The following is a 57,157-nucleotide window of genomic DNA, read 5'->3' on the forward strand; positions in this document are numbered from 1 at the left end:
AGAATCAATAGTAATATACAATGAAATGAGGCCGCATTTGAGTTTAGGCATGGAAACCCCAAACCAAGTGCATAAAAAAGACCAGGAGCAAAAGCTACTGGCCTTCAATTAAAACCGTCAACGTATTTTAGGACGAGACATTTGTTCAGTTTTATTTGAAATACTAATACGTTTGTCTACACTGATTAATGTAAAAAGTTAATTAGTGTAACTTAATGTTTAAAAGTGTAACCAAGGAAGGGCTGCATCTATTTCTTGGCGACGCAGACTCTGTATTTCAAGGAACTGAATAATGAAAGCACTCCTTTTTCTACTCCCATTTAGTAGTTCTGTATTGGCAGTTAACCCCTCTTTTAGTGAAGTTAGAGTAGGTTTCGAAACAATTAGCTACAGCGAAACTTTAAATGATGTTGCAGGCTTTGGGAAACTTAATCAATCTATTGATGTAACAAACCCTGCCGTACGGCAAATTTCATACACAGGTATCGATGATAACTGGGGCTTTTATATTGAAAGTGCTGCAACAATATCCACAGAAATTGAAACTGAGACGTGGTACATGGATGACTTTGGTGCTATTCAAGAAAATGCATTTAAAACGAAAGCGAATGAAATAGGTTTTAAGGGGGCGTATAATTTTTCTCAAACAGTGCAATTTACACTAGGGACAAAGTTTTTTACTTCTAGTTTCACGCGTTCGAATTTTGCATTTGTACAACCCGGTGCAACAGCATTCGACGAAGCATTAATCGCATTATCAGATGACCCAAATAATCCCGCGCGATTTACATTACCCGGTATGAATTCAGGTAATAATACAGGAGAGCAGCAGGATTATGCTTCGCAGTTACGTCCGGTTATTTCGGTTTCTGAAGATCAAATGGGGATCTTGCTGACCATAGGAGCGCGTTACGATAGTCGCTTGCAAAAGAGTTTTAATAAATATAGTTGGTATATTGAAACTGAATTAAGTACACCTATGTATTCTGAGATTCAGAATACGCAATTTGAAACCTCGACACTCACCGATAGCTTTAATGGTTGGGGTGTTATGGGGCGGGTAGGAATGCGATATCAAGTACTGTCTCATATCGCATTGATTGGTGGAATCGATGCTCAGTATAAGTCACGTGATATTGTGACCAAGAATCTAGAAAACGGTCAACGCCTTCGTGTACCTGAAGTTGAATACAGTAATGTATCGTTTGCATTAGGCTTACAATGGAGCTATTAATACTCGGTGATTCACTTTTTTAATGAGACTGTACATTCCGATAAGCAGATTACGCGAGTGAATTTGTAAGCGTCTCAGATACGACGACCATAACTTATTGAGTAAACTAAAAGCCACGGTTCGCTGTGGCTTTTTATCAACTTCACATTGTCTTGTTATTTAGCGGTTTGAAATAGGTACCCTAAGCTTAAACGGTGTATTTCAGCACTTTTTATTTTTTTAGATTAAACTTCTAAAATAAGAATAAAAACGATCTTAAAATTAAACAATAGACCGGTTGTGTTTACATAAAAACGCAAAATTTCCTCATCAATTGCATTAAAATCCTCGTCAATATTCTCAACGTATTAAGGCGAGATCTTTATGACTACATTAAACAACCAGAATCTTTTACAACTTCGTTTTGTAAGCCAATCACATATTGACGCAGTAAAGCCTTCTTTTGCTAATTTACCCGCTAACCCATACGCAGATGGCGCATTTCGTAAACGTCGCTATTCGGTAATTAAAGTGGTTGATGGCGAATTAAAATTACAACCAACAAAAGCATTTGTTCAAGATGATTCAATCAATACGTTTCAAGGTAATGTAGAGCGTACCTATGAGAATCTTGAAGACAGCTTATTAGCCAGTGATGGCATGAAGCAAATTGTTCATCAATTCCGTGAAATGACCGGCATCAGTGCTGACCGTGATATTGAAATTCATCAATTTAGAATGCTTGCGATCGACAGTGACACACCTGCTGCACCTGAAGGGGTTCATCAAGATGGTTTCGACCATGTATGTGTCTGTGGTGTATCACATGAAAATCTCGAAGGCGGTGAGCTACTTGTTTACGAGAATCAACAAGCTGATCCTTGCTTTAAAATGGAAATTAAAGACGGCATGTTCGCACTCATTAATGACCGTGAAGTGTGGCACAACGCAACACCAATGAATAAATTAGATGCAAGCAAAGAGGGTTACCTTGATTGCTTCGTGCTAACTGCGTAAGGAAAATACGATGAACTTAACGCAATTACGTCGTCAATTTCCGGCATTAATGCAAAATGTGGCTGGTACATCGCCAGTTTTCTTAGATGGTCCCGGTGGCTCACAAGTACCGCAGTCTGTTTTAAGTGCCATGAGTGCGTATTTAGGTTATTTCAACTCAAACCTAGGCGGTGCTTTTTTCTCAAGTGATAAAACTGTTGAGCTAATGGCCGATGCTCGCCAAGCAGCGGCAGACTTACTGAATGCGCCTTCTAAAGAGCAAATCGTGTTTGGTGCTAACATGACAAGCCTCACGTTTAGCTTTAGCCGTGCGATTTCTCGAGATTGGACTGCTGATGATGAAATTATTGTCACTAACGCAGATCACTACTCAAATGTATCCTCTTGGCAGCAAGCAGCTGAAGATAAAGGCACATTAGTTAAAACGGCTTTAATTAACGAAGCCGATTGTAGCTTAGATATGGCTCATTTTGAGAGTTTATTATCAAGTAAGACAAAACTCGTTGCCGTGACATATGCATCAAACACCACTGGTTCAATTAACGATATTAAACGAGTTGTCGAGCTTGCCCATACTGTTGGTGCTCTTGTATACGTGGATGCAGTTCACTTTGCACCGCATGAGCTGATTGATGTTCAAGCACTTGATTGTGACTTTTTAGCATGCTCTGCCTATAAGTTTTTTGGTCCTCATTTGGGTCTTGTATACGGTAAGCGTGAGCATTTAGAAGGTTTCACCCCGTATAAAGTAGAACCCGCGAAAGACGTCATCCCAGGCCGTTGGGAGACGGGGACACAAAGCTTTGAAGCTTTAGCTGGCTTAATTGCTGCCGTTGATTACATTGCTGCTATTAGCGAGTTGGATGATAGTCATTCGCGCCGAGAAAAATTAGCGGCTGCTTTTGCTATTACTAAACAACATGAAATGACGCTCAGTAAGCATTTCTTAACTCGCTTAGCCGATTACTCACGTATTAAATTGTTTGGTATTAATGACGTTGCGCGCTTATCAATGCGTACTCCAACCTTTGCATTAATCTTTGAAGGCATTGAACCGCGTGTTGTATCTGAATTTTTAGGTAAACATCACATTTGTGTATGGGATGGCAACTTTTATGCACAAGGTTTATGCAAGCAATTAGGTGTATTAGACACAGGGGGTGTAGTGCGTATTGGTTGTATGCATTACAACACAATTGAAGAGCTTGATCAGGTGTTCGATTTGTTTGATCAGTTATTAAAAATAAATTAATACCTTTAAACATGATGCTACAACGTGGTTGTAGCATCATTTTCTTGTGACTTTATTTTACAGCGCTTTAAAACGAATCGCGACACCACCACTTGTGGCAAGTTTTAAAGTGAGTTTATCGCTTGCAGACACAATGCGTTTCTCTACTTTTAAGTCGTAGGGATTGTTAACCCATTCAGCTTTATCGCCATCACGGTAAATTTGCGCCTCAAAGCGTTTACCTTTCTCTAAAAAGTCGAGTTTAACTTGCAGTGTACGTGCATTTTCATCAGTGACAGCACCTAGGTACCAGTCATTGCCTGAATAGTGATCGCGTTTACGCTCTTTGCGCGCAAAGACAACGTAATCACCTACTTCACCTTGAAGCGCAATACTGTGTTGCCAATCTGTAGGCACATCTTGAATAAATTGGAACGCATCCGGTTTTGCTAAGTAATTGCGTGGTAAGTCAGCAGCCATTTGAATAGGGCTGTACAGTACTACGTATAACGCCAGTTGCTTTGCAAGTGTTGTTTGTGGACGATTACTATCAGCACCCAACCCATTGAACCCCATATCAAAAATACCAGGGGTGAAATCCATTGGTCCCGCTAACATACGTGTGAAGGCAAGCATTGGAATATGCTCCGGTGGATTAGGCGGTGTGCCCCAAGCATTAAACTCTTGGCCTCGCGCGCCTTCACGTGCAATCCAGTTTGGATAAGTGCGGCGTAAGCCAGTATCTTTAATGGGTTCGTGAGTGTTGATGCTGATTTTGTGCTTTGCTGCAAGTTTCACGTTATAAAGGTATTCATTCACCATGAATTGACCATCGTGCCACTCTTTACGCACTATGCCATTTTCATCAACACGTTTAATATTGCCACCGTCTGCAACATAGCCCGTTTTTACTTGGCTTACGTTTGATTTTTCATACAGGGCAAAGGCATCTTCCATTTGGTTACGATAATTAGTGACATTCCCCGAGGTTTCGTGATGACCAATTAGCTGTACACCTTTCTCTTTGGAGTAGCGAGTAAGCTCTGCAATATCAAAGTCGTCATAGGGTTTGGTAAAACTAAATACATCACCGTTATAGAACCAGTCGCCATCCCAACCAATGTTCCATCCCTCGACAAGTACACCATCAAAGCCATATTGTGCGGCAAAGTCCATATAGTATTTGGTGTTTGCGGTCGTTGCGCCGTGAATTTTTCCACTTCCCCACGTATTTTCATTAATATGCATACCCCACCAAATACCCACATATTTACCGGGCTTAACCCAAGATACATCACCGAGTTTATTTGGTTCATTAAGGTTGAGAATGATGTCAGAGTTAATTAAATCAACTGCCTCATCCCCAATTTGAATAGTACGCCACGGCGTGTTGAATGCGCCATGTTTCTTAACGGCAACCCCATCGGACCACGGTGTTAAGTCAGCTTGGAAAGTACCATCACGGCGTTGGTTTAATACCATACCCGCGTAATCGACCAGCGCAGCTTCGTGGATGCTGATATGAACACCTTCTTTGTTTTTAATAGTAAACGGAGTGTGTACTAAAGGAGCTTTGTGAACAGGCGTGGTGTTATAAACATATTCGTATCGATTCCAACCGCGAGCAGGTATCCACCATGCAGTTGCATTGGCTGAATCGGTGATTGCAAATTCAGTGAGCTCTTTGGTGATCTCTACATCTTCAAAACCTGATTGATTCGGTAGTTCGTAGCGAAAACCGACCCCATCATTAAAGGCACGAAAACGCACGGTAAAGGTGCCACCTTGGGGTTGTGGCTTTTTAAAGGTGACAGCAACTTCGTTGTGGTTATCAACTACCGTTTGGCGTTCACCCCAAGGTTGTTCCCAGCTGCTTTTTACAGAATTAGTCGTTTGGCTGCTAATTTTATAGCCTTCACTCATTGCAGGTTGTTGTTTAAAAACAAGTCCTAAAGCAGAGTGTGCAATAACTTGCTTTCCCGCAAAGCTGATTTCATAGCTAGGGGTGTGTTGTTCATCAGAAATCGTGACTTTAATTTGCCCATCAGGCGAACTGACCGTGGTAGTGTGCGCTAAACACGTCCCTGAGAAGGCTGCGAGTAGTAAGGCTGTATATTTCATTATTATTCCTTGGCGATGCAGAATATGGATTGTTGTCGTATATGTTCCTATAAGCTTTAAGCATAAATTGACTTGCCTGCTAATACGAGTGATCTGCATACGTATTCAATTTTCAGGTTGTAATAGCCGCCTTAATTAAATCGCCTCATTTTGTATTTTTAATTTCGCACACTTTTACTATTTTTCTACTAAGATCTTAAGGAATGAGCTGGTTTCGAATTTGAATTAGGAAAACGTATGAAGTTACAGAGTATTCGTGTCAAAAGTTCACTGCCCATTGTGTTGCTTGGGGTCGCTATTATTATATTAATAGCTGGCTACAGTTATTTAATTAACTTACAAAAAGAAGCCATAGATACGCAATCGGAGCGATTTTTAAATGCGGTGTCAGTTATCGTGAATGCAGATCGAGATTTGTATCAAGCGAAAGTGGCAGAGCTGCATTTAGTGACAATGGATAAAGGTGATCAGTCTTTTCTAGCGGAACATCAAGAAAATGCTGACCAAGTGCAAGAGCGCTTTGAACAATATTTATCTTACATGTCACCTTATCCAGAAGTGTTAGCGCAGTTTCGTAATTTTAATAGTGCTTTTGATGCATGGTATTCGGCATCGACAGCCTATATTAATAGCGCAACCAGTGCGTCTCAAAATCAAATGGCAGAACAGTCCTTTTCGGCGCTTCGTGACATTTTAGATAAAGCGGGTGAGGTGGCAGAACAAACCTCGCAGTCCGAAACTGAAAAGCTAATGGATAAAATCACAGGTTTTAAAGCATTACTAATGATAATGATTGCCGTGGTATTAGTGATTGCGGGTTGGTTTAGTTATGTCATTCCACGACAGTTAACGACCCAAATGAATTATGTTACTGAACGAATAAACGAAATTGCGTCTGGTGATGGTGATTTAACTGGGCGTATTAATGTTAAAACCCAAGATGAGTTTGCAGATTTAGCAACCGCGTTTAATCGCTTCTTGGATAATTTACAGCAATTGATAAAAGACATACTCGAACAAGCCAAAGAATTACAAAGTCTCGGGCATGATCTAGATTCGTTTTCAAATCAGAACCATCAGGTTAATCAAAAGCTTAGTCAGGCGTCCGAGTCAATTGTGAGTGCAGTACACGAAATGAGTGTTGCAAGTCGTGAAGTCGCAAATGTGGCGCAACAGTCTTCTCATGAAGCAGATAATTCTCAGCAATTGGCTAAGAAGGGGTTATCAGCGGTTGATAATTCCAGTAAGAAAATCGTTGCTTTGTCTGAGAATATGGATCACGCAACGCAGCGCTCTACCGAGTTACAACAAAGCTCAGATAATATAGCGAAGGTACTGGAAGTGATCCGTGCAATCGCAGAGCAAACTAACTTACTGGCACTGAATGCGGCAATCGAAGCTGCGCGTGCCGGTGAGCAAGGTCGGGGCTTTGCAGTGGTTGCCGATGAAGTAAGAACATTGGCAACGCGTACTCAAGAAAGCACGAACGATATTCAAACCATGGTTGAACAATTTGCTTCAAGCGTTGAGCAATCTTTGCAGGCTATAAACAGTGGTAAGCGTTTTGCCGATGAAGCTGTTGAATCATTCACACAAACGAATGACGTGCTTAATGCGATGCAAGCCTCATCGGTAAAAGTGAATGATATGGCAATGCAAACAGCACAGGCCACTGAAGAGCAAACGGCTGTTGCAGATGAAATTAGCCAGAATTTATCTGATTTAAATGATCAAACCCAACAAGGAGGCGGCTTGGCAAGTTCAACACAAGAAGTGGCAAACCGAATGAATCAGCTCACCAATGAGCTAAATCATTTAGTGAACCGTTTTAAGGTGTAATGCCCCTCTGCGTAAACTATTCTAAAGGAATTAAAAAAGGGCTCAGCGAGCCCTTTTTAATCAATAAACAACCTTACATTACTTTTTCTCAAAAGCGCGCTTCATGTAGTTAGGTGTTGCTAGTGCGCCGTAGTGAATACCAGCGTTGTAGTATTCAGTTCCTTCAGCTAGTGTATTCGCGTCGTCTTCACGAAAGCCATCAAATGCCTGTGATTTACGTGCAAGAGTAACTGACCATAAACCGCTTGGGTAAATTGGTTGTGGAAATGGCAGCGTTTGTAGGTCATTAAAGCCCACGTCTTTCATCGCGTCACGCATCTCAACTAATAAAGGCATGTGCATAAGCGGTGATTCACTTTGTTGAATGAGTATGCCGCCAGGACGAAGTGCTGTTAGACAACTTGTATAAAAAGCATGGTTGAATAACCCTTCACCTGGGCCCACCGGATCGGTGCCATCAACAATAACCACGTCAATTGATTCTGGCGCAGCTTCACGCATGTATTTAATGCCATCATCAAACATCACTGTGGCACGCGGGTCTTGGTTTGACTCACATAATTCAGGGAAGTATTTAAGCGACATTTGCGTTACAACTTCATCAATATCAATTTGCGTGACGCTTTCAACACCAGGGTGCTTTAATACTTCACGCAATGTGCCGCAGTCACCGCCACCGATAATCACTACATTTTTAGGATTAGGGTGCGCAAGAAGAGCAGGATGGCTGATCATTTCGTGATAAAAGAAGTTCTCACGGCTACTTACCATTGTACAACCGTCAATAATCATAAGATTACCGAAGTCAGTTGTTTCATACATCTCTACTTTTTGAAACGGCGATTGCTGTTCATCAAGCTTTTTGTTTATACGCAGTGAAAAGGCGCTACCATCACGGTCACTAATTTCAGTGAACCAGTTGTTTTGATCTAAATTAGCCATCTTGCTTATACACTTTTAGTTAATGGTAAAAAAGGGGGCAATTCTGCCAGTGCTTGGCCAATTGCTCAATCAAATTTTAATCAGTATAGCGAATATTTTTTATCACTTTGGCATATAGGGCAATTTTTGTTAGCGTGGTAGGCGCGAGCGTATTAAAATGCGCGTTTATATTTAACGAATTTACAGAAGACATGGCCATGACTTGGGGTTTAGACAAAGCACGCGAAACGTATAATGTTGCTCATTGGAGTGACGGTTATTTTGATATTAACGCACAAGGTGAGCTGGTCGCTTACCCTGACGGTGATCAAACTAAATCTGCAATTTCTTTATCTGAACTCACCGAGCAATTTAAGAAGCAAGGTCTTACCTTACCTGTTTTAGTTCGCTTTACTGATATCTTGCAAAATCGGGTTGATACGCTGACAAGCGCTTTTACTAAAGCTCGTCAAGCTCGCGACTATCAAGGCACTTATACGTGTGTTTACCCAATTAAAGTGAACCAGCAACGATCGGTCGTAACAAAGCTACTTGCTCACCCAAGTGGTTTAGTGGGTCTTGAAGCGGGTTCTAAACCTGAATTAATGGCAATTTTAGGTGTTGCCAAAGAACCGATTACCATTGTTTGTAATGGCTACAAAGACAGTGAATTTTTACGTTTAGCGTGTATCGGTCAAGGTTTAGGTCACAAAGTGCATATTGTGGTAGAAAAACTGTCAGAACTTAGCACCTTATTAGCTGAAATTGATGACTTGGGCATTGAACCATCGATTGGTATTCGTATTCGTTTAAACTCTGTGGGCAAAGGCAAGTGGCAGAACACGGGGGGTGAAAAAGGTAAGTTTGGTTTAACTGCTGGGCAGGTGCTGTCTGCGGTTGAATTACTTCAGTCGCGAAACAAATTACATTTAATGCAATTGGTGCATTTTCATATCGGTTCTCAAATTGCCAATATTCGTGACATTCATCGCGCACTTCGTGAATGTGCACGTCATTTTGCCGAACTAACCCAGTTAGGTGTACCACTTAATACCGTTGATGTAGGTGGGGGTCTAGGCGTTGACTACGAAGGGTCTGGTTCACGTAGTGCGTGTTCTATGAACTACAGTGTTGATGAGTATGCGCGTAATGTTGTGAATGCATTTGCAGAAGTGTGCCAACAACATGGCTTAAAGCAGCCTGCAATAATCACCGAATCAGGGCGTGCGCTAACGGCGCATCACGCGGTATTGATTACCGATGTGATTGATGTCGAGCGTGCGCCAAATCATGTAAATCCAACTCCGCCAGAGTCAAACAATGTTTTAGTGCTAGATGAAATGTGGCAATGCTTACAGCGCTTAACACCTCGCATGGCGCTGGAGATTTATCATGATGCAATGCATTTATTTAGCGAAGCACATGATCAATATGTCCATGGTCTTCTGACGATGCTGGAATGGGCGAAGCTTGAGCAACTTTATTTTACTATTTTACATCGCGTTCGCGCTTCACTGAGCGACAATGCGCGTGCACACCGTGAAGTGCTCGACGATTTAAATGAGAAGCTTGCCGATAAGTTGTTTGTTAACTTTTCACTGTTTCAGTCGTTGCCAGATGTGTGGGGGATCCAGCAATTATTCCCTGTAATGCCTGTTGAAAATTTACATAAACCACTCACTCAACGCGCTATCATTCAAGATATTACCTGCGATTCAGACGGTCAAATTCGCAATTATGTTGAGGGAACAGGCATTGAAAGCAGCTTACCTATCCCTGAGTATAAATCAGGTCAGCAGTACCACATTGCCATGTTTTTAGTTGGTGCTTATCAAGAAATCTTAGGCGACTTACATAATTTATTTGGTGATACCGATTCAGTGCACGTAGAGCTGACAGAGGCTGGCTACCAATTAACCAATGCGATTAAAGGCGACAGTGTTAAGGACGTATTAAAGTTCGTTGACTATGATAGCGATATTCTGGCTGCCAACTTCGCAAAACGTGTGGATGAGCTGGAAATTGATGCGCAATCTAAGGCACAATATTTGTCTGAATTAAATGCGGGCCTTGCTGGCTATACGTATTTTGAAGATTAAAGGTTAAAGGAATAAGTAGTAATGTCCGTTATTCGTTGTGTATTGAGTATTTTATTTTACACCCTAAATACGCTGTTTTGGTTCGTGCCTATTTTTTTGTGTGGTTTGGTTAAACTCATTCCAATTAAACCATTACAAAAGTTGATGAGTTGGATTGCTAAGCAATGTGCCACAGTGTGGGTTACGTGCAATGGTATAAACCAAAATGTATTTGCTTCTTATCAACTGAATGTAACGGGCCTTGAGCAACTTCGCTCAAAAGACTGGTACTTAGTGATTGCTAATCATCAAAGCTGGGTTGATATTTTAGTCATGCAGCGTATTTTTAATCGCCGTATCCCGTTTTTAAACTTTTTCTTGAAAAAGGAATTGATATACGTTCCTTTTCTAGGGCTTGCATGGTGGGCGTTAGACTTTCCGTTTATGACGCGTACTAGCAAGTCACAGCTTAAGAAAAATCCAAAGTTGCGCGGAAAAGATTTAGAAACAACGCGTAAAGCCTGTGAAAAATTTAAAGAAATGCCAGTAAGCATCGTAAATTTTGTGGAAGGCACGCGCTTCACCGCTGAAAAACATGCGCGTCAAAAGAGCCCTTTTCAGTACTTATTAAAACCGAAAGCGGGTGGTGTGGCGTTTGTTATGCAAGCTATGGGTGAGCAGATCTCAAAAGTTGTTAATGTCACTATTCACTACCCGGGTGGTATTCCAAGTTTTGTGGATTTTGCCAGTGGCCGAGTGAAGCAAATCGATGTTCGCGTTGAAGTGATGGATGTCAGTCCTAATTTAATAGGTGATTACACTGGTGATGCAGACTTTAGAGTGAATTTTCAAGCGGAGTTAAATCGTATTTGGGAAGAGAAAAACCAGCAGCTTGCCCAGTTTGAATCGCAAGCTGAGTAGATGCTGCTGGCACAGCTGAGAGCACACATATGTTAAAGAAATTTTTACCAAATTGGTTAACCGGATTGTTGGTCAGTATTGTGCTGTTTGCCAATGTCATTCTTTGGGGAACCCTTGTGTTGCTGTTTGGTGTGTTGAAACTTATTTTACCATTCAACATCATTAGTCACATTTTGCATGGTGCTTATCGGGGATGGTGCAAAGGGAATCGTTTTGCTCTGTGGCTAGGTTGCCCGAATATTGAAATTAATATTAAAGGCAATGTTAATCGCGATAGCTGGTACTTACTTATTTCTAACCATATGAGTTGGTTAGATATTGTGGTGCTTAGTGCGATTGATGTATTACCGGCGCCAAAGTTTTTTCTAAAAGATGAGCTAAAGTACGTGCCTTTTATTGGCACGGGTGCGTGGGCGATGGGAATGCCTTTTATGAAGCGTGTCAGTAAGTCGCAGCTGGCTAAAAACCCAAAGCTTAAAGGCCTTGATGTTGAACGGACCAAGCGAAGCTGTCGTGATTTTCGTAATCACCCAACCACCATTATTAATTTTGTTGAAGGGACACGTTTTACCCCGCAAAAGCATACAAAGCAGAGCAGTCCATTTGGTTATTTACTCAAGCCCAAAGCGGGAGGGATTGCGTTTGCGCTGGAAGTGCTGGGTGAACAGTTTGATGCGTTACTTAATACTTCTATTATTTACCAAGGTGAGGGCAGTCATATTTGTCGCAACTTAATGCGTGGCCGATTAACGCTCATTAAAGTAGATATACATGTGCAGGCTATCAGTGCTGAGATGATTGGTGATTATCAACATGACCGTGAATTTAGAACCGCTTTTCAGCAACGAATCAATGAAATTTGGCTTCAAAAAGACGCGCAATTATTTAATTATTATCAGGCCAAACAAGGTAGCCTGGTAGCAAATATCAGTAAGGAAGTTGAAGCACCATGAAGCAAACTCACCTGCAACAATTGGTTATGCCTTGGTTTGAAGCAATGCCAGATGCGGAGCTTTTCAGTGCGCTGACAGCCACCGCAATTGGTGTGATTGCTTTATTGCTGGTGTATGTCTTTACTCGGCGCTTAATGCTTCCTGGAATACAAAGTGTTGTAACGCGCCTTTCGCCAGAACGCATTGGTGCATTAGCACCCATGCTAACTAAACTTAATAGACGTTTTGCAGGAACCTTATGTTGCGTGTTGTATTTAGCAACATTCGACAATGTTTACCCTGTCACAGAGGTGGCAGCGTTAGTTTTAAAAACCATTGGTCAAATTGTTCTGATTATTTATGGCGGTTTTATCATCAGCAGCATTGTCAGTATTGCTGGGGGCATTTATAACCAGCTGGAGTTTGCCCGAGAAGTGCCCATACAAGGTTTGATTCAAGTTGTGAAACTGATCACCTTCATGATCTGCGCTATTTTGATCGTCAGTATATTACTTGAAAAGTCGCCCACCTATATTTTATCTGGTTTTGGTGCCATTGCAGCGGTGACCTTGTTAGTGTTTAAGGACACTATTTTGGGGTTTGTTGCCAGTATTCAAATTGCTGCTAATCGCTTAGTTACTTATGGTGATTGGATTCAAGTTGATAGCTATGGCGCTGATGGTGAGGTTATCGACCTTGGTTTGAACACGGTAAAAGTGCGTAACTGGGATAACACGATTACCACCATTCCTACCTACATGTTGGTGGCCGGTTCATTTAAAAATTGGCGGGGTATGCAGGAGTCGGGTGGTCGTCGAATTAAACGCTCTTTAAATATAGATATGAACAGCATTCGTTTAGTTGATGAGGCTTTCCATACGCAAATAAATAGCGCGATACCTCTGCACGACTACATTCGTGTGACAACGTTACCTGATCCTGTTACAAATTTAGGTTTATTTCGTCGTTATGCTGAAGGATACTTGAAACAGCATGAAAGAATTAACCGTGATTTGACCCTCATGGTGCGAGAACTTCAGCCATTTAATCATGGCTTACCAATTGAGTTTTATTGCTTTAGCGAAGACAAACGTTGGATATCGTACGAACATCTACAAGCAGAGATCATGGATCACCTGCTTGCAGTATTGCCTATTTTTGGATTGCGCCCATATCAGAGTGTGACGGGGCAATTTTCGGCTAATGAGCAGCATGTCGTAGATAAACCAAGTATTAAAGTGGTTAACGCGGCGCCTAAAAGTAAAGACTAGAGCGACTGCACTGCCAAAGCGATACCAATAAAGCCAAGTAATAACCACCAAATAGGGGGCTTAGCGACCCTTAACCATGTGAAGGCTGTAACCACTAATACAATCTGCCATATGTTGTTGATTGTGCTGAGCCAAATCGGCGAGTAGAGTGCTGCCGCTAAAAACCCGACTACCGCAGCATTGAGAGCGGCAATACTGCCAGCAAAGCGTGGTTTATCAGCCAATTGTAGCCAGCTTTTTAAAAATGCAAGCATCAATAAAAAGCCCGGTAAAAAAATCAATAGCGTCGCAATAAGTGCTCCCAATAGGGGAGAATGAGGTGTCAGTTCAGCCCCTAAGTAGGTCGCTATTGTAAACATAGGGCCAGGAATTGCTTGTGCACTGGCATAGGCTGACAAAAACTGCTCGGTTTCAAGGCTTGGTATGCTTGCTTGCAAAATAGGTAGCACAACGTGCCCCCCACCAAACACCATCGCTCCTGTTTGATAAAATGGAGCAAATAGTGAGGACCACTCGCCAAAGGGTAAAAAGCTCGCGATAAGCAATACTGCAAAAATGATAAAAGGTAACCACGATACTTTAACGGGTTTACTTACATTCTCATGCTGAGGGAGTTTATGTTGTGGATAAAGCCAGCCAATAATCGCAGCTATAATTAACACAAAAATTTGGCTGGAAAACTGTGAAAAAATAATCAACGATAACGTGCTTAATACCGCGATAAGTTTAAGTAAATGTGTTTTACAAAAGCTCACCGCCATACTGTAAGTTGCATCAGCGACAATAACGATGGCAAATAATTTAAGTCCCGCAATAACAGCAAAATAAATGTTACCAAATTGGTGGGCACTCAGTGCCAAAAAAAACATAATTAAAAAAGACGGTAGAGTAAACCCAATAAAGGCACACAAACCGCCCAATAGACCGCCTTTCTCAACCCCAATCGCAAAGCTTACTTGGCTTGACCCAGGACCCGGTAATGCTTGGCTTAAGCTTATTAGTTGTGCGTAGCGCTCGCTATTTAACCATTTTAAGTTATCGACAAAGTGACGTTTAAAATAGCCTAAGTGCGCTGCGGGGCCACCGAAACTCATGCAGCCTAATAAAAAAAATTGCTTAAATATAACTAGTAACATTGTTTTCGCCATCGAATCTAATCACCTAATTATGACAAATTTCTATGACATTTTTGTGGTTTTTATGACATACACATCGCTAGGATATATAGTAAGGTATGAACGTAGTAACGAGTAACCCTATGAGACTGAGTATCGTAAGCCTATTATTAGTACTTATATCAAGCTCCTTGTATGCAGAACCTGTGCAGAGGGTTATTGTTGCGGTTGATCATTCTCCTCCCTACGGCGTTGTGTCTGAAAAAGGGCATGTGAGTGGCGCGGTGGTCGATATTATGCGTGAGCTGCAACGTACCATACCGATGAAATTAGAATTTGTCGCTTGCCCATTTTCTCGCTGTTTAAAAATGCTCGAACAAAATGAAGTGGATGTGATGGGCGGGTTAATTCGTACCAGCGAGCGTGAGCAAAAAATGCAGTTTATGTCTCCTCCGTACATGATGTTGTCTTCTTCTTTTGGGTTCTATGCAAGAGCAGACCGTGACATCGTTATAAATCGTTACCAAGACTTGCTAGGAAAGCGCATCGCGGTCATGCGAGGAGCCGCTTATTTTTCGCGTTTTGATAATGACAGCTCACTCACTAAAGTGGAGGCTTTGAGTGAAGGTAATGCGTTTGAAATGCTGCTTAAAGATCGCGTCGAACTCGTTATTTCAGTTGAAGATACCGCGGATCATGCCTCGGGTTATTTACAACTCCCTTCACAGCAGATCGTCAAAATGCCTTATCGCTATAAAGACATTATTTACGGCCATATGGCTGTTAGTAAACAGTTTGCCGACACCTCGTTAGCAAAGGAAATTCAATCTCAGTTACACGCTCTTGTACGTAATGGACGTTTAACAGAATTAGTTAAAGCGTATAACCTACCAGCTGTTACACTTATTAAAGAGAACTATTAACCTAATGTTCATGATTTAGTGTTCATAATTGTTAATAGATCAAAATTACTAAATGCCATGGAGAGACACATGAGTCTCAGCAAGTCGATTTTAACAGTGGGTGTTTTAGCCGTTTTATTAACGGGGTGTGAAACAACTAACACAGGTAAAGGTGCTGCAATCGGTGCCGCAACAGGTGCGGTATTAGGTAAAGCAACAGGCGATCATGATGATAAGCGTATCTTTATTGGTGCGGCCATTGGTGCGTTAGCGGGTGCTGCTGTCGGTGACTACATGGATAAGCAAGAAGAAGCATTCCGTGACGAGCTAGCAGGCTCGGGTGTTGAAGTGGTACGTGAAGGCGATAATATTCGCTTAGTTATGCCATCAAACATCACTTTTGCGACAGATCAATCTTATATCTCATCAGGCTTTCACAGCACCCTTGATGCCATTGCACAAGTGATGAACAAATACGAAAAAACCTACTTAAGTGTTGAAGGTCACACTGATAGCACAGGTAAAGACAGCTATAACATGACACTGTCGCAGCAACGTGCGCAAAGTGTTAAAGATTATTTAGTTAATCATCAAATTATGTCGGCACGTATTAGCACACGTGGCTATGGCGAAACACGCCCTGTAGCGAGTAATGATACAGCCAATGGTCGTGCTTTAAACCGCCGTGTAGAGATTCAAATCGTACCAAACACACAAGGTTAGGCTTAATGTAGTCTAGATTTGTGGTCAGGTTTGATATGCCCTTTCAAACCTGACATCCCTCCTTGGATATTAATCCCGATTAAATTGCAATTCGCAAAGCTGCTTATACAGTGGGTTACTAGTCAATAGCTGCTGGTGTGTACCTGTCGCTATAATTTCACCCTTGTCCATTACCACGATGACGTCAGCATGTTTTACGGTGGCTAAGCGGTGGGCAATAATGAGTGTTGTTCTGTCTTTCATTAAGTGCTCGAGTGCCGCTTGCACATGAGACTCGCTTTGTGCATCAAGTGCGCTGGTTGCTTCATCGAGTAATAAAATAGCTGGATCCTTTAAAATAGCGCGAGCAAGCACAATCCGCTGCTTTTGCCCACCAGAAAGACGTACCCCTTGTTCACCTAAAAAGCTGTGATAGCCCTGCGGTAGCTGCGTGATAAATTCATCGGCGTGTGCATATTTGGCTGCCGTGTATACCTGCTCGTCACTCGCATGGGGATTGCCATAGCGAATGTTATGCATTACATCGCAGCTAAACAAAATGGGGTTTTGTGCCACCATGCCCATTTGTTGGCGTAAACAGTGAAGAGATAATTCTTTAATATTAATGCCAGCTAATGAAATACTCCCTGCGCTCGGATCGTAAAATCGTTGCAATAATTCAAATAATGTTGTTTTGCCTGCACCAGAGGGACCAACAATGGCGACTGTTTGACCCTGTTTTACTTCTAAATTAAGTGTACTAAGTGCTGCATTATCGGGTCTAGATGGATAATTAAATGATACATTGTCAAAACGAATAGCAGGGTGGTCAGCTTTATTTAATTCGAGCTGATCATCTTTATTGTGTGCGGGGTTTTGAATCATACTTTCAACAGCGAGCAGCTCTAACAGTCTTGCTGCCGCACCTGCTGCGCGTTGTAACTCACCGTACACTTCGGCAACTGTTGCAACCGACATAGCCACCATAATGGCATAGAATACAAAGGCACCTAGCTCGCCGCCCGTCATGGTACCCGCGAGCACATCACTGCCGCCTACCCAAAGCATCACGCTGATGGCACTAAAGGTTAGAAAGATCACTGCAGCAATTAAAAGTGAGCGTTGTTTAATACGACTTTTTGCGACTAAAAATGCTTTATTCGTTTCTTCAGCAAAAGCCGCTTTTTCGCGCGCTTCATGACTAAAACTTTGTACGACCTTAATATTTTGAATAATTTCGCCTGCATAAGTACTGATATCGGCAATGGCATCTTGGCTCGAACTTGCTAGTTTACGCACTTTACGACCAAAAATTAGCATAGGAACTAACACCATAGGTACACAGGCAACGACCACTAAGGTTAGTTTTAAATTAGTAATTAGCAGCATAGCAAGGCCACCCACTAACATTAAGCTGCTACGAAGCGCCATAGAAAATGATGAGCCAATAATCGATTGCAGCAATGTGGTGTCGGTGGTGAGTCGTGACATCAGCTCGCCGCTACGGTTTTCTTCAAAGTAGCTTGGGTGTAACGTTACAATTCGCTCGAAAATCGCGTTACGAATATCATTACTGACTCGTTCACCTATCCACGACATTAAATAAAAACGACAAAATGTGCCGATTGCTAATAGGCTGATAAGGCCAATAAGAACCATCACTGCTTGTTGAAGTTGTTCTTGAGAGCCTGCAATAAAGCCATGATCAATAACAAACTTCACTCCTTGGCCGAGTGACAAGTTAACGCCTGCGGTGAGTAATAATGCCCCAAGGGCTGCAAATACCACCCATTTGTAGGGCTTAATAAACGCTAAAACGGGTAACAGGCTACTGAACGCGGCCTTTTCTTTGTTAATTGCCATGCTAGATTCTTATTTGTGAATAGGGTATAGATATGGTTATCATCGCTTTAAAAATCAACAGTAAAATAAGGGATTAGTATGGAATCAACAGTGATAAGCGGTCAATTTAACGTGAAATTAAACCCAATTGGGGGGTATGCGACAGGTCAAGATGGCGTGAATCTTGGCCGTATGTCGATAGATAAAACGTTTACAGGCGCTCTGGAAGCAACTAGCCAAGGAGAGATGCTGAGCGCAATGACGGCAACCCAAGGCAGTGCAGGATATGTTGCTATTGAACAAGTGGTTGGTAGTCTGAATGGCAAACAAGGTAGCTTTGTATTACAACATTTTGGCACCATGGATAAAGGCACAGACAGGTTAATTTTAGAAGTCGTGCCAGATTCAGGCGCTGGTGAATTGGTGGGGCTTACGGGTAAAATGGCAATCCGCATTGAGGCGGGAATTCATTACTATGATTTTGAGTATGAGTTAACAAGCTAATATGCAAAAAATTATTGAATTTAAAAAGAAACGTTTTCTGGGTGGACTTGATATCACTGCGTTAAATCAGAAAGTGTACGAGTTAGGCCAATCTGGCTGGCAGGTTAAAACAATCACCACAGCCACCGGTTTTTATGGTCAAATAACGGCCGTTTTATTGTTAGTAGAGAATAATGAATTATGACACTCACAGAGTGGTTGAGTTTAGTGTTAATTTGTATCATGGGTGCTATGTCGCCAGGGCCAAGTTTAGCGGTTGTGTTAAAGCATAGCCTTCACGGTGGTATGAAAAACGGCATGCTGGCGGCCGTGAGTCATGGTGTGGGAGTGGGGTTTTATGCGAGCGCCTCTTTGCTTGGATTAGGCGCACTGATGACCAAGTTACCTACACTTTATAACGTACTCGTGTATGGTGGTGCCGCCTACCTTGCTTATTTAGGTATACGTATATTACTGGCAAAACCCAGTTCGCAAGCCGTGAAAGTTGAACAAGCCATACCTAGTCAACGCGCTGCGTTACAAGATGGTTTTGCTATTGCGTTTTTGAACCCCAAACTTGCGGTGTTCTTTTTAGCGCTCTTCTCACAGTTTATTGACCCAGAAAATCTCACGTTACAGGTTGGCTTGATCATGTGCTTAACCGTATTTGTACTGGATACTGGCTGGTATTTGTTGGTTGCCTTACTCACAGAAATATCAAAAAAGCGCTTTGGTTTTACTAAAGCGAATCCACTTTTTGAAAAACTACTCGGCATGATCTTTATCGCACTTGCAGTGCGTGTCGTAATAACACTTTAAAGCTCTCTATTGCTCCTCTCTCAATAGTAAAACATGAGAGGAGCTCCTGCTTATCCCCAGGAAACGTATAGTGCATACGTATTCATCACACAATATTTACCTTTTGGTTACACTTTGTTGGTTGTTTTTTGACAACAAGAATAAACATAACGCCTCCAATGACAACAGAGTGGGAATCCAATGGGGAAATTTAAGCTAAGTGCATTAATGCTGGCAATGGTTGCAGCAAACAGTGCTATGGCAGCGAACGAAGCAGAACGCACATCTGCAAAGGAACTTGATCCTGAGCTTGAAGTAATCGAAGTGCGCGGCTTTAGTCGCAGCTTAATTCAATCATTAAACCAAAAACGTTTTAGTGACACCGTATCAGAGCAGTTATCTGCTGATGACTTAGGTGCACTTCCCGATGTATCTATGGCAGATGCATTAACACGACTACCGGGTATTTCGGCGGTACGAACAGGTGGCCAAGCTGCCGAAATTAATATTCGAGGTTTATCTGGTGGATTCGTGTTTTCGACTCTCAATGGTCGAGAACAAGTATCGACCAGTGGTAGCCGTAGTATTGAGTTCGATCAGTATCCGTCTGAGTTAATTAGTTCGGCAGCTGTGTATAAGTCACCCAAAGCATCATTAATCGAAGGGGGCGTTGCCGGTACTGTTGAGTTACAAACAGCCAGCCCACTGGATAATGACCAGCAACACAAATTTACCGCTAATGTGCGCGGTATGTATAACGATCGTGCTTCAGAGGTTTTTGATGCCACTGAATATGGCGACCGTATTAGCTTTTCTTATCAGGGTAAGTTCTTTGATGATACCCTCGGTGTAGCGCTAGGTTATGCTCGCTTATTCCAACCTAGTGTTGCCACCCAGTTTATCGGTCTAGCATATAACGGTAATAAAGATGTTGACGGACTTGCAAATGACATCGATGGCCCTGCAGATAACCCCGCTAATGAATATATCAGTGAAGGTTTCGAGCTTCAGCATTTAGGTGGTGAAGAAACGCGTAATGGTTATTTAACATCGATTGAATGGGCACCAACCGATAACTTTAAACTGAAAGGTGATGCGTTTTTATCTCGTTTTGATAGCGAATCATTTGCCCGTGGTTTTCGGGTTAAATTTGGTGGCCCGTCAGCTGTCTATGCGAACCCCTTACTTGACGGCAATGCGGTAATCGGTGGGGCAATCAACCGCACATCAAATAGCTTTACCCGTGTTGAAATAGTCAATGATGATAATCAAGATTTTGATGAAGTTGATAGCTATGGAATTAACGCCGATTGGCAAGTAACCGAGCGCTTGAATGTCAATGCTGATGTGTCGTTATCACGCGCGAAGAGTAATTTCCGCAATGGCTTACTTTGGGCACTGGTAGCGGAAGACGCTACAGTTGATAATCCGGTATTTGATACCAATGTGTCACTAAATTATCAATTAAACGGTCTTGATTTACCTGATATTGGTTTTAATCAAGCTGATGCATTCAGCGATATTGATCGCGTTATGCTTAGTAAATACGGCATTTACCCGTATGAAAATGAAGATGAAGTCAAAGCGTTCCGACTCGATTTTAAATATGAGTTAGAGAATAACTGGTTTAGCTCAATTGAATTTGGTGCGCGTTACTCAGACCGTGAGTACAGCAATAACCGGTCAGTGTTTGAATACGGTAATGACGGCGCATTCTCAGCCACTCAACCTCCACTTCGTTTGACTGATGACATGACCACCGTGGTTGATTGGCAGGGTGAGTTTAGTTATTTCCCATCATACTTAGCGATAGATTTGGATAAAGCACTAAACGCGTGGTTCCCTAATGGCATCCCACAACCTGTTCAAACTTGGGGTAACGCTGAGGGGGTTGTTGATTTAGATGGTGATGGTGAGCCAGATACACAAGGTTATACCACTAACTACTCATGGACCATGCTACAAAGTGGTTCAGTGTATGAAGAAGTGGTATCAGCGTATCTCATGCTCAATATTGATACCGAAATTGGCAAACTGCCTGTCACAGGTAACATTGGTATTCGTCGTGTTGATACGGACCAATCAGCGACGGTGCTTGAAAACGTTGGGAGTGATCCTCAACTCGGTGCGCAATACATTGTCGATGATAACGGCATTGTTAACGACCTTTATGCACCAAACATATTAGGCATTAAATTCACAGACTACCTACCATCATTAAACCTTAACTTTAAAATCAGTGATGCAACGCAAATTCGTTTTGCTGCAGCAAAAGTGATGGCACGTGCTCCGATTAACCGTTTAGCGGGTGACGCCAGTGCATCGGTAAATAATGATGGCGAAATTAATGGTTCAAGTACGAATAACCCATTCTTAAAACCTTTTTATGCGAATCAATACGATATTTCTTATGAGCAATACTTTGAAGATACGGATGGTGCCTTAGTCGTGGCGGCGTTCTATAAGAATATTGATTCATTCATAGATACGATAGCTATTGAAAACTTTGATTTTAAAGGGAATGGCTTCAACGTCCCTGAGTACATTGTCGACCCTGTAAGCGGTGAGCAAATCGAAACGACGAATGGTGTGTACACAACTGCGGTTAACAATGCTAAAGGGGGGTATATTCGCGGGATTGAGCTTGCTTATACGCAAGTTTTCTCTTTCTTGCCATCACCGTTTGAAGGGCTAGGGATTAATGCCAGTTATTCGTATACCGAGAGTGAAGTGCAATCAATCACCGATTTAGGTGGTGATTCTGTTTCGCAAGACTTACCGGGTCTCTCAAACAACGTCTTTAACGGGACACTTTTTTACAGCTACGAAAACTTTGAAACACGCTTAAATGTGCGCTATCGCGATGATTTTGTCTCTGAGCAAGTTGCTGTCAATGAGCAAGTGGTGAACTTTGATGCGGAAACCGTTATCGATTTCCAAACATCGTATCAGTTCACAGATTCATTTGGCATGTTATTACAAGTGAATAACCTGACTGATGAGCCTACACAAAGCTACTTCGGTACAACCAGTAAAACAGGGACCACGCAATTCTTTGGTCGCCAATTTTACTTAGGTTTTACCTATAACCATTGATCAGTAAGCTGGAGATAATAATATGAAAATAATAGCTGATTTTAACCGCTTACTCATTACCTGTAGCATAGCGTTGCTAGCTGCATGTGGTGGTGGAGCTAGTAATGATATTGATTCAGGGCAAGTTTTATTGACCTGCAGCGTACCGCAGATCCCCAATGCAGCGGGTACTGAATGTGTTGATCCACCCCCGATTAATTGTCCGGCCCCAACTGTGCCTGATGAAAATAATGAGAGCTGTGTAGTTGGGGCTGATCCAACACTGCCTGATCCTGTGGTTTTTCCAGCGGATGACGAAGCCATTTTGTTCTATAACCGTACCAGTGATGATGCTTATGAAGGGTATCGTTTGCACACGTGGAATAATGATGTGTGTGATGCATATGCAGCACCGTTTGATGCGACGGATTGGGCAAATGGTCATGAGTACGATGGTATCGATCCGAACTATGGCGCGTACTGGATTGTAAAACTCAAAGACGGCTATAACGAGTGTGCCAACTTCATTGTACATATTGGTACTGAAGGTTCAGGCAAAGCGTTTGGTGATGTCGATTTAAAAATGCCATTGATGCAAGACGATGAAAAGTTCCAACGTATGAACTTTACCATTCATGGTGAACCATCAGTATTTGAATACCCAATTGTTAGCTTAGGTGAGCGTCCGGTGAGTATTTCTGGTGCGTCTGCGCATTGGATTGATCTTTCAACGGTGATTTATAAACCAAGCAATGAGCTTACGAGTATTATTAAATTGCACGCTTCAAGCAGTGCAGATTTAGCTGTCGATGAAGATACTGGTGAGTTAAATGGTCAAGTGGTTGAACTAACATCGACGTCTTTGAACGATGAGCAAGTAGCTAAAGTGCCACACCTTGCTGCATGGAATGCTTACCAAGGTAGCTGGGATGCAGCCGCTGCAAAAGAGCTGATTAAACACCAGTTGGTTGTGGCAGGCTATGATGCTGATGGCAAGCTAATTGAAGCAACTTATGTGCAAACCGCTAAAGCTCTCGATGACTTGTACACCAGCGGTGAAAGTGATGCCAATGAAGCACAACTAGGTATGCATTACGCCAATAATGGCATTGATATCTCGGTATGGGCGCCTACTGCAAGCAATATGAAATTAGCGCTTTACGATGCTAATAAAACTGAGCTTGAACAACTTGCTATGACCTTTGATAGCACAACGGGTATTTGGTCTAGTAATGTCGATATCAGTCACGATCGCCATTACTACCGTTTTATGTTTGATGTTTATCATCCTACTACCAAGCAAATTGAACGTTTATGGAGCACAGATCCTTACTCTTTAAATGTTTCAACTAATGGTTTATACAGCCAACTAATTAATCTTGATGATGACGATACTAAACCGAGTGGCTGGGATGATCGTTTTGTACCAACCATTGATTACCCCGAACAAGCGGTGATTTACGAAGGCCATGTACGTGACTTTAGTGTTCGCGATGAAACGGTAAGTGAAGCAAACCGTGGTAAGTATCTTGCGTTTACTGAGCTTGATAGTGCGCCAATGCGACATCTTAAAAAGCTAGCTGATAATGGCTTAACACATTTCCACTTACTGCCACTGACAGATATTGGCACTATTGACGAAGATGCGAGCCAACGTGTAGATATTACAGCAACGTTAGGTGATTTATGTACACGCATTAACGATGATGCCGATGCATGTAAAACCGAAGATAAGAGCGCATTGATTATTGACCTAATGGCTTCATACCTACCGGGGTCTGATGATGCACAAGCACTTGCCAATGCAATGCGTGGTGTTGATAGTTTTAACTGGGGTTATGATCCGCATCACTTTATTGCCCCAGAAGGCTCTTACGCTTCATCGCCTGAAGGTATAGCACGAGTTAAAGAAACGCGTGCGATGATTCAGTCTTTACAAGAAATTGGTTTACGTGTCGTGCTTGATGTTGTTTATAACCACACCACGTCATCAGGTGTCTGGGATAAATCAGTCTTCGATAAACTGGTACCAGGTTATTACCACAGATATAACGAAATATCCGGTGATATCGAACGCTCAACTTGTTGTGAAAATACAGCAACAGAACATGTCATGATGGATAAGTTTGTTGCTGACTCTATGGTGATTCTAGCTCGTGATTTTGGTTACGATAGCTTCCGCTTTGATGTGATGGGGCATATGCCAAAAGCGTCAATTATGACGGCTCTTAGTGCAGTGCAAGCGGTTGACCCTGATACCTATTTCTACGGTGAAGGTTGGAACTTTGAGGAAGTCGCTGATAATCGATTGTTTGTGCAAGCTAAGCAAATAGATATGGCTGGCACAGAAGTCGGTACCTTTAATGACCGAATTCGTGAAGCAATTCGTGGTGGTGCTTTCTTTAGTAATAGTGCGACAGATGGCAACTTAGCCGAGCAAGATACGCTTCGCTTATCGCTTGCCGGTAACTTACAAAACTACATTCTTAAAGACTTTAAAGGCAATTCAGCAAAAGGCAGTAGCTTTAGTTGGAATACGCAGCCTGCAGCCTATGCACTGGACCCTGCTGATAGTATTAACTATGTCTCTAAGCATGATAACGAAACATTGTGGGATCAGCTGCAATATAAACACGGCAATAACCTTAATATTGAAGAGCGTGTGCGTATTCACAATATGGCTCTAGCGATGCCATTAATGAGCCAAGGTATTCCATTTATGCAAATGGGTGCGGATATGTTGCGTTCTAAATCAATGGATCGTAATAGCTATGATTCTGGCGATTGGTTCAATTTTGTTGATTTCAGTAAAGAAACTAATAACTGGAATGTCGGTTTACCACCGGCACAAGATAACCAAGCTAAATGGGGCGAAATCGCACCAATTTCAGCAAATACCAATGCGCAAGCGATGGCAAGCGACATTGAATATGCAAGTAATGTATTTACTGAGTTCTTATCAATTCGCAGTAGCAGCCCGCTATTTAGCCTAACCACGGAACAAGACATTTTAGACCGCGTAGGTTTCCATAATATTGGAAAACGTCAACAGCAAGGTTTAGTGGTTATGAGCATTGATGATGGCGTTGGTTTGACGGACCTTGATAGCCAGTATGATGCGATTGTAGTGATTATGAATGGAACCGAGCAAAGCTTATCGCATACGGTATCTACTGCCTACGGTTTTGAGTTACATCCTGTTTTAAAAGCGAGTGTTGATTCAAGTATGTCAGCAGCAAGCTTTATGACAGGTGAGGGAGAGGGGACTTTTACAGTTCCTGCTTACACGATTGCTGTGTTTGTGAAACCACAAGGTGTTACGCAAGGTGAAGGTCTAAGTGCTAATGCTACTGCGGGTGCACCAGATATCGTGCCATTCGGTAGTACAACCGTTTATGTTCGTGGCTCATTAAACGATTGGGGTACGGCAAACGGCTTTGACTATGTAGGTAATGGCGAATATAAAATTGCCATCCCACTTACAGCAGGTAGCTATGAGTTTAAAGTGGCATCTGAAGATTGGTCTACGGTTGATTTTGGTGCGCTTTCTGCAGATGTTGCTGAAGTGATTGAAGGTGAAGACGAGCCACTTGCACGCAGTGGGGCCAATATGACCTTTACTGCAGCAATGGACGCTATCTATGTGTTCTCATTTGATGCAACCGACATCGAGAACCCAGTGCTTAAAGTGTATAACGAGGAGCCATTTGTGGGTACTTCAATCTATGTACGTGGTAATTTAAATGATTGGAGTACCAGTGACGAATTGATGTATCAAGGTAAAGGCGTTTACACCTTCACTAAGCAATTAATAGCTGGCAGCTATGAGTTCAAAGTAGCCTCTGGAGATTGGAAAACGGTGGATTATGGTTCAGGTGAAAGCAGTGCGGTTGTTACCGTAGGAACTGAGAAACTGCTTGCAGTGAAAGGTACAAACATGACTATCGACATTGCAAGGGATGGCCAATATCAGTTTGTATTTGATGCTAGCAACCTTGAAGAGCCACTCATAACCGTGTTTAACGCAGAAATGTTTGGTGAAACCCCTGTCTATCTGCGTGGAAGTATGAACAATTGGGATCCAGTTAACCTATTAACCTATGCAGGCGATGCTATATATAGTACGACAATAGCACTCGATGTTGACGATTATGAATTCAAAGTTGCGTCTAGTGACTGGAACACAGTGAATTTAGGTGGTAGTGGTGAATCGCCACTCGCTGTTCTTGGCGAAGCGGCCTCGTTAGAAGCTGTCGGTGCCAATATCTCATTGAGTATTACACAGGCGGGTAACTATCGTTTTACAGTGCAAGGACCTGATCTGAATAAACTAACAGTAATGGTTGAAGCTGTGGAATAGCTTTCCCTGCAGTACCCTTAAGCCGGGCTTTGCTCGGCTTTTTTTATTTTTATTGAAGCAGAGCTGAAGATTGTTTATGGTCATAAATCACCTATAAAGGAGCCTGTGATGTCAGAAACAAGTATATTGAGCGCCCGCTTTAATCCTAAAGTAAAACAGTATTGGTTATTACTGGGTATGTTTACCTGTGTGATTAGTATGATAGGTATTCCTTTTATCCCTATTGTTGCTCTTATTATCTGGCTGGTGGCAGGGCGTATTCTAGCCGCTATGTCGGCACAGCTATTAACGCGAAAACTGGTGGTTAAACGAGGTGTGTTCTTCAAAGAAGAAAAATCAATACCGCTTGAAAAAATCACTGATGTGGCATTAAGCCAAGGGCCTTTAATGCGCCAGTTTGGTTTGTACCGACTCAGCTTCGAAACGGCTGGGCAATCTGGTCAGGGGGCTTTGGTGTCTTTACTCGGCGTGATTGATGCTGCTGAATTTCGTGAAGCCATCCTAAAGCAAAAGGATGAAATAAGCCAAACAAGCGCTAAGGCTGAGCCACAATCTGAGGATAGCCAGTTAGCGCTTTTGCGTTCACTGACCTATAGCGTAAAAAACATTGAGCAAATGTTAGTTACGCTATTAGATGAAAAGCGTTAAACAGATTGCAACGTTGTGCTGCCAGCTTTTAGCGTAAAGGCTTTTTTGCGATCATTGAGCATGGTGTAACTGGCCGTTTTAATACTGCTTACAAATTGCCATTCTGCATGCGCTTGCTGTTCGGTGAAAGTGACTGTTAAATAACCGCGTTCAACTAGGTTATTATAGGCCAAGTCATTAACCAGTAATGCGATCACTTGTTCCATCTGTGCAACTGTTTCGGCTGATTGGCTGTTGAGTGCCAAATAGTTTTCAAGGCCAGGTGATGATACAGAAGACGTTGCAAACTCAACGCCGGCAGTGAGTGACGCTGCAAACGGATTACTCGCATCGGTAACGAGTTGGCCTGCCCATGCATTGTGAGTGTCGCCAGCGAGGACCACGAGGTTCTTCTCTGCAGTGATTGCCGTGCCAAGTATCACTTCTCTCTCGTAAGCATAACCATCCCATGCATCTAGGTTATAAGGTGCTGTTGTTTCTACCCGTGCTCGTTCTTGTGCTGTCACACTTGGATCCCCCGCTAAAATGCGTCCTTTAATTTGCGCAAGTTCGCTGAATAATACATTGGCTTTTGCAAGTAACTCACTGGGATCATTGCCTCCGGCTTGTGCTATTTGAATTGACATTAACAGTTGCAGTATTTCAAAAGGTAAGTGCATTTTAGTCATTAATACTTGCTGACCCAGTACTTGCCATTGTGTTGTTGCCGTACTTAACCCGTCGGTAAGCCAAGTGAGTTGCTCGTTTCCTAATAGGGCTCTCGATGGTGAACTGATTGCAGCGGCAAAATCGCTTTGTCCTTGTGCACTTGTTAAATCAAAGTCGGCATAGTTTAGTTGTTCATCACGGGCTAAAACACGCGTATCGAGCATGTGCAATGACACTAAATTACCAAATTCAAAACGGCGATAAATTCGTTCTTTATCGGCGACATTGCGTATTGGCATCCATTCAAAATAGGCTTGTAAGGCGTGCAGCTTACGTTCGGTAAAATCGCCTTCTCCTTCGTTATGGTTTTCAGCACCATTTTTCCACGTGTCGTTGGTAATTTCGTGGTCGTCCCACACCGTTATAAATGCGCAATTACCGTGTGCGGCTTGTAAGTCTTTATCTGTACGGTAATGGGCATAGCGTTTGCGGTAATCAGTAAGCGAAATAATTTCTTCACTGTTATCATCGGGCAGTAAGCGTCCAAGTAAGGCTGCATCCTCTGTGGCATAGCCGTTATTACCGTATTCGTAAATGTAATCACCCAAATGCAGTACCACATCTAAATCGGTTTGCTTAGCTATTTCACCATACACATGGAAAAAGCCTGCGGGGTAGTTGGCACATGACACAACTGCAAATTTTACTTGCTCAATGGCGCCCGTAGGGAGTGTTTTACCTTTCCCAATAGGTGATGTTTTGCCATTACTTATAAAGCGGAAATAATAGGTGGTGTTTGCAGTTAATCCTTGTAGATCAACTTTTAAGGTGAAATCAGTTGCCGCTGTTACGTCGGTCTCGCCATCGTGGCTAATCGTGTCAAAATTAGCATCGGTAGATGCTTGCCACTTGACTTTAATACTGGAGGTTGCGGTATCAAGAGGCGTAACGCGGGTCCAAATAATAAGGCTATCGGCCAGTGGGTCACCACTTGCAACGCCATGCTCAAAACTGACATGGGTGCTGACATCTTCATCGTCGTCTAAAGTGCAGCCCGTTAAGCCTAAAGATAAAACGGCGACCCCAAATCCGGCCGCCGATGCTTTTAAAAAATGTCTTCGTGTAAATGTCATTGCTCTGTACCTGTTAAAAGAAAAGTAAGAGCTTATCCGACCAGTGTTACTGTTCTGTGAAGCTAAAAAACGTGGCAGATTTGTTCAGCATTACACGTAATTACTGTGACATTCTCGTAACCTACGCGGGTTAGCGCTTCTGCACTAAGTGTGGCACGAGCGCTACTTGCACAGTGCAAGTAGATTGGCCGAGCAGGGTCTTTTTCAATTTCCATTAGTTTCATTTCAAGCACACCGCGCGGGATATTAATCGCACCTGTTGCGGCTTTTGTGGCATGCTCGGCGGGCTCACGTACATCAATCAATAAACCATGATTTTCGCTTAATTCTTGTTTTGCTTGCTCTGCACTAATGCGGCGCTGATTAGGGGCAACAATTTTCATTAGGTCAGGAATTGGGGTTAGCATACTAATCCTCCATGCCAAGTTTGCGTAATAGGGTGATCATAGGACACCACTTAGTGAATGCCGATTGAATTAAGTTTAGAGCAATAAATACCGTAAACCAAATCCACATAGGATTGTGAAACTGTTGGAGCAACAATGAAATACAGATCATTACACCAGCAATAAGGCGGAGCGCGTCATTTAGTTTCATAATTAAACCTCAATAACAAAGGGTGATGTAATTAATATATTAGAAAAATCTACATTAGTAAATTCTAATATTAGACTTTTCTAATATATCTATCTATACTTTACGGGTATTTAAGAATATAGAGTGGTGTGATTATGAACATCGATTTTGCGGCAATGGCCGACAATGTTGAACAAGCAGAGCAAATATTAAAGATCTTAGCGAATAAAAATCGCTTGATGATTCTATGCTCATTGCAAGAGGGAGAACTGAGTGTCAGTGAGCTTAATGAAGCGGTTCCTCTGGCACAGTCTGCTTTGTCTCAGCATTTAGCTGCACTGAGAAAAGCTGAAATTGTGGCGACTCGTCGTGAAAGCCAAACAATTTACTATCGTGTCGTTGATAAAAGTGTGATGGCTATTTTAGAAACACTTCATGGTTTATTTTGTAAAGGTAGTTAAGGGATGAATGCTATCGATAATGCCGTAAAAAATAGCTTAAGTGGGCGAATTCCAGTCATTATTTTTATAATGGCGATACTGCTCGGTCTCATGGCGCTAAAGCAAACACCACGCGAAGAGGAACCACAAATAGTGGTGCCCATGCTCGATATTTATGTTGCTGCCCCGAATGTTGAAGCCCCAGAAGTCGCTCGGTTAGTGACAGAACCATTAGAAAAGCTATTAGCGCAATTAACCGGTGTTGAACACATCTACTCGACGACACACAGTAATAATGCCGTGGTTACATTGCGCTTTGAAGTAGGCCATGATCGCGAAAAAGCGATACTCGATACGTATGCCAAGCTTTACAGTTACCAGCACACTATGGCGTCAGTGATTACATCGTGGCAAATTCGCCCCGTTGAGGTGAATGATGTGCCAATTGTGATGCTTGGGTTGTTCAGCAAAGACTCAAAACTCTATGATGACTACCAGTTAACGCGTTTTGCGAATGAAATTGCCACAAGCTTACAGCGCATTGAAAATACCAGCGAAGTCAAAGTGATAGCAGGTCGAACTCGGCAGCTCACTATCGACCTTGATGCCAGCGCATTAGCGGCACACCAAACCACTTTAAACGACGTATATTATGCCCTCAAGGTGTCTAACCAGCTGGTTAATGTTGGCAGTGTTGTAGATGGTAAACAGCACATTGCTTTGCAAGTGGGGGATGTATTACGTACTCAGTCGGCAATTGAACACCTCGTTGTTAACGTAGTAAATGGTAAAAGTGTTTATTTGAATGATGTGGCGACTGTCGCCGATGGCCCCAGCGAAGCCCAAAGTTATCAATGGCTTGCTCAATCAGATACTGAGCAGCAACTGCCATTAGTGACGATTAGTGTTGCCAAGCAAGCAGGCACAAATGCGGTGGCTGTTGCGAATCAAGTGCATGATGTGATGAACCAGCTATCGGTGACATTATTGCCTGATGAAGTTGGCTACACGGTACTGCGTGACTATGGCCGAACTGCCAATGAAAAAGTGAATAACCTCACTTCTAGTTTGGTGTTTGCAGTATTTACAGTGGTTATTTTTGTTGGCGTGTTTTTAGGCTGGCGACCCGCTATTGTGGTCGGTCTTGCGGTGCCTATTTGCTACGGTATTACTTTAACGCTCGACTTCGCATTTGGGTATACCATTAACCGAGTAACCCTGTTTGCACTGATTTTATCTCTGGGCTTACTTGTTGATGATCCTATTACAGGAATCGACAATATCAGTCGTTTTATAACTAAAAAAGGTGATAAAAAACAAAATATTGTTGATGCCATGAGTGAAATTAGAGTGGCTCTATTTATGTCGACTCTAACCATTATGGTGGCATTCTTTCCGCTTGCGTTTATTACTGGCATGATGGGCCCTTACATGGCACCTATGGCATTCAATGTGCCTGTTAGTGTAATGGTTTCAACTATGGTGGCGTTTTTTGTGACGCCATGGCTGGCCATGAAATTACTCAAAGCCCCCGTTGATGACAACATGCAATTAGAGGCCAACCCTCATAGTTTATATGAGCGTATTTTGTCGCCATTACTTGAATCTAAAGGCCGTGCAAAACTAGTACTATGGACCACCTTAGGGTTGTTTATCGCCAGTGCCATGCTGCCAGTAATGCGCGCTGTCCCATTAAAGTTGCTACCGTTTGATAATAAAAACGAACTCCAAGTCTTAGTCGATATGCCAGAAGGCACTAGCCTTGAGCAAACAGCGGCTTTTACTCGAAAAGTACAATCGGTCACTTGGCAATTAAATGAAGTGAGCGAAGCCGCAGCGTATGTCGGTCAGCCATCAAGTATGGACTTTAATGGTATGGTCCGTGGGTATTACCGAAGAGAAGCCGCAAACCTTGCTGAGCTTAGAGTATTACTAGTTGATAAAACCGAGCGTGACCATCAATCTCATGGTGTGGTTATGCGCTTACGTGCTGCATTAGCCCCTCTGGCAACCGAGGGTATTGTGCTAAAAGTGGTTGAAGTACCGCCAGGGCCTCCTGTCCTAAGCACCTTGGTGGCCGAAGTATACAGTGATCCATTTGTTGATACACACACGCACCATCAGGCTGCAGCTGCTGTTGCAAATAGACTTAAACAAGAACCGCATGTAGTCGAAGTTGATACCAGTATGGCTGCTAATGCGCCATTACAACGCTTCATAACAGATAAAACCAAAGCGTCGTTATCGGCTGTTTCAACCCAAGATATCGCACACGCTTTAGCGATTGCCTCGCACGGTGAAAATGTCGGTGTGCTCTATGTTAGTGGAGAAACTAACCCTGTCGCTATTAAATTGCAGCTACCATATCAAGATCGTAACCAATTTGCTCAGTTACTCGCACTGCAAGTTCGTGGCGACAGAGAGCTTGCAAAAACCAGCGATGAGTTTGGGCTGCAAAGTGCGCCACGTCCGCTGGTGGCATTATCTGAGTTAGGGGCATTTAAATATCACGATGTTGCAAAACCGATTATGCGTAAAGATCAGCGAAATGTGGTTTACGTCATGGCTGAACTCAATGGCCGGACACCCGCTGAGGTAATTGCCGATGTTAATGCAGATTTAGCTGTTAGCAGTAATGCGTTCAAGCAAAGTGATTGGCAAAGCAGGCATTTTTTTAGTAATGGTGGCACCGCGTCATGGCAATTACCTGCGGGGACAGAGGTCACTTTCAGTGGTGAAGGTGAATGGCGCATAACCATTGATGTATTCCGTGACATGGGGATTGCGTTTGCGTTTGCATTAACGGCCATTTTTATCATTCTGCGTATTCAAACACACTCTGCCAGTTTGTCACTGATTATTATGTCGGCTATTCCCTTGACAGTCATTGGTATCATGCCGGGTTTTTGGTTATTGAATCAATTTGGTGAGCGCAGTATTGCTGGCGCCCCTGAGCCTGTGCTGTTCACTGCAACGGCCATGATAGGCATGATTGCGCTTGCGGGGATAGTTGTGCGTAACTCACTTATTTTAGTTGAGTTTATTAATCAAGCGCGCGGGCAAGGTATGGCTATTAAAGAAGCACTTATTGCAGCGGGTACTGTGCGTATGCGACCTGTTTTACTGACCGCAGGCACCACTTTATTAGGTAACTTGGTAATCACTTTAGACCCTGTGTTCAGTGGCCTAGCGATTGCGATTATTTTTGGTATTGTGGCATCAACACTGTTCTCATTGTTTGTTGTGCCATTGGTTTATTATTTAGTGTTTGCAAAGGATGCAGCCAAAGAGGAACACGCTCATGCAGGGTAAATCGAAACTTATTGGTTCAATTATCGCGTTAATGGTCATTATTGTTGCGGTACTTTACATGGCTGGCAGCTTTTCTGATAAACAAGCCCCAGGCATAAAAAATCCCGCGGCGAGTGAGTACACAGGTCAGTTACTTACTGTGACATTGGCTGATATTGCACGTGATGAAATTGTGCCAGGGACCGTTATTGCTAAGCAAAATACCCAAATATCATCGCGCGTTATGGCGCAAGTTGAACGTTTAAATGCGCGTGCTGGTGACACTGTGCGCCAAGGTGATGTATTAATTACCTTGCAACAAGACGATTTTAAAGCACAGCTTGCTCAAAGTGACGCACAAATTAATGCTATTAATGCCTCGCTTACCCAAGCTGAAAAGCAGCTCAAGCGAGTTAATGACCTTTTCAAACAAGGTTTAGTGTCAGTCAGTGATTATGATGATGCGAAAGCAAGGTTTGATAATTTAAGCGCAAATCTAGCCATTGCTAAGCAGCAGCAAACTCAAGCGCAAGTGGCATTGAGTTTTACAAAAATTAAAGCGCCTATTTCAGGCGTGGTCGTAGAGCGATTTGCTGAACCGGGTGATACCGCCACTCCGGGCAAACCGTTACTTGCGCTTTATAACCCACAACAATTGCAATTGGCGTTTAATGTCAGAGAACAGCAAGCTATTAAGTTGGCTGTTGGGCAAACATTAACAGTAACGCTTCCAGCATTATCGACATCTATGAGCGCAACGGTAACCGAAATTGTTCCCGTAGCTGATAGCGCAGCCCGCAGTATGGAAATCCGCTTAGAAACGCAGGCTCAAATAGGGTTAATGCCGGGATTGTATGCGCAATTACGTTTACCATTGGTCACTGCCAAAGGCGTATTGATTGACCCAAGCTGGGTGCATCAATATGGTCAATTAAGTATGGTGTATGTGAAAGAAGGCGGTCATATTGTGCGTCGCTACGTACGCTTAGGCGAAATGGTGGGTAATAAGCAGCACATCGTTGCAGGCTTAACCCCTGGTGATGTGCTGGCTGTCGATTTTGAGCTTAAATAAAGGTTGCTATCTCGTCCAGTGGCTTTTTCACTAAGGCATGCTCAGGCAGGGTTGCATCAGCACTCGGGTAGCCTGCGATAAGGAGCATATAAGGGCGTTCGTTATCTTTATCTCGACCACAAACCTCGGTTAAAAAGCTCATTGGTTTTGGCGTATGCGTTAGTGTGGCAAGTCCTGCTCTGTGCAGGGCTTGAATCAAAAAGCCTGTGGCAAGGCCGACAGATTCATGCACATAATAGTTGGTGTTTTTATCATCGGATGTAATACCGCCTTTCTTTTGACTGAATACAGCAATAAGCCAAGGGGCATGCTCAAGGTAGGGTTTACTGGCATCGGTGCCAAGTGGCTTTAGAGCGTTCAGCCATTCTTCGCCAGCACGGCCTTCGTAAAAGGAGCGTTCCAGTTTTTCTGCCGCATCACGAATTTGTTTTTTAACGTCATGACTGTGTATCGCAACAAAGTGCCAAGGTTGATGGTTTGCGCCACTCGGTGCAGTACCTGCGGCTTTAATACAGGTTGCAATTATTTCTTTTGGGACTGGGCGGTCACTAAAACTGCGAATACTGTGTCGTCGCTGACTCACGGCTAAAAATTCTTCTGCACGCTTGAGCATTTCGTCGTGAGGGTATTCAATAAAATCATTGAGTGGCTTATTTTTGTGTTCTTGCATGGCTTTTCGCTTCTTATCTGTTAATGATGTCATCACATTATAGTTGTGTATGCAGGTTTCGGCGGTAGTCTTCTAACTCATTACTTAACCAGTCTTTTGATGTAAGTAACGTGCCATTGCTAAGTCTGACTTTATAGGGCTTACCGCTCCATGAACTTTTACTGGCGAGATTCTCTATAAACTTTTCGGCGGTTTTAGCGTAACGAGTTGCTTTACTGTATTTCATCGCCAAGTGTTCGGCGGCATCTTTACTTGAATGTTCGGTCCCGTTGCGAATAAAAATAGCATCGCTCTGCGCCACAAAATCTATTAAATGATTAATCTCTTGCTCTGCAGTGTTGGCATAACTTAATTGACTAACAGATAGTAACATCAGGCTCAGTAGCCAATATCCTTTGATCATTACTTTCATTGTGCTTCTTGCTCTATCGTGAGGGTTGCTATAATGGGATTGTGATCTGAACTTTCAAGCTCAGGCACAACCGTTGTTTCTATTTTGACACCACGTACCCACACTTGGTCAAGTGCTAATCCAAATGCTTTGGTGCGTTTATCGTCTAAATAGATGGCTTCATGTAAACCAAGATTATTGAGTGTCTGTGTGACGAGTTGTTGTCTTTCATCACTCCAGGTGTTGAGGTCGCCAGCAAATATAATGGGGCCGGTGTGATGGCGCATAATGTCTGCGGCATCATCGAGTTGTTGTTTTAAGTCGCTAATGCCAAAGGTAAAGTTTATAGCGTGTAGGTTAACACTGAGTAATAACTGTTGATTTGGTAAGGCATATTCAACGATATTGGTCGCTTTTGGGCTGCGCAGCCACGGTTCTACATGCGTTAATGTACAGTGTACGGTAGCTGGCCAGCGGCTTAAGGTCATGACACCAGATTGCACGTTACCACTTTTATAGCCTTTGGCAAAACGCCAATAAGGCTTTAGATTGGTAAGGGTTGAGTCTTTAATGGCTTCTTGTAATAAGACAATATCTGCACTTTCATTGAGTGTGTTTAAGTCGTTGACTAAGCCGTCAATTTGGGCTTTATAAATATTCCAACTGAGCAGTTCAAATTGATATGGCAATATATAGTGTCCCGCATAAGTTTGCAGACGGCTTTGTGCTAATTGTTGCTGGCAGCCAGCTAAATTAGCCGCCGTTTTTGTGATCCCTTGTTGTTCATCAGAAAGTGGCTCACTTGAAAGACTGTGCCAAGATAATAAACTCAAAAACAATAAGTGCAGATACGATGCCATAATGCCCCTAAATTGCTGACCTAACCCTTAGTTGAAGACAACTTAAGTTTAGTTCAAAGTAAGCATGCTAAAAAAGAGATGCTTTTCTGGTACTCAATCACATATTAACACTGCGATGTTTTACTCATAACGCAGCGCATCAATTGGGTTTAAACGCGCAGCCTTAATAGCGGGCGCTAAACCAAACACAATACCAATCAATGAAGTAAAGCCAAACGACAGCATAATCGCCCAACCCGGTATGTAGGCTTCTGGCATGCTCGGCACTAATATTGAAATCAGTGCGGCAGCGCCATAACCAATCGCTAAACCAATTAAGCCGCCAAACAGCGATAGCACGACAGCTTCAACTAGAAATTGCAGCATGATAAAACCAGGTGTTGCCCCTAAGGCTTTTAAGGTGCCGATAACGCGGGTACGTTCCGTTACCGAAACCAGCATGATATTCATCACACCAATTCCACCGACGACTAGGCTTATACCTACAATTCCAGCGGTAATGGCAGTTGCGCTACCTGTAAATTTATCAACATTAGCACGGACTTTTTCCGCGGTCTCAAATTCAAAGTCGTCTTCATCACCGTCTTTTAATTTATGAAGCTGTCTGAGAATTCGACGAATTTTAGCCAACACTTGTGCTTCGTTAGCGTCGTCTTTTAAGCGGAACATCATTTGTACATTCGTATCAACGCTACCCCCTTCGAGGGCACTCATGGTGCTGATCGGAATATTAATATAATCGTCTTGATCAAAGCCAAGTAAGCTCCCTTGCTTTTCAGCAACACCAATAATGCGAAACCACTCACCGCCCAGTTTAATGTACTCGCCAACGGGGTTGTCGGGTAAGTTAAGCTTTTCAATTATCGATGGACCAATAAAAGCAACGCGACGGCGCTTTTCGTCATCTTCTGCGCGAATAAATCGGCCTAATTCAGGGTAGGTACGGTAGGCTCTTTGATAATCTTGTTCGGTGCCCATCACTCGTGACGAGTGGCTTTTGTTGCCATACTCAGCAGCGCCAGAAAATCGCCATGTAAACATTAATGCAGTGAAGGTTTCAGCTTCTTTTATTCGCGCCTTTAAGGTTAAGAAGTCGCTATAAGTTAGCTTGGCTTGCTGTCCCACCATTTCTTTTTCAACACTGGTATAGGGCTTTATATTGGTTACATCTGGAGACATATCAGCGAGTTGGTCATTAATTTGTTTGGTAAAACCCTGCATAACGGCCACCACAGTGACAACCGCAGCGACCCCGATGATGATCCCTAAACAGGTGAGGGCACTGCGCATGGCATTGGCTTTAATTGCCATGAGTGCCGCTTTACTTCCTTCCATTATTGCAATAGCAGATCTAAACATGCAGCCTTGCTCCTTCACCTTTACGAGTGTCGCTCACCACTTTCCCATCGACGAGTCGAATAACGCGTTGACAATGGTCGGCAATATCTTGCTCGTGAGTCACTAAAATAATGGTGTGGCCTTCGTTATGTAATTCATCAAATAGGGCCATGATCTCGGTGGTCGTTTTGCTATCTAAGTTACCGGTTGGCTCATCACCAAGTAGAATGTGTGGCTTGGTTACGAGCGCGCGGGCAATGGCTACACGTTGTCGTTGACCGCCAGATAGCTGGCTAGATAAATGGTTCACTTTATCGCCAAGGCCAACACGCTGTAATGACTCAAGCGCTTTTTTTTTGCGTTCTTTCGCGGAGATAAAACGATAAACGAGCGGCTGCATAACATTTTCCAGTGCGGAAGCGCGGGGTAATAAGTTAAAACTTTGAAATATGAAACCCACGCTTTCATTGCGTTGATGAGCAAGCTCAGTTTCACTCATTTGTTTAACTAACTTATCTTTTAAATAGTAATCACCACTGGTTGGGGTATCTAAACAGCCAAGCAAATTCATTAAGGTTGATTTACCTGAACCCGATGGGCCGATGATGGCAACATACTCATTTTGTGCAATTTCGATATTGATGTCATCCAGGGCTTTGAAAACTTGCTCGCCCATTTTGTACTGTTTATTAATATTAGTCAGTTTGATTACCACAGACATCAGGATGCCCCTTTTACAAGGCTGTCTTTAATTGCCACGGTATCGCCATCTTTTAATGAACTAAGCGGTCTTGCAGGACCAATCACAATGCGCTCACCCACCGTTACACCCTGTGTTATCGCTTGCTCTATATCTGATGAAATTCCCACCTTAACAGGCGATTTAGTGACGGTGTTATCGGCGTTTAGCTTCCATACAAAGTAGGTATCGTCTTCCTTTTGAATTGCTTCAATGGGGAGTTTTAAACCATTTTCGGTAATGCTTGTGGCAATTTCAGCTCGGCAACTCATACCAGCATAAAGTTGACGCTCAGTGGCATCAAGCAGCACTTTGACTTTAAACGATAGCCCTTGCGAACCTGGTTGGTTTTTTGCTGAAGTGCCAATGTTTATGACTTTTCCTGTAAAGGGTTGATTAGGGTAGGCTGCGGCATAAATGTCGGCATGTTGATTTAACTTTATGCCAGCAATATCAGTTTCATCAACCCGTAACTCCGCTAAAATTGCACTGGGGTCGGCGACTAGCATTAGGTCTGAACCAATAATGTTTGTCGTACCGGCTATCACGGTTTCACCTTCTTTAATGTTGACAGAAGCGAGTAGCCCACTCATGGGAGCGCGAAACACACTTTTATTTAAACGGTCTTCGGCAATCAGCAACGACGCTTGTGCTTGATGATAGGCTTCACGTTTCGCTTCAATATCAATTTCGGCTAAATCACGCGCGTTTTGTAGGTTTTCATACACTTCTTGGCCTGCAAGCCCGACTTCATAGAGCTCTTTTTGTCGACTTAATTGTCGCTCAATATTTTTCAGGCGTGTTTCGCTGTGTTTAATATCAATCTCGGTTGCACGCAACACCGCTTTGTTTCGCGCCACCTCAGATTCAAATGCAGTGGTATCAAGGCGCATTAAAATATCGCCTTCGGTGACACTTTCACCTTCTTCAACAAATACCTTCGCAACCCGCCCAGTGACTTCTGAGCGTAACTGTACTTGGGTGTTAAATACCAGATTACCAGAGGCCAAAATTGAATCAGCAATACTACCTTGTTCAACGTTTGCTACATGCATTTCAGGCACTTTTTTGCTGTTTGTTATTTGCTTAGATATGAGTAATGCTGCAAATGCCGTGATAGCAAGGCTAATAATGATGGCTTTTTTCATGTTACTTCCTTGTGGGAGTAAGAGCGGCAATGCCGCTCATTTGATAGCTAGATGATTGCAATAACTGTCCAAATACCGTAGATCGCGATACTGGGTAGGGCAGCAAACAGGAGTGCTTTATTAAAGTTGAAGTTAGTCCAACACTTTAAACCGACTGCCGCTAGTACAATGCCCCAGATAGAGAAAATGTTTAGGCTTTCAAGCATGGTATAAAAAGGATGACCGACCTCAAGGCCGATGAGCAATTGATTGATTGAGGCATAATTAAAGAGGGTGGGTGAAAGCTGGTTGTTGCTGGCAGTTAAAACGAGGATCAATATACCCAAGCTTGAAATAACCATTGGCATCATGGTCCACACGCCAAACCCATACCACGCACCGTAACTATAGTTAGCCTCTGGATCTTGCTTTGATACAAATAGGTAGTAACCCGCCATCAATGCATTAATAACAGCTAAGCCAATAATACCACCAAAGAGCGCAAACCATACCTGCATATCAAGCGTTTGCTCCATGCTTTGACGGATCATTTTTTGCTCAGCAATTGTGGCATCAACACTGGCTGCAGCGACTTGCTGATCGATTAAAAACTGAGGATCTGCTTTGTTATAAAAAGCGAGCATACTTGCCGCGAGCATGCCTGCAAGTAATATGAAAGCAACAAAAGACCAGCCTTTTGCCTCCTTCACTCCATTAAACGCTTTGCTTGGGCTGATAAAAATATCAACTAGTGCTGTCACTGCATTCGACGATTTCATTATTATTCCTTGTTAAGTAACATTTATTTTTAGGTACTAAAATACCCTGATTTATTATTAATTAGAAGTCTGATTTGTAACTATATGTTAACAGTTGTGAATAGGGAAATTGTGTTATTCTTTAAAGAGTAAGATAGGTGGAATAATCAAGATTAAGTAGGTATATATAGTGAATAACAATGTGCGTTGTATTGATGAATTAGTACTGGGATTTTGGCGCTTGCTAGATTGGCAAATATCACCACAGCAATGCTTAAGCTTTTTAGAGCAAGCCATTGAAGTAGGGGTTACACACACTGACCATGCTGATATTTATGGTGAATACGGCTGCGAAGCTGAATTTGGTAAAGCGTTACAATTAAAGCCGAGTATTCGTGATGAAATAAAAATAATCACTAAATGTGGAATTAAACCCGCATTTCCCAGTTTAGGCTTGCAAGGCAAAGCGAATCATTATGACTCGAGTGCAGCACATATCATCGCATCCGCTCAGCAATCGCTTAAACACTTTAATACCGACCGATTAGATGTGTTATTGATCCATCGCCCTGATTATTTAATGAATGCAGATGAAGTAGCTGAAGCATTCAATACTTTAAAAGCAAATGGTGATGTTATTGACTTTGGTGTTTCAAACTTCACGCCGTCACAACTCAGCTTACTGCAGTCCCGTTTAGACTTTGATTTAGTCACGAATCAAATAGAGTTTTCGCCTTATGAGATGAAAGCGCTTGATGATGGGACTTTGGATCAATGCCAATTACTTGATATTAAACCCATGCTTTGGTCACCTTTAGCGGGCGGGCGTTTATTTTCAAATGACGATGAAAAAGCAGTGCGTTTGCGTGCGGTGTTGGAGCAAGTTGGCAACGAAATTGGAGCCAGCTCTATCGATCAAGTTGTGTATACTTGGTTACTCATGCACCCAAGTTTGCCATCGGTAGTATTGGGTACAGGCAACATTGCCCGGGTTAAATCAGCCGTCGCAGCGAAAGAATTCACGATGAATCGTGAGCAATGGTATCGTATTTGGCAAGGCTCTACAGGCCACAGTGTGCCATAATTTTAAAGTGCGCTTTAACGAGAAAAGGGCCTTTCGGCCCTTCGTGTTGCAGCAAGTAACACATTCTTTTTTAAAGCGTAAAGTCAACTGCGTAAGCGACATACACTTTTACATCAGAGCCATCAATGTCTGTGTCAGACACGCCAAATGTAAAGCCGTCTTTTGACACAGAAACACCGTAGTCAATGATATTATCATCACCAATGAAATCGCCTGAGTAATGACCCAGATGAAGAGCCATTTCTGCACCGGTACTGCCAACTGGGAAGCTATAGTCAGCATTTAAGTATAAAGAATCTCCAAAATCTGTACCGTCACCGCTGGCTGCTGATGTAGCAAGGATTGCAGCACCAAAAGTGAAACTACCCATGCTGATGCTACCGTAGATCTCTGAAAAGTCAGCGTCAGTATAAGATGCTGCATCAGGGTAAGCATAATAAATGTAGCCAACATCGTAGCTAAATGTTTCATTGATATCACCGCCAAAACCTGCATAAAGGTCTAGCTCGTAAGTCATGTCGTCAGCCCAGCTGGCATTCGATACCCAAGTACCTGCGTAAAAGCCAGATTCACTTGCGTAATCAATACCGCCCTGAATTGCAGCATCACCCCCAGTTTGCTCTTGACCACGCCATAAATAGTTTGAAGTAGCCGCAGCGTTTGCTGTTACTTCTGCATAACTATATGTTGAGCTCAAAGTTAATAGCGCAATGGCGCTTGCTACGACCGTTTTTTTTAGTTTTAGCATGTTTCTCGTATCCTGTTGTTATGTTGATTTGCCCCATTTCAGATTGCAGTCTGGTTATTATTTGAGGACAGTTTTTATGTGTTGTCTGGATACGATGTAGCACTGGTTGTGCCAAGTTAATTCTGAAAGGGATATTTTATGTTTAACTGCTTTAAAAACAGCCTTTTAAGCGTGTTATTTTTTAAAGTTTAGATTTATTTGAATTGTTCATGCGCACACCTGTGGTGCAAAAAATAACCCGGTTGCACAATCGCGAAGCAACCAGGTTTTTCTTGTTTGATAGAGACTTAGCCAAAAATGGCACGCATTAGGCTGATTGTTTCTTCAACGCTACGGCCTTTTTCAACTTCGCTGATGATAGAGTCTCGTTTTGCTTTTATATGCTCGGGGATATCGTCACTTGCAAGCGCGCGGTCTACTAAAATCTCAGCAGACTCTTTGCCGCGACGCACGGTTTTTTTGCCTGCAGAACTGCCCGTGCTCTTCGGTTTGCTAAGCAGTTTAATGTAGTTAGAGTTATCAGCCGTGGTGTTATCGGCATAATAGAAGAAGCACGGTAGTAACGCTTTTATCTCAATAAGTGATTGTTCATGATCATTTGCTGCAGCAGCCATTTTAAACCAAGGCATGCTATGAATTGCAGTAACCACGTCTTGCCAATAACGTTCAAAATCACGGTTGTTTAATTTAGGAACTCCCAACGAAGCACAAAGCGCATCAAGCTTACTATTTGTAATAGGCGTAAATACATCTGGGCGGCGCATTGCTAATAAGCGTGTTGCAGGCGCAAGCGTTGGTTTCTCTTCGCTGCCTGTAAAGGCCATAAAGTAAGCAACCATAAAATGTTGATAGTGTTCTTGTGTCACATCGCCTTCTAGGGGAATGTGCGCTAGGGCTTCGTCAAAAGCCGCAGGCAGGTCGCTCAACATTTGATGGAACCCTTTGGCGCTTTTGGTTGAAGCAAACCATTCAACATCAAAGTTATAGCTACTTGGGTCAAGAGAAGCCGTGTGTTTGCCTGCAAAAGCCAAGCGGTCTTCTGGAATCATTTCTTTTAAAGTTTGTGATTTAATTGTGCCAATGTAGTTTGCTAAACGTAATTGCTCATCAAGCGCAATGAGCTCTTTATGTTGCTCAATAAAGCCAGTAACAACAGGCCAAGGTGCAACGCGCAGCGTTTTCAATTGCAAGAAGCTAATGGCAGAGATCAGTAAGTCGTGAAGTTTTTTTAATGTCGGTAACTGCTTATCTTCTAATAAATCATAGTTAATACGATCGCGGCTTGCACTGAGTAGCTCATAGCACCAACCTAAGAAGTCTTCTGGGTGGTTGTCTACTTTCACGGCCATTAGGTTGAGGCTAAGCTCTGAAGATTGCTTGAGAATATTTTGATAAATTTGACTTTCTTGCTCGCTAAGCGCCATTTTTGACGGTGAAATAAGCAGTTTCTTCATGCCTTGTAGACTCTCCAGTTTGATATATTTTTTAGTCACTTTATTTTAGCTTAAATAAGCTAACAGCAACAGGGGCGTGCATCATACCGAAGAATACAGGGGATGCAATCTTGATAAGTTAAATCTGCACAAGATTGCATTTAAAGGCGTTAATCTGCTTCGTCTAGTGAAAATAATTGCTCGACAGTTGTATTAAACTGCCGGGCTATCTTTAATGCAATGATCACTGAAGGCGTAAAGCGAGACGTTTCGACCGTACTAATTGTTTTACGTGAAACAGCGATAGCATCGGCTAGCTCTTGTTGCGAAAGCCCTGCGGCTTTGCGATATTTTGCAATATGATTTTGCACTATTGCTCCTAGTCTCTACTTTGCCAAAGAATTGAGATGCCATATATTAAACTCATTTCAGCCAGGTAAAAGGTAGCCATCATGCTATGAGAAACATCTAAAGCTAACTCATCAGACAATAAATACACCGCACCCATACTAAAGAGTAAACCAAGTACAACATGTTTATAGGCAATGGTGTCAATCGTATTTAAAAACTCATCTTTATAAGTAAGGCGATATTTCATTTTCCATGTAAATCCACCTCTTATCACAAACATACAGAATGATCCCAGAAAAGCAGCACTGCCTAAAAACAACAAGGGGGCCGATGTTTGATTAAGCGCAGGGTAAACACTGATAATGAGTAGAGTGATCCCCATAAACATTGAAAACCATGCATTTTGGCTCATAAATTTCTCTTCCGTTTGGATATCTTGCTTTGACATAAATCTTCCTTTTAATTTTAGTTGTAACCTCTAGGTATCAATGTAACCTTTGGGTATCATCTAGTCAACTATTTAATGTAACCTAAAGGTTTCAAAATATTTCAGCGACGATTCATATTTGTCTACCTAAGCTTGCTGAATAGCCTTTTTATTTGTTTAGCAATGATTTTCGGCTTAACACCCGCTATGATATGAACAATGTTTGCCCATTTTTAAGGATGATTATGAAAACCTTACTAAAGATTATTGGTGTCATATTCGTATTACTAATTGCCTTAGTAATCGCCGCACCGTTTCTTATTCCAACTGATGCAATCTTTAACAAAGTCTCGCAGCAAGTTGAACAAACGACGGGTCGAAGCCTCACCATTAACGGTGATAAAAAACTGTCGGTTTTCCCTTCGTTGAAGCTTGAACTGAATGATGTGCATTTTGCTAATATGCAAACGGGTTCACAAAAAGACATGGCAAGCATGCAACAGTTGGCCATTCATATTCCCTGGATGTCGCTTTTCGGTGGTGAGTTTAAACTTGATAAGTTCGTTATCAACGAGCCAACAATTTTGTTAGAAACTGATAAAAATGGCAAAGCTAACTGGCAGCTGTTTGATGGCGTAGCCGAACAACCAGAGACTGAGCAACAAAAGAGCTCAGGAGCTGTAAATTTGCCTGATAACTTTGATATTCAGTTAGGTGAAGTGGCAATTTATGGTGGAACCTTCACGTATCTAGATGGTAAAACAGGCGCAAAACAGCAGATCAGTGACTTAGAGCTAGCTATTTTACTCCCATCACTGCGTAAAACATTAGAGCTCAAAGGCGGGATTACCTATATGGGTGAGCGCTTTGAACTTGATGTAACCCTTGATACACCCGTGAAAGTGATTGAAGGAGCGACTTTTAATGTCAGTACAGAGGTTGATTCACGTTTGGTAGATATGACTTTTAAAGGTGCGATTGCTGAAATGGGTCAAGATGTACAAGGTCAATTGTCTATCAGTGGTGATTCGGTTAAAAATATTGCTAATTGGCAAGGTGTGGACTTAAATGCCAAAGACAATGCTTTTAATGCCTTTAATGTTAAAGGGGCCATGCATCTACAAGGTGACAAATTCAAACTAACAGAGCTTTTGGCAACATTAGATGAATTACAAATCAAAGGTAAAAGCGACATTAACCTTGGTAATCGCTTAGCGGTCAATGCGGATATTGATTTAGGCATGCTCGACTTAAATCCGTACCTTCCAGAAGGCGTTGCAAAAGAGGCACAACCTTTACCTGCAGAAGATGCACCCGCTCAGCCTATCGTATGGGATGATACTAAAATTGATTTAAGTGGTTTAAATGCCTTGGATGCGAGTGTAGTTGTTCGCTCAAGTGGTCTAAAAGCCAAGAAGATCACACTCGGTGAGAACCAATTCACTGTAAACCTTAAAAATGCTGTAGCGAAAGTAAGCCTAGACAAATTTGTTGCTTATGAGGGCAATGGTAAAGGTGTTATTACACTCAATGCAAAGCAAGCTCCTTATGCAATCTCAACTAACTTCGCTTTAGATAAAATCGATGCGCAGCCATTATTAACTGACGCAGCAGGTTTTGATAAGTTAATGGGTAAAGGTTCATTAAACTGGAATTTAACGACAACGGGTCAAAGCCAGAAAAGCTTTATTAATGCGTTGAATGGTAAATTAGCATTTGAATTTGCAGATGGGGCAGTTAAAGGCGCAAACATTGCTGAAATGGTCCGTAAAGCAAAAGAGCTAATCAAAGGTAACTTGGGGGCCGTATCAGAAGGTCTCGATACAGGCTTCGATAACTCTGAGCAAACAGATTTCTCAGCGTTAACAGGCAGCTTTAATTTCACTAATGGGGTGGGTGAAAACCGTGACTTGTCATTATTAAGCCCGCTTATTCGTATTTCGGGGGCTGGTAAGGTGGATTTACCGATGACCAACGTTGATTATCGTCTCGTGACAGGCATCGTTGATTCAATTGAAGGGCAAGGTACCACAGATGACAGCACAGGCTTTAAAATTCCACTGCGTATTAAAGGCCCATTCCATGATGTGGGTTATAGCCTCGATGTGAGTGATGCGGCCAAAGAAGAAGTGAAAGAAAAAGCGAAAGATAAAATAAAAGATAAGCTTAAAGGCTTATTTGGAAATTAATAAAAATTTAATTTAATCCTTAAAGCAGGGCGCATCGGCGCCCTGTTTGTTTTATAATCAATAACAAACCAGTAAACGGTTGTAAGCCCACCTTGATATAGCGACCCTTTATTATAAATTAATTAAAAAATAACCTACCACTTCATTGCTATTGCTGATACAATTGCCCGCCCTTAAGAGACAACTCGTGTGTTTTTTGAGTGGAATTTAACCGAAATGTCTTGATTTTAAACAAAATTAAGACGTGTTGTAATATCTACACCGGAGGTCATTAACATGATCCAAATGCAAACTCAGCTGGACGTTGCTGATAACAGCGGCGCTCGCAAAGTGCAGTGTATTAAAGTCCTTGGCGGTTCGCACCGTCGCTATGCAGCGGTTGGCGATATCATCAAAGTTTCTGTAAAAGAAGCGATTCCTCGCGGTAAAGTGAAGAAAGGTGATGTTAAAAACGCAGTAGTTGTGCGTACTAAAAAAGGCGTTCGTCGTCCGGACGGTTCTTTGATCCGTTTCGATAGCAATGCGGCTGTTATCTTAAATGATAACTTACAGCCAATTGGTACTCGTATCTTCGGCCCTGTGACTCGTGAACTTCGTACTGAAAAGTTCATGAAAATCGTTTCACTAGCACCAGAAGTACTATAAGGAGTCTATCATGGCAGCAAAAATCCGTCGTGATGACGAAGTAATCGTACTAGCCGGTAAAGACAAAGGTAAGCGCGGTAAAGTGCTTTCAGTTGTTACTGAGTCTGGTCGAGTATTTGTCGAAGGCATCAACTTAATCAAGAAGCACCAAAAGCCTGTTCCTCAGTTGAACCAAGCTGGCGGTATTGTTGAGAAAGAAGCGTCTATCGACGTATCAAACGTTGCGATCTACAACTCGGAAACGGGTAAAGCAGATCGTGTAGGTTTCAAGATTGAAGATGGTAAGAAATTACGTATCTTTAAATCTACTGGTAAAACTATCTAATAGTTGGAGTAGAATGATGGCGAAACTGCATGAAGTATATAAAGACAAAGTAGTGGCTGAACTTCAAGAGAAGTTTGGTTTCAGCTCTGTCATGCAAGTCCCTCAGATCGAAAAGATCACATTAAACATGGGTGTGGGCGAAGCTCTAGCTGACAAGAAGATCCTAGATAATGCTGTTGCAGATCTAGAAGCAATCTCTGGTCAGAAACCTCTAATCACTAAAGCACGCAAATCTGTTGCTGGCTTCAAAGTGCGTGAAGGTTACCCAATTGGTTGTAAAGTAACCCTACGTGGCGAGCGTATGTGGGACTTTTTTGAGCGTTTGGTTTCAATCGCTATCCCACGTATCCGTGACTTCCGTGGTGTAAGTGCTAAGTCTTTTGATGGACGTGGTAACTACAGCATGGGCGTACGTGAGCAAATCATCTTCCCAGAAATTGATTATGATAAAGTAGACCGTGTACGCGGTATGGATATCACTATCACTACTTCTGCGAAAACAGATGAGGAAGGCCGTGCGTTGTTAGAAGCGTTTAACTTCCCATTTAAGAAATAAGGGTAGGGTTATGGCAAAGAATTCTATGAAAGCGCGCGAAGCAAAGCGCACTAAATTAGTTGCTCAGTATGCTGAAAAGCGTGCTGCACTAAAAGCTATCATCAGTGATGTGAAAACATCTGACGATGATCGTTGGGACGCGGTATTAAAGCTACAAGCTTTACCACGTGATTCTAGCTCTTCACGTCAACGTAATCGTTGTAACGTTACGGGCCGCCCACATGGTTACCTTCGCAAATTCGGCATGAGCCGTATTAAAGTTCGCGAAGCAGCTATGCGCGGTGAAATTCCTGGCCTTAAAAAGGCTAGCTGGTAATAGTATCACGGGAGTAAGACTATGAGCTTGCAAGATCCTATTGCGGATTTGTTTACACGTATCCGTAACGGTCAGTCAGCGAAGAAAGTATCAGTAACGATGCCAACTTCAAAACTGAAAGTAGCAGTAGCTAAAGTATTAAAAGATGAAGGTTATATCGCAGATTACGCTGTAAGCGGTGAAGCGAAGCCTGAGCTAGCAATCGAATTAAAATATTTCGAAGGCAAAGCTGTTATTGAAAATATCCAGCGTGTTAGCCGCCCTGGTCTACGTATCTATAAGAAACGTGACGAATTACCTAAGGTAATGGGTGGTCTTGGTATCGCTATCGTATCAACTTCTAAAGGCCTAATGACAGACCGCGCAGCACGTAGTGCCGGCGTTGGTGGTGAGATCATTGGCTTTGTAGCTTAATCGGAGGGGAACTATGTCTCGCATAGCAAAGGCACCAATCAATGTTCCTGCCGGTGTAGAAGTTACATTAAAAGGCCAGGACATCACAGTTAAAGGCAAAAACGGTGAATTAACTCGCACTATCAACGATGCTGTTGAAGTACAAGTTAACGACAACGTTATTACAACTTTACCTCGTGAAGGCGTAGTCAATGCATGGGCTCAAGCAGGTACTGCTCGCGCTCTAATCAACAATATGATTGTTGGTACGCATGAAGGTTACGAGAAGAAGCTTCAGTTAGTAGGTGTTGGTTACCGTGCAGCGGCTAAGGGCAAAGTTTTAGACTTAACTCTTGGTTTCTCACACCCAGTGAATTTCGAAGTACCTGAAGGTATTACGATTGAAACACCAAGCCAAACAGAAGTTCTAGTTAAGGGCGTAGACAAGCAGTTAGTTGGTCAAACAGCTGCTAACATCCGTGCATACCGTAAACCTGAGCCTTATAAAGGTAAAGGTGTTCGTTACGCGGACGAGAATGTACGCCGTAAAGAGGCTAAGAAGAAGTAAGGTAAGACGATGGATAAAAAAACAGCTCGTCTACGTCGTGCTAAGCGCACTCGTAGAAATTACATTGAACAAGGCACAACGCGTCTTGTTATCCACCGCACGCCACGTCACATTTACGCTCAAGTAGTTACTGCTGAGGGTACTGTACTGGCTGCTGCTTCTACTGTTGAAAAAGCAATTAGCGAAACAGTTAAAGGCACAGGTAACGTAGCAGCTGCTCAAGCAGTTGGTAAAGCGGTTGCTGAACGTGCAGCTGACAAAGGCATCGAAAAGATTGCTTTTGATCGCAGTGGCTTTAAATATCACGGCCGTGTGAAGGCGCTTGCTGATGCAGCGCGTGAAGCCGGTTTGCAATTCTAGGAGTAGACAATGGCTAACGTAGAAGCAAAGCAACAACAGCCTGATTTGGCTGAAAAGCTAATCGCGGTAAACCGTGTGTCTAAAGTGGTTAAAGGTGGTCGTATCTTTAGCTTCACTGCACTAACTGTAGTTGGTGACGGCGCAGGTAAAGTAGGTTTCGGTTATGGTAAGGCACGTGAAGTTCCAGCTGCTATTCAAAAAGCAATGGAAAAAGCACGTCGTAACATGATCAGTGTAGACCTAAACGGTAACACGCTACAGCACCCAATCAAGGGTCGCCACGCGGGTTCTAAAGTATACATGCAGCCTGCTTCAGAAGGTACAGGTATCATCGCCGGTGGTGCGATGCGTGCAGTACTAGAAGTAACTGGTGTACAGAACGTATTGTCAAAAGCATACGGTTCAACTAACCCGATCAATATCGTTCGTGCAACGATTGCAGCTCTAGAGAACATGAACTCTCCAGAGTCAATCGCTGCTAAACGTGGTCTTAGCGTAGACGAAATCACGGGGTAAACCATGGCTAATAAAACTGTTAAAGTAACACAAGTAAAGAGCTCTATCGGTCGTTTACCGAAGCATAAAGCTACATTACGCGGTCTTGGTTTACGTCGTATCAATCACACTGTTGAGTTAGAAGACACAGCATGTGTGCGTGGTATGATTAACCAAGTTTCTTACATGGTAAAGGTTGAGGGTTAATTCGATGCGTTTGAATACACTTTCACCTGCTGCTGGTGCAAAAACTGAAAAGAAACGTCTAGGTCGTGGTATTGGTTCTGGTCTTGGTAAGACTGGTGGCCGTGGTCATAAAGGCCAAAAATCACGTTCTGGCGGTAAAGTACGCGTTGGTTTCGAAGGCGGTCAAATGCCTATGCAACGTCGTCTACCTAAATTTGGTTTCACTTCACGTAAATCATTAGTATCTACTGAAGTAAACCTTTTTGAAATCGCTAAAGTTGAAGGCGATGTAGTAGACGTAAACGCGTTACAAGCAGCTGGTCTAGTTAAAAAGAACATCCAGTTCGTTAAAGTAGTAAAATCTGGCGAAGTTTCACGCGCAGTTACCGTTAAAGGTCTTAAAGTGACCAAAGGTGCTCGCGAAGCTATCGAAGCTGCCGGAGGCAAGGTAGAAGACTAAGGAAGTACTAATGGCTAAACCAGGTCAAGATATGAAAAGTGCACAAAGTGGGCTTTCGGAATTGAAGCGTCGATTACTATTTGTATTGGGTGCTATCATTATTTACCGTCTAGGTTCATTCGTGCCGATCCCTGGGATTGACGCCGCTGTACTTGCCGATTTCTTCGAGCAACAAAAGGGCACCATTGTTGAAATGTTTAACATGTTCAGCGGTGGTGCGCTTGAGCGCGCTTCAGTGTTGGCACTGGGTATTATGCCGTATATCTCGGCTTCGATTATTACGCAACTATTAACGCATATGTATCCGCCGTTTATAGAGCTTAAGAAAGAAGGCGAGCAAGGGCGTAAGAAAATCAGCCAGTATACACGCTATGGCACGCTTGTGCTTGCTACTATCCAATCAATCGGTATTGCCACAAGCTTACCGGGTATGATGGACGGGTTAGTTGTTAACCCTGGTATTGGTTTCTACTTCACTGCTGTAGTGAGTTTAGTTACCGGTACTATGTTCCTTATGTGGTTGGGCGAGCAAATTACAGAACGCGGTATCGGTAACGGTATTTCAGTTCTGATTTTTGTTGGTATCGTAGCAAACCTGCCGTCTGCTATTGGTTCGACAGCCGAAATGGCGCGCCAAGGTGATCTGAATGTACTTGTACTGTTATTGATTGCTGTAATCGTATTCGCTGTTACTTACCTCGTTGTATTCTTCGAGCGTGGTCAACGTCGTATCGTCGTTAACTATGCTAAGCGTCAACAAGGTCGTCAGGTATTTGCTGCTCAAAGCACGCACTTACCGCTGAAAGTAAACATGGCGGGTGTTATTCCACCAATCTTTGCTAGCAGTATAATTCTGTTCCCTGGTACAATTGCAAGCTGGTTCGGCCAGGGTGAAGGTCCGGTCGCTGATGTGCTACAAGCAATCGCTACAACATTGACTCCAGGTCAACCGTTATATGCGATGGTTTTAGCTGCGGCTATTATCTTCTTCTGCTTTTTCTACACCGCGTTGGTATTTAACCCGCGTGAAACAGCAGATAACCTGAAAAAATCTGGCGCATTTATCCCAGGTATTCGTCCAGGTGAGCAGACATCTAAATACATTGATAAAGTGATGACACGCCTGACATTGGCAGGTGCTTTGTATATAACCTTTATCTGTCTGGTGCCCGAATTCATGACTATGGCATGGCAAACGCCATTCTATTTCGGCGGTACATCAATTTTGATTATCGTTGTTGTAATCATGGACTTTATGGCACAAGTACAGACGCATCTGATGTCACATCAGTATGATTCTGTGCTGAAAAAAGCAAACCTTAAAGGCTACGGCCGATAAGGTCAGTTTACGGAGTTGAGCAATGAAAGTACGTGCTTCCGTTAAGAAAATATGCCGTAACTGTAAAGTTATTAAACGTGCTGGTGTAGTACGCGTAATTTGCAGTGAGCCTAAGCATAAGCAAAGGCAAGGCTAATTAAACAGTCGTGCAGGCTGAGTTATTTACTCGGCCTGTGTTTTTAGTTGTGATTTGGTCTTCGTTTGAGTATCCTTACGGGCTTTTCAAACAGATGATAACCAAATTCAAATATAGGAGATGTGTTAGTGGCCCGTATCGCTGGCATTAACGTCCCTGATCATAAACATGCAGTTATCGGTTTAACTGCTATTTATGGCATAGGTAAGACTCGCTCTAAGGCTATCTTAGCAGCGACTGGTATCGCCGAGACCACAAAAATCGGTGAGCTTTCAGACGAAACACTTGACGTATTGCGTGAAGCAGTTGGCAAGTACACTGTAGAAGGTGACCTTCGTCGTGAAGTTACATTAAATATCAAGCGCCTTATGGACCTTGGTTGTTTCCGTGGCCTACGTCACCGTCGTTCGTTACCACTACGTGGTCAACGTACTAAGACTAACGCGCGTACTCGTAAGGGTCCTCGCAAGCCTATCAAGAAATAAGGTGGGGTAGATTATGGCTAAAGCACCAATTCGTCGTAAGAAGGTTAAAAAGCAAGTTGCTGATGGTATGGCTCATGTTCATGCTTCTTTCAACAACACTATTGTAACAATTACCGACCGTCAAGGTAATGCACTATCATGGGCTACTGCCGGTGGTTCAGGTTTCCGTGGTTCACGTAAATCTACTCCATTTGCTGCTCAGGTTGCTGCAGAGCGTGCAGGTACTGCTGCTCAAGAATACGGTTTAAAAAATCTAGAAGTGTTCATTAAAGGTCCAGGTCCAGGTCGTGAATCTGCTGTACGTGCTTTGAATGCTGCTGGTTACCGTATCACCAACATCACTGACGTGACGCCAATCCCTCATAATGGTTGTCGTCCACCGAAGAAACGTCGCGTTTAACAATAGGTTAGGAGAAATAACATGGCAAGATATTTGGGCCCTAAGCTCAAGCTGAGTCGTCGTGAAGGTACTGACCTGTTCCTTAAGAGCGGCGTAAGAGCTATCGACTCTAAGTGTAAACTTGAGACTGCACCTGGTCAGCACGGCGCTCGTAAAGGTCGCTTATCTGATTACGGTTTACAGTTACGTGAAAAGCAAAAAGTACGTCGTATCTACGGTGTATTAGAAAAGCAATTCCGTAACTACTACAAAGAAGCTGCTCGCCTTAAAGGTAATACAGGTGAAAACTTGTTACAGCTTTTAGAGCAACGTTTAGACAATGTTGTATATCGCATGGGTTTTGCTAGCACACGTGCAGAAGCACGTCAGTTAGTTAGCCACAAAGCGATCTTAGTTAATGGTCGTGTTGTGAATATTCCTTCATACGTAATTACACCAGAAGATACTGTTGTAATTCGTGAGAAGTCTAAAACACAAGCACGTATCATCGCTGCTCTAGAGTTGGCTGAGCAACGTGAAAAGCCGACTTGGGTTGAAGTTGACGGTAAGAAAATGGAAGGTAGCTTCAAGCGCCTACCTGAGCGTTCAGATCTGTCTGCGGACATTAACGAACAACTAATCGTCGAACTTTACTCTAAGTAAAGTTAAGAGTTAAGAGAGGATAAAATGCAGGGTTCTGTTACCGAATTCCTAAAACCAAGGTTAGTCGATATCGACGCTATCAACCCAACGCGTTCTAAAGTAGTTTTAGAACCATTAGAGCGTGGCTTCGGTCATACTCTGGGTAATGCCTTACGCCGTATACTGTTATCATCTATGCCTGGATGTGCAGTAACTGAAGTAGAAATCGACGGTGTATTGCATGAGTACAGCGCGAAAGAGGGCGTACAAGAAGACATCATTGAAATTCTGTTAAACCTTAAAGGTCTAGCAGTAACTTTAGAAGGCAAAGATGAAGTTTTTCTGACCCTGACTAAATCTGGTGTAGGCCCTGTGACTGCGGCTGATATTCAGCACGATGGTGATGTAACTATCGCCAACCCAGATCACGTTATCTGTCACCTAACGACAGATAGCAGCGAGATCAGCATGCGTATTCGTGTTGAGCGCGGTCGCGGTTATGTGCCGGCATCTAGTCGTTTATCCTCTGATGACGATGAGCGTCCAATTGGTCGATTGCTGCTTGATGCATCATTCAGCCCAGTTGAACGTATTGCGTACTCGGTTGAATCAGCCCGTGTTGAGCAACGTACAGACTTAGACAAGTTAATCATTGATATGGAAACGAACGGCACTTTAGATCCTGAAGAAGCGATCCGCCGTGCGTCTACTATCTTAGCTGAGCAATTAGATGCATTCGTAGATTTACGTGATGTAACTGAGCCAGAAGAGAAAGAAGAGAAGCCAGAATTCGATCCTATTCTACTTCGTCCAGTTGATGATCTTGAACTAACAGTACGTTCAGCAAACTGTTTGAAAGCCGAGCAAATTCAATATATCGGTGATTTAGTTCAGCGCACTGAAGTTGAGCTTCTTAAAACGCCTAACTTAGGTAAGAAGTCTCTAACTGAAATTAAAGACGTGCTAGCTTCACGTGGTCTATCTCTAGGTATGCGCCTAGAAAATTGGCCGCCTGCAAGCCTAGCTGAATAATCTAAATCACTATATTAGTTTAGTTAGAAGGATAGGGTCATGCGCCATCGTAAGAGTGGTCGTCAATTAAACCGTAACAGCAGCCATCGCAAAGCGATGTTCAGCAACATGGCTGGTTCTTTGGTGAAACATGAAATCATCAAAACAACTTTGCCTAAAGCGAAAGAGTTGCGCCGTGTAATTGAACCTTTAATCACACTGGCTAAGACTGACAGTGTAGCAAACCGCCGTTTAGCGTTTGCTCGCACGCGTGATAATGAAGTAGTTGGCAAATTGTTCAGCGAAATCGGTCCTCGTAATACAGACCGTCCAGGTGGTTACACTCGTATTCTTAAGTGTGGCTTCCGTGCTGGTGACAATGCACCAATGGCTTATATTGAACTAGTTGGTCGCCCAGCGACAAACGAAGAAGTTCAAGAAGACGCACAGTCTGCAGAGTAAGTCGTAAAGACACCAAAAAGCCGAGCTTATGCTCGGCTTTTTACTTTCTTGGTATGCGATCTATTGCCATCTAATTTCTCAGTAAATTGTGGTCAGGTATCTTATAAACAGCAGCCCCCTCTTTTTTAGGCACGTTTCGTCCACTCTATTCTTTTCACCAGCAGATTCTTTTCACCAGCAGATTCTTTTCGACAGTTAGCTCTTTTAGACATTCGATAACGCTTACCATTTATTATTAATAGCCACATTTCTGCTTGGTACTTATATTAATCCGCAATAATACTTAATCATTTTGAGTTATTAAACCAGTCGCTAGCTGCGTTAAAAATGTCTGATTTACGACTGCATAGATGCAGGAGGTAGAGCAATGCAGGAGCAATTGCCGAGAACACCTCAATAACGACATTTTTGCCTTGTTATTAACGCGGTTTTATTGCTTCAAAATAGACCACTTAATTAAGTACAATGGTATAAAAATGAGATCAAGGCGAGTAATGAATCTTTACCATTAGAACAATCATCGGCTTTAAAGTTTAGTCTGTTTAATGGTCTTATTTATAGAGCGTTGAGCTCGCTAAGTCGTATTACAACGATCAGTAAATAGCAGAAGCTCATGGTAGTGAATAGATTAGTTTTGATGAACTTATCATTGTCGATACTTATAACGATATAGAACATGTAACTAAATCGAACATACGCAAGAATGGCCTATTACCAGAATACTGTATCAGCGAGAGCTGATGATATACATTTTCACGATTTGAATTTTAGTTGAGCCCTTATTACAAACTTAATGATGCAGTTTTATTTGGTTTGGGGGGAAGACATGCAAGTATAGAATGATTTCGCTGAGTAAAAGAGTGTTAAACCAACTAGTGTGTTGGTACGTTCGGTCAAAAAACACATACCCTCAATTAAATAGTGCGAGGAGTTTGCAAGTAGTGTGGTTGAACTAAGGTACCTTTCGCCTGAACATAACATTCCATTAAGCAGAATATAAATCGACACAATATGAAGTGTATAGAGTTGGGAGCAGCTAGCATTCATGAGAACAATAAAACTGATGGAAGCTACTTCGGCACTTTCTATCATGAGCCCTTTTAGTGTCTTTAGCTCGTGAGCGCTACTAATATAAAGTGTTAATGTTCTAAACAGTGTTTAAGCTTGGGTTATTTTGCGTACTTTGTCGGTTATTTAGATCTGCAGCGACAGCTATAAAACCTCAATCTGTGTGTTTATCTTTTATCGGTTTCTACATATCTCTGTTCAAATTACACTTCTTAACGAGGTTTTAGTATTGTTTTTACCCGTTTCGTTCGTATTTTGCACGAACAGTCATTTTTTTCATAAAAACGTAAAAAAACAGTTGATCTGAATTCGGATCTCCCTATAATGCGACCCCACTGAGACGGCAGGCGCGACGCGCAGCGGAGCAACGCTTAGCGAGGCAAGAGCAACTCAGGGTGTTAAGTAAAACTTAGTTTCGAAAAATTAAATTTTCTCAAAATTAAGTATTGACAAAAAAATAGGAAAGCGTAATATACGCAGCCCTAGCGAGTTAAAGTGAAACGCTTTAATCGCAACGTTCTTTAACAATATAAAGCAATCATCTGTGTGGGCACTCGTACAGATTGAGTTCTAACAGTCGAGCTACT

Annotated in this window: 56 protein-coding genes; 38 read left to right on the forward strand and 18 right to left on the reverse strand. The window is 42.6% G+C overall.

Translation table 11 applies throughout. The annotated features are described in order from the left end of the window. The first annotated feature begins 292 nt into the window (after nt 1-292). From JIG41_RS20470 to JIG41_RS20480, 3 genes are all read left to right on the forward strand, one after another. Nucleotides 293-1,234: a hypothetical protein gene (locus JIG41_RS20470; protein ID WP_075594170.1), complete on the forward strand. Its 942-nt coding sequence runs from the start codon at nt 293-295 to the stop codon at nt 1,232-1,234. Between the two features lie 363 nt (nt 1,235-1,597). Continuing rightward, a complete protein-coding gene (locus tag JIG41_RS20475; RefSeq protein WP_118843926.1) occupies nt 1,598-2,230 on the forward strand; it encodes a 2OG-Fe dioxygenase family protein in 633 nt (210 codons plus the stop codon). Nucleotides 2,231-2,240: 10 nt separating this feature from the next. Continuing rightward, nucleotides 2,241-3,482 (forward strand): cysteine desulfurase-like protein, encoded by a 1,242-nt coding sequence (locus JIG41_RS20480; protein ID WP_074989839.1) that lies wholly within the window; start codon nt 2,241-2,243, stop codon nt 3,480-3,482. A gap of 57 nt (nt 3,483-3,539) precedes the next feature. Here the strand turns inward: JIG41_RS20480 and JIG41_RS20485 are convergent, their stop codons facing one another. After that, nucleotides 3,540-5,582, reverse strand: a complete 2,043-nt coding sequence (locus JIG41_RS20485; RefSeq protein WP_036974097.1) for a glycoside hydrolase family 97 protein — start codon at nt 5,580-5,582, stop codon at nt 3,540-3,542. Between the two features lie 237 nt (nt 5,583-5,819). Between JIG41_RS20485 and JIG41_RS20490 the strand changes: the two genes are divergently transcribed. After that, a complete protein-coding gene (locus JIG41_RS20490) occupies nt 5,820-7,421 on the forward strand; it encodes a methyl-accepting chemotaxis protein (protein ID WP_199525360.1) in 1,602 nt (533 codons plus the stop codon). Between the two features lie 78 nt (nt 7,422-7,499). Here the strand turns inward: JIG41_RS20490 and speE are convergent, their stop codons facing one another. Beyond that, entirely contained in the window at nt 7,500-8,363 is an 864-nt protein-coding gene (gene speE, locus JIG41_RS20495; protein WP_074989836.1) for a polyamine aminopropyltransferase, read from the reverse strand. A gap of 197 nt (nt 8,364-8,560) precedes the next feature. Here speE and speA point away from each other — a divergent pair, with 197 nt between their 5' ends. From speA to JIG41_RS20515, 4 genes are read left to right on the forward strand one after another with little or no spacing between them, the layout of a single operon-like run. Next, a complete protein-coding gene (gene speA, locus JIG41_RS20500; RefSeq protein WP_075594197.1) occupies nt 8,561-10,441 on the forward strand; it encodes a biosynthetic arginine decarboxylase in 1,881 nt (626 codons plus the stop codon). 21 nt (nt 10,442-10,462) lie between these two features. Next, nucleotides 10,463-11,341: an acyltransferase gene (locus JIG41_RS20505; protein ID WP_036974093.1), complete on the forward strand. Its 879-nt coding sequence runs from the start codon at nt 10,463-10,465 to the stop codon at nt 11,339-11,341. A 29-nt stretch (nt 11,342-11,370) separates the two neighbouring features. Next, the gene (locus JIG41_RS20510; protein WP_036974092.1) at nt 11,371-12,294 is read left to right on the forward strand and encodes an acyltransferase; all 924 of its coding nucleotides are present in this window, start codon (nt 11,371-11,373) and stop codon (nt 12,292-12,294) included. Beyond that, nucleotides 12,291-13,544: a mechanosensitive ion channel family protein gene (locus JIG41_RS20515; protein WP_036974091.1), complete on the forward strand. Its 1,254-nt coding sequence runs from the start codon at nt 12,291-12,293 to the stop codon at nt 13,542-13,544. Before JIG41_RS20510 ends, JIG41_RS20515 begins: the two co-directional genes overlap by 4 nt. Here JIG41_RS20515 and chrA read toward each other — a convergent pair. Further along, nucleotides 13,541-14,680: a chromate efflux transporter gene (chrA, locus tag JIG41_RS20520; RefSeq protein WP_036974289.1), complete on the reverse strand. Its 1,140-nt coding sequence runs from the start codon at nt 14,678-14,680 to the stop codon at nt 13,541-13,543. The genes JIG41_RS20515 and chrA overlap by 4 nt on opposite strands. A gap of 98 nt (nt 14,681-14,778) precedes the next feature. Here chrA and JIG41_RS20525 point away from each other — a divergent pair, with 98 nt between their 5' ends. Further along, the gene (locus tag JIG41_RS20525) at nt 14,779-15,582 is read left to right on the forward strand and encodes an ABC transporter substrate-binding protein (protein WP_051501976.1); all 804 of its coding nucleotides are present in this window, start codon (nt 14,779-14,781) and stop codon (nt 15,580-15,582) included. Between the two features lie 69 nt (nt 15,583-15,651). Beyond that, complete coding sequence (locus JIG41_RS20530) at nt 15,652-16,284, forward strand: OmpA family protein (protein WP_199525361.1); 633 nt, start codon at nt 15,652-15,654, stop codon at nt 16,282-16,284. Between the two features lie 69 nt (nt 16,285-16,353). Here the strand turns inward: JIG41_RS20530 and JIG41_RS20535 are convergent, their stop codons facing one another. Next, on the reverse strand, nt 16,354-18,126 hold the full coding sequence (locus JIG41_RS20535; RefSeq protein WP_075594165.1) for an ABC transporter transmembrane domain-containing protein: 1,773 nt from the start codon (nt 18,124-18,126) through the stop codon (nt 16,354-16,356). 78 nt (nt 18,127-18,204) lie between these two features. Here JIG41_RS20535 and JIG41_RS20540 point away from each other — a divergent pair, with 78 nt between their 5' ends. From JIG41_RS20540 to JIG41_RS20565, 6 genes are all read left to right on the forward strand, one after another. Continuing rightward, nucleotides 18,205-18,609: a DUF3224 domain-containing protein gene (locus JIG41_RS20540; RefSeq protein WP_036974086.1), complete on the forward strand. Its 405-nt coding sequence runs from the start codon at nt 18,205-18,207 to the stop codon at nt 18,607-18,609. A gap of 1 nt (nt 18,610) precedes the next feature. Continuing rightward, nucleotides 18,611-18,793, forward strand: coding sequence for a hypothetical protein (locus tag JIG41_RS20545; protein ID WP_036974085.1), 183 nt, complete (start codon nt 18,611-18,613; stop codon nt 18,791-18,793). Continuing rightward, a complete protein-coding gene (locus tag JIG41_RS20550; RefSeq protein ID WP_036974083.1) occupies nt 18,790-19,407 on the forward strand; it encodes a LysE family translocator in 618 nt (205 codons plus the stop codon). The genes JIG41_RS20545 and JIG41_RS20550 overlap by 4 nt, the downstream gene beginning before the upstream one ends. A 180-nt stretch (nt 19,408-19,587) precedes the next feature. Next, complete coding sequence (locus JIG41_RS20555) at nt 19,588-22,482, forward strand: TonB-dependent receptor (RefSeq protein ID WP_199525362.1); 2,895 nt, start codon at nt 19,588-19,590, stop codon at nt 22,480-22,482. A gap of 22 nt (nt 22,483-22,504) precedes the next feature. Then, entirely contained in the window at nt 22,505-26,821 is a 4,317-nt protein-coding gene (locus JIG41_RS20560; RefSeq protein WP_199525363.1) for an alpha-1,6-glucosidase domain-containing protein, read from the forward strand. Nucleotides 26,822-26,929: 108 nt separating this feature from the next. Continuing rightward, a complete protein-coding gene (locus JIG41_RS20565) occupies nt 26,930-27,469 on the forward strand; it encodes a PH domain-containing protein (RefSeq protein WP_036974075.1) in 540 nt (179 codons plus the stop codon). Here the strand turns inward: JIG41_RS20565 and JIG41_RS20570 are convergent. The 3 genes from JIG41_RS20570 to JIG41_RS20580 form a co-directional block, all read right to left on the reverse strand. Then, nucleotides 27,466-29,250 (reverse strand): alkaline phosphatase, encoded by a 1,785-nt coding sequence (locus JIG41_RS20570; protein WP_199525364.1) that lies wholly within the window; start codon nt 29,248-29,250, stop codon nt 27,466-27,468. The two genes, JIG41_RS20565 and JIG41_RS20570, sit on opposite strands and share 4 nt — an antisense overlap. Before the next feature lie 62 nt (nt 29,251-29,312). Next, a complete protein-coding gene (locus JIG41_RS20575) occupies nt 29,313-29,657 on the reverse strand; it encodes a rhodanese-like domain-containing protein (RefSeq protein ID WP_036974070.1) in 345 nt (114 codons plus the stop codon). A 1-nt stretch (nt 29,658) separates the two neighbouring features. Beyond that, nucleotides 29,659-29,847 carry a DUF2892 domain-containing protein gene (locus JIG41_RS20580; RefSeq protein ID WP_036974067.1) on the reverse strand — a complete coding sequence of 63 codons (189 nt, stop codon included), beginning with the start codon at nt 29,845-29,847 and terminating at the stop codon, nt 29,659-29,661. A gap of 134 nt (nt 29,848-29,981) precedes the next feature. Between JIG41_RS20580 and JIG41_RS20585 the strand changes: the two genes are divergently transcribed. From JIG41_RS20585 to JIG41_RS20595, 3 genes are read left to right on the forward strand one after another with little or no spacing between them, the layout of a single operon-like run. Next, entirely contained in the window at nt 29,982-30,287 is a 306-nt protein-coding gene (locus JIG41_RS20585; protein ID WP_036974065.1) for a metalloregulator ArsR/SmtB family transcription factor, read from the forward strand. Between the two features lie 3 nt (nt 30,288-30,290). Beyond that, a complete protein-coding gene (locus JIG41_RS20590) occupies nt 30,291-33,578 on the forward strand; it encodes an efflux RND transporter permease subunit (protein WP_199525365.1) in 3,288 nt (1,095 codons plus the stop codon). After that, entirely contained in the window at nt 33,568-34,629 is a 1,062-nt protein-coding gene (locus tag JIG41_RS20595; protein WP_074989824.1) for an efflux RND transporter periplasmic adaptor subunit, read from the forward strand. Before JIG41_RS20590 ends, JIG41_RS20595 begins: the two co-directional genes overlap by 11 nt. Here JIG41_RS20595 and JIG41_RS20600 read toward each other — a convergent pair. The 7 genes from JIG41_RS20600 to JIG41_RS20630 form a co-directional block, all read right to left on the reverse strand. Continuing rightward, nucleotides 34,622-35,299: a nitroreductase family protein gene (locus JIG41_RS20600; RefSeq protein ID WP_074989825.1), complete on the reverse strand. Its 678-nt coding sequence runs from the start codon at nt 35,297-35,299 to the stop codon at nt 34,622-34,624. The two genes, JIG41_RS20595 and JIG41_RS20600, sit on opposite strands and share 8 nt — an antisense overlap. Nucleotides 35,300-35,336: 37 nt before the next feature. Further along, a complete protein-coding gene (locus JIG41_RS20605) occupies nt 35,337-35,711 on the reverse strand; it encodes a DUF5329 domain-containing protein (protein WP_036974056.1) in 375 nt (124 codons plus the stop codon). After that, nucleotides 35,708-36,550, reverse strand: a complete 843-nt coding sequence (locus JIG41_RS20610; RefSeq protein WP_199525366.1) for an endonuclease/exonuclease/phosphatase family protein — start codon at nt 36,548-36,550, stop codon at nt 35,708-35,710. The genes JIG41_RS20605 and JIG41_RS20610 overlap by 4 nt, the downstream gene beginning before the upstream one ends. 120 nt (nt 36,551-36,670) lie before the next feature. Continuing rightward, entirely contained in the window at nt 36,671-37,909 is a 1,239-nt protein-coding gene (locus tag JIG41_RS20615) for an ABC transporter permease (RefSeq protein WP_036974052.1), read from the reverse strand. Then, nucleotides 37,902-38,609, reverse strand: a complete 708-nt coding sequence (locus JIG41_RS20620) for an ABC transporter ATP-binding protein (protein ID WP_036974050.1) — start codon at nt 38,607-38,609, stop codon at nt 37,902-37,904. Before JIG41_RS20620 ends, JIG41_RS20615 begins: the two co-directional genes overlap by 8 nt. Next, nucleotides 38,609-39,775: an efflux RND transporter periplasmic adaptor subunit gene (locus tag JIG41_RS20625; RefSeq protein WP_180311316.1), complete on the reverse strand. Its 1,167-nt coding sequence runs from the start codon at nt 39,773-39,775 to the stop codon at nt 38,609-38,611. The genes JIG41_RS20620 and JIG41_RS20625 overlap by 1 nt, the downstream gene beginning before the upstream one ends. A gap of 47 nt (nt 39,776-39,822) precedes the next feature. Continuing rightward, a complete protein-coding gene (locus JIG41_RS20630; protein WP_074989828.1) occupies nt 39,823-40,533 on the reverse strand; it encodes a YIP1 family protein in 711 nt (236 codons plus the stop codon). 169 nt (nt 40,534-40,702) lie between these two features. On the opposite strand from JIG41_RS20630, the gene JIG41_RS20635 reads away from it, so the two are divergent. Continuing rightward, nucleotides 40,703-41,596 (forward strand): aldo/keto reductase family oxidoreductase, encoded by an 894-nt coding sequence (locus JIG41_RS20635; RefSeq protein WP_036974044.1) that lies wholly within the window; start codon nt 40,703-40,705, stop codon nt 41,594-41,596. A gap of 70 nt (nt 41,597-41,666) precedes the next feature. Here the strand turns inward: JIG41_RS20635 and JIG41_RS20640 are convergent, their stop codons facing one another. The 4 genes from JIG41_RS20640 to JIG41_RS20655 form a co-directional block, all read right to left on the reverse strand. Further along, the gene (locus JIG41_RS20640; RefSeq protein ID WP_036974042.1) at nt 41,667-42,344 is read right to left on the reverse strand and encodes a TorF family putative porin; all 678 of its coding nucleotides are present in this window, start codon (nt 42,342-42,344) and stop codon (nt 41,667-41,669) included. 287 nt (nt 42,345-42,631) lie between these two features. Beyond that, nucleotides 42,632-43,798 carry a hypothetical protein gene (locus JIG41_RS20645; RefSeq protein ID WP_199525367.1) on the reverse strand — a complete coding sequence of 389 codons (1,167 nt, stop codon included), beginning with the start codon at nt 43,796-43,798 and terminating at the stop codon, nt 42,632-42,634. Nucleotides 43,799-43,947: 149 nt separating this feature from the next. Next, the gene (locus tag JIG41_RS20650; protein WP_036974038.1) at nt 43,948-44,148 is read right to left on the reverse strand and encodes a helix-turn-helix transcriptional regulator; all 201 of its coding nucleotides are present in this window, start codon (nt 44,146-44,148) and stop codon (nt 43,948-43,950) included. A gap of 8 nt (nt 44,149-44,156) precedes the next feature. Then, nucleotides 44,157-44,576 carry a hypothetical protein gene (locus tag JIG41_RS20655; RefSeq protein WP_199525368.1) on the reverse strand — a complete coding sequence of 140 codons (420 nt, stop codon included), beginning with the start codon at nt 44,574-44,576 and terminating at the stop codon, nt 44,157-44,159. Between the two features lie 224 nt (nt 44,577-44,800). Here JIG41_RS20655 and JIG41_RS20660 point away from each other — a divergent pair, with 224 nt between their 5' ends. The 18 genes from JIG41_RS20660 (at nt 44,801) to rplQ (ending at nt 55,502) form a co-directional block, all read left to right on the forward strand. Continuing rightward, nucleotides 44,801-46,744: an AsmA family protein gene (locus JIG41_RS20660; protein WP_074989830.1), complete on the forward strand. Its 1,944-nt coding sequence runs from the start codon at nt 44,801-44,803 to the stop codon at nt 46,742-46,744. A 276-nt stretch (nt 46,745-47,020) separates the two neighbouring features. Beyond that, on the forward strand, nt 47,021-47,389 hold the full coding sequence (gene rplN, locus JIG41_RS20665) for a 50S ribosomal protein L14 (protein WP_010378257.1): 369 nt from the start codon (nt 47,021-47,023) through the stop codon (nt 47,387-47,389). A gap of 10 nt (nt 47,390-47,399) precedes the next feature. Continuing rightward, a complete protein-coding gene (gene rplX, locus JIG41_RS20670; RefSeq protein WP_036974032.1) occupies nt 47,400-47,714 on the forward strand; it encodes a 50S ribosomal protein L24 in 315 nt (104 codons plus the stop codon). A gap of 16 nt (nt 47,715-47,730) precedes the next feature. Beyond that, nucleotides 47,731-48,270: a 50S ribosomal protein L5 gene (rplE, locus tag JIG41_RS20675; RefSeq protein ID WP_036974030.1), complete on the forward strand. Its 540-nt coding sequence runs from the start codon at nt 47,731-47,733 to the stop codon at nt 48,268-48,270. Nucleotides 48,271-48,280: 10 nt separating this feature from the next. After that, nucleotides 48,281-48,586, forward strand: a complete 306-nt coding sequence (gene rpsN, locus JIG41_RS20680; RefSeq protein WP_036974028.1) for a 30S ribosomal protein S14 — start codon at nt 48,281-48,283, stop codon at nt 48,584-48,586. A 21-nt stretch (nt 48,587-48,607) separates the two neighbouring features. Continuing rightward, nucleotides 48,608-49,000: a 30S ribosomal protein S8 gene (gene rpsH, locus JIG41_RS20685; RefSeq protein ID WP_036974026.1), complete on the forward strand. Its 393-nt coding sequence runs from the start codon at nt 48,608-48,610 to the stop codon at nt 48,998-49,000. 13 nt (nt 49,001-49,013) lie between these two features. Further along, a complete protein-coding gene (rplF, locus tag JIG41_RS20690) occupies nt 49,014-49,547 on the forward strand; it encodes a 50S ribosomal protein L6 (protein ID WP_036974024.1) in 534 nt (177 codons plus the stop codon). A gap of 9 nt (nt 49,548-49,556) precedes the next feature. After that, nucleotides 49,557-49,907, forward strand: coding sequence for a 50S ribosomal protein L18 (gene rplR, locus JIG41_RS20695; RefSeq protein WP_036974021.1), 351 nt, complete (start codon nt 49,557-49,559; stop codon nt 49,905-49,907). Nucleotides 49,908-49,916: 9 nt separating this feature from the next. Next, nucleotides 49,917-50,423, forward strand: a complete 507-nt coding sequence (rpsE, locus tag JIG41_RS20700; protein WP_036974018.1) for a 30S ribosomal protein S5 — start codon at nt 49,917-49,919, stop codon at nt 50,421-50,423. A gap of 3 nt (nt 50,424-50,426) precedes the next feature. After that, nucleotides 50,427-50,609 (forward strand): 50S ribosomal protein L30, encoded by a 183-nt coding sequence (gene rpmD, locus JIG41_RS20705; RefSeq protein WP_016710201.1) that lies wholly within the window; start codon nt 50,427-50,429, stop codon nt 50,607-50,609. Nucleotides 50,610-50,613: 4 nt separating this feature from the next. Continuing rightward, the gene (rplO, locus tag JIG41_RS20710) at nt 50,614-51,048 is read left to right on the forward strand and encodes a 50S ribosomal protein L15 (RefSeq protein WP_036974015.1); all 435 of its coding nucleotides are present in this window, start codon (nt 50,614-50,616) and stop codon (nt 51,046-51,048) included. 10 nt (nt 51,049-51,058) lie between these two features. Further along, nucleotides 51,059-52,387: a preprotein translocase subunit SecY gene (gene secY, locus JIG41_RS20715; RefSeq protein ID WP_036974013.1), complete on the forward strand. Its 1,329-nt coding sequence runs from the start codon at nt 51,059-51,061 to the stop codon at nt 52,385-52,387. A gap of 22 nt (nt 52,388-52,409) precedes the next feature. Then, nucleotides 52,410-52,523 (forward strand): 50S ribosomal protein L36, encoded by a 114-nt coding sequence (gene rpmJ / locus JIG41_RS20720; protein WP_002959476.1) that lies wholly within the window; start codon nt 52,410-52,412, stop codon nt 52,521-52,523. 128 nt (nt 52,524-52,651) lie between these two features. Further along, nucleotides 52,652-53,008, forward strand: coding sequence for a 30S ribosomal protein S13 (gene rpsM, locus JIG41_RS20725; protein ID WP_036974011.1), 357 nt, complete (start codon nt 52,652-52,654; stop codon nt 53,006-53,008). Between the two features lie 13 nt (nt 53,009-53,021). Then, nucleotides 53,022-53,408, forward strand: coding sequence for a 30S ribosomal protein S11 (rpsK, locus tag JIG41_RS20730; RefSeq protein WP_036974009.1), 387 nt, complete (start codon nt 53,022-53,024; stop codon nt 53,406-53,408). Between the two features lie 21 nt (nt 53,409-53,429). After that, on the forward strand, nt 53,430-54,050 hold the full coding sequence (gene rpsD, locus JIG41_RS20735; protein WP_036974007.1) for a 30S ribosomal protein S4: 621 nt from the start codon (nt 53,430-53,432) through the stop codon (nt 54,048-54,050). Nucleotides 54,051-54,074: 24 nt separating this feature from the next. Beyond that, nucleotides 54,075-55,061, forward strand: a complete 987-nt coding sequence (locus tag JIG41_RS20740; RefSeq protein ID WP_004589198.1) for a DNA-directed RNA polymerase subunit alpha — start codon at nt 54,075-54,077, stop codon at nt 55,059-55,061. 39 nt (nt 55,062-55,100) lie between these two features. Further along, a complete protein-coding gene (rplQ, locus tag JIG41_RS20745) occupies nt 55,101-55,502 on the forward strand; it encodes a 50S ribosomal protein L17 (RefSeq protein WP_004589197.1) in 402 nt (133 codons plus the stop codon). Nucleotides 55,503-57,157: the final 1,655 nt, after the last annotated feature.

Origin of the sequence: Pseudoalteromonas sp. bablab_jr011, assembly GCF_016464045.1 — a bacterium.
In the GTDB taxonomy this organism is placed as follows: domain Bacteria; phylum Pseudomonadota; class Gammaproteobacteria; order Enterobacterales; family Alteromonadaceae; genus Pseudoalteromonas; species Pseudoalteromonas lipolytica.

Coding starts and splice junctions, on each gene's coding strand:
- JIG41_RS20470 (WP_075594170.1), top strand. CDS start 293: ATGAAAGCACTCCTTTTTCTACTCCCATTTAGTAGTTCTGTATTGGCA.
- JIG41_RS20475 (WP_118843926.1), top strand. CDS start 1,598: ATGACTACATTAAACAACCAGAATCTTTTACAACTTCGTTTTGTAAGC.
- JIG41_RS20480 (WP_074989839.1), top strand. CDS start 2,241: ATGAACTTAACGCAATTACGTCGTCAATTTCCGGCATTAATGCAAAAT.
- JIG41_RS20485 (WP_036974097.1), bottom strand. CDS start 5,582: ATGAAATATACAGCCTTACTACTCGCAGCCTTCTCAGGGACGTGTTTA.
- JIG41_RS20490 (WP_199525360.1), top strand. CDS start 5,820: ATGAAGTTACAGAGTATTCGTGTCAAAAGTTCACTGCCCATTGTGTTG.
- speE (WP_074989836.1), bottom strand. CDS start 8,363: ATGGCTAATTTAGATCAAAACAACTGGTTCACTGAAATTAGTGACCGT.
- speA (WP_075594197.1), top strand. CDS start 8,561: ATGACTTGGGGTTTAGACAAAGCACGCGAAACGTATAATGTTGCTCAT.
- JIG41_RS20505 (WP_036974093.1), top strand. CDS start 10,463: ATGTCCGTTATTCGTTGTGTATTGAGTATTTTATTTTACACCCTAAAT.
- JIG41_RS20510 (WP_036974092.1), top strand. CDS start 11,371: ATGTTAAAGAAATTTTTACCAAATTGGTTAACCGGATTGTTGGTCAGT.
- JIG41_RS20515 (WP_036974091.1), top strand. CDS start 12,291: ATGAAGCAAACTCACCTGCAACAATTGGTTATGCCTTGGTTTGAAGCA.
- chrA (WP_036974289.1), bottom strand. CDS start 14,680: ATGTTACTAGTTATATTTAAGCAATTTTTTTTATTAGGCTGCATGAGT.
- JIG41_RS20525 (WP_051501976.1), top strand. CDS start 14,779: ATGAACGTAGTAACGAGTAACCCTATGAGACTGAGTATCGTAAGCCTA.
- JIG41_RS20530 (WP_199525361.1), top strand. CDS start 15,652: ATGAGTCTCAGCAAGTCGATTTTAACAGTGGGTGTTTTAGCCGTTTTA.
- JIG41_RS20535 (WP_075594165.1), bottom strand. CDS start 18,126: ATGGCAATTAACAAAGAAAAGGCCGCGTTCAGTAGCCTGTTACCCGTT.
- JIG41_RS20540 (WP_036974086.1), top strand. CDS start 18,205: ATGGAATCAACAGTGATAAGCGGTCAATTTAACGTGAAATTAAACCCA.
- JIG41_RS20545 (WP_036974085.1), top strand. CDS start 18,611: ATGCAAAAAATTATTGAATTTAAAAAGAAACGTTTTCTGGGTGGACTT.
- JIG41_RS20550 (WP_036974083.1), top strand. CDS start 18,790: ATGACACTCACAGAGTGGTTGAGTTTAGTGTTAATTTGTATCATGGGT.
- JIG41_RS20555 (WP_199525362.1), top strand. CDS start 19,588: ATGGGGAAATTTAAGCTAAGTGCATTAATGCTGGCAATGGTTGCAGCA.
- JIG41_RS20560 (WP_199525363.1), top strand. CDS start 22,505: ATGAAAATAATAGCTGATTTTAACCGCTTACTCATTACCTGTAGCATA.
- JIG41_RS20565 (WP_036974075.1), top strand. CDS start 26,930: ATGTCAGAAACAAGTATATTGAGCGCCCGCTTTAATCCTAAAGTAAAA.
- JIG41_RS20570 (WP_199525364.1), bottom strand. CDS start 29,250: ATGACATTTACACGAAGACATTTTTTAAAAGCATCGGCGGCCGGATTT.
- JIG41_RS20575 (WP_036974070.1), bottom strand. CDS start 29,657: ATGCTAACCCCAATTCCTGACCTAATGAAAATTGTTGCCCCTAATCAG.
- JIG41_RS20580 (WP_036974067.1), bottom strand. CDS start 29,847: ATGAAACTAAATGACGCGCTCCGCCTTATTGCTGGTGTAATGATCTGT.
- JIG41_RS20585 (WP_036974065.1), top strand. CDS start 29,982: ATGAACATCGATTTTGCGGCAATGGCCGACAATGTTGAACAAGCAGAG.
- JIG41_RS20590 (WP_199525365.1), top strand. CDS start 30,291: ATGAATGCTATCGATAATGCCGTAAAAAATAGCTTAAGTGGGCGAATT.
- JIG41_RS20595 (WP_074989824.1), top strand. CDS start 33,568: ATGCAGGGTAAATCGAAACTTATTGGTTCAATTATCGCGTTAATGGTC.
- JIG41_RS20600 (WP_074989825.1), bottom strand. CDS start 35,299: ATGCAAGAACACAAAAATAAGCCACTCAATGATTTTATTGAATACCCT.
- JIG41_RS20605 (WP_036974056.1), bottom strand. CDS start 35,711: ATGAAAGTAATGATCAAAGGATATTGGCTACTGAGCCTGATGTTACTA.
- JIG41_RS20610 (WP_199525366.1), bottom strand. CDS start 36,550: ATGGCATCGTATCTGCACTTATTGTTTTTGAGTTTATTATCTTGGCAC.
- JIG41_RS20615 (WP_036974052.1), bottom strand. CDS start 37,909: ATGTTTAGATCTGCTATTGCAATAATGGAAGGAAGTAAAGCGGCACTC.
- JIG41_RS20620 (WP_036974050.1), bottom strand. CDS start 38,609: ATGTCTGTGGTAATCAAACTGACTAATATTAATAAACAGTACAAAATG.
- JIG41_RS20625 (WP_180311316.1), bottom strand. CDS start 39,775: ATGAAAAAAGCCATCATTATTAGCCTTGCTATCACGGCATTTGCAGCA.
- JIG41_RS20630 (WP_074989828.1), bottom strand. CDS start 40,533: ATGAAATCGTCGAATGCAGTGACAGCACTAGTTGATATTTTTATCAGC.
- JIG41_RS20640 (WP_036974042.1), bottom strand. CDS start 42,344: ATGCTAAAACTAAAAAAAACGGTCGTAGCAAGCGCCATTGCGCTATTA.
- JIG41_RS20645 (WP_199525367.1), bottom strand. CDS start 43,798: ATGAAGAAACTGCTTATTTCACCGTCAAAAATGGCGCTTAGCGAGCAA.
- JIG41_RS20655 (WP_199525368.1), bottom strand. CDS start 44,576: ATGTCAAAGCAAGATATCCAAACGGAAGAGAAATTTATGAGCCAAAAT.
- JIG41_RS20660 (WP_074989830.1), top strand. CDS start 44,801: ATGAAAACCTTACTAAAGATTATTGGTGTCATATTCGTATTACTAATT.
- rplN (WP_010378257.1), top strand. CDS start 47,021: ATGATCCAAATGCAAACTCAGCTGGACGTTGCTGATAACAGCGGCGCT.
- rplX (WP_036974032.1), top strand. CDS start 47,400: ATGGCAGCAAAAATCCGTCGTGATGACGAAGTAATCGTACTAGCCGGT.
- rplE (WP_036974030.1), top strand. CDS start 47,731: ATGGCGAAACTGCATGAAGTATATAAAGACAAAGTAGTGGCTGAACTT.
- rpsN (WP_036974028.1), top strand. CDS start 48,281: ATGGCAAAGAATTCTATGAAAGCGCGCGAAGCAAAGCGCACTAAATTA.
- rpsH (WP_036974026.1), top strand. CDS start 48,608: ATGAGCTTGCAAGATCCTATTGCGGATTTGTTTACACGTATCCGTAAC.
- rplF (WP_036974024.1), top strand. CDS start 49,014: ATGTCTCGCATAGCAAAGGCACCAATCAATGTTCCTGCCGGTGTAGAA.
- rplR (WP_036974021.1), top strand. CDS start 49,557: ATGGATAAAAAAACAGCTCGTCTACGTCGTGCTAAGCGCACTCGTAGA.
- rpsE (WP_036974018.1), top strand. CDS start 49,917: ATGGCTAACGTAGAAGCAAAGCAACAACAGCCTGATTTGGCTGAAAAG.
- rpmD (WP_016710201.1), top strand. CDS start 50,427: ATGGCTAATAAAACTGTTAAAGTAACACAAGTAAAGAGCTCTATCGGT.
- rplO (WP_036974015.1), top strand. CDS start 50,614: ATGCGTTTGAATACACTTTCACCTGCTGCTGGTGCAAAAACTGAAAAG.
- secY (WP_036974013.1), top strand. CDS start 51,059: ATGGCTAAACCAGGTCAAGATATGAAAAGTGCACAAAGTGGGCTTTCG.
- rpmJ (WP_002959476.1), top strand. CDS start 52,410: ATGAAAGTACGTGCTTCCGTTAAGAAAATATGCCGTAACTGTAAAGTT.
- rpsK (WP_036974009.1), top strand. CDS start 53,022: ATGGCTAAAGCACCAATTCGTCGTAAGAAGGTTAAAAAGCAAGTTGCT.
- rpsD (WP_036974007.1), top strand. CDS start 53,430: ATGGCAAGATATTTGGGCCCTAAGCTCAAGCTGAGTCGTCGTGAAGGT.
- JIG41_RS20740 (WP_004589198.1), top strand. CDS start 54,075: ATGCAGGGTTCTGTTACCGAATTCCTAAAACCAAGGTTAGTCGATATC.
- rplQ (WP_004589197.1), top strand. CDS start 55,101: ATGCGCCATCGTAAGAGTGGTCGTCAATTAAACCGTAACAGCAGCCAT.